Origin of the sequence: Okeania sp. SIO1H4 (assembly GCF_010672695.1) — a bacterium.
GTDB lineage: Bacteria > Cyanobacteriota > Cyanobacteriia > Cyanobacteriales > Microcoleaceae > Okeania > Okeania hirsuta.
On sequence record NZ_JAAHGB010000053.1, the window covers coordinates 1 to 50,545 of the forward strand.

At 35.6% G+C, this 50,545-nt stretch carries 36 protein-coding genes and 1 pseudogene; 21 read left to right on the forward strand and 16 right to left on the reverse strand.

Features of this window, described 5'->3' with window-relative positions:
* Positions 1–491: 491 nt before the first annotated feature.
* The 3 genes from rpoB to rpsT form a co-directional block, all read right to left on the reverse strand.
* Complete coding sequence (gene rpoB / locus F6K06_RS25080) at positions 492–3,800, reverse strand: DNA-directed RNA polymerase subunit beta (protein ID WP_287243440.1); 3,309 nt, start codon at positions 3,798–3,800, stop codon at positions 492–494.
* Between the two features lie 617 nt (positions 3,801–4,417).
* Positions 4,418–5,212 (reverse strand): TatD family hydrolase, encoded by a 795-nt coding sequence (locus F6K06_RS25085; RefSeq protein WP_124142704.1) that lies wholly within the window; start codon positions 5,210–5,212, stop codon positions 4,418–4,420.
* Between the two features lie 432 nt (positions 5,213–5,644).
* Positions 5,645–5,983, reverse strand: a complete 339-nt coding sequence (rpsT, locus tag F6K06_RS25090; protein WP_124142695.1) for a 30S ribosomal protein S20 — start codon at positions 5,981–5,983, stop codon at positions 5,645–5,647.
* A 713-nt stretch (positions 5,984–6,696) separates the two neighbouring features.
* Here rpsT and hisD point away from each other — a divergent pair.
* The 3 genes from hisD (at position 6,697) to F6K06_RS25105 (ending at position 10,429) form a co-directional block, all read left to right on the forward strand.
* Positions 6,697–8,061, forward strand: coding sequence for a histidinol dehydrogenase (hisD, locus tag F6K06_RS25095; RefSeq protein ID WP_124142705.1), 1,365 nt, complete (start codon positions 6,697–6,699; stop codon positions 8,059–8,061).
* A gap of 575 nt (positions 8,062–8,636) precedes the next feature.
* Positions 8,637–9,068, forward strand: coding sequence for a universal stress protein (locus tag F6K06_RS25100; protein ID WP_124142696.1), 432 nt, complete (start codon positions 8,637–8,639; stop codon positions 9,066–9,068).
* A gap of 779 nt (positions 9,069–9,847) precedes the next feature.
* The gene (locus F6K06_RS25105) at positions 9,848–10,429 is read left to right on the forward strand and encodes a DUF3747 domain-containing protein (RefSeq protein WP_124142697.1); all 582 of its coding nucleotides are present in this window, start codon (positions 9,848–9,850) and stop codon (positions 10,427–10,429) included.
* Between the two features lie 505 nt (positions 10,430–10,934).
* On the opposite strand, the gene F6K06_RS25110 is transcribed toward F6K06_RS25105, so the two are convergent.
* The 3 genes from F6K06_RS25110 to F6K06_RS25120 all read right to left on the reverse strand — a co-directional run bounded on the left by F6K06_RS25110 (position 10,935) and on the right by F6K06_RS25120 (position 16,378).
* Positions 10,935–11,822, reverse strand: coding sequence for an alpha/beta fold hydrolase (locus F6K06_RS25110; RefSeq protein WP_124142698.1), 888 nt, complete (start codon positions 11,820–11,822; stop codon positions 10,935–10,937).
* A gap of 599 nt (positions 11,823–12,421) precedes the next feature.
* Positions 12,422–13,381 (reverse strand): GDP-mannose 4,6-dehydratase, encoded by a 960-nt coding sequence (locus F6K06_RS25115; protein ID WP_287243442.1) that lies wholly within the window; start codon positions 13,379–13,381, stop codon positions 12,422–12,424.
* A 909-nt stretch (positions 13,382–14,290) separates the two neighbouring features.
* Positions 14,291–16,378 (reverse strand): FkbM family methyltransferase, encoded by a 2,088-nt coding sequence (locus F6K06_RS25120; protein WP_287243443.1) that lies wholly within the window; start codon positions 16,376–16,378, stop codon positions 14,291–14,293.
* An 808-nt stretch (positions 16,379–17,186) separates the two neighbouring features.
* Here F6K06_RS25120 and F6K06_RS25125 point away from each other — a divergent pair.
* A complete protein-coding gene (locus F6K06_RS25125; protein WP_124142702.1) occupies positions 17,187–18,149 on the forward strand; it encodes a tetratricopeptide repeat protein in 963 nt (320 codons plus the stop codon).
* An 804-nt stretch (positions 18,150–18,953) separates the two neighbouring features.
* On the opposite strand, the gene F6K06_RS25130 is transcribed toward F6K06_RS25125, so the two are convergent.
* Positions 18,954–20,090, reverse strand: a complete 1,137-nt coding sequence (locus F6K06_RS25130) for a glycosyltransferase (protein WP_124155113.1) — start codon at positions 20,088–20,090, stop codon at positions 18,954–18,956.
* Positions 20,091–21,406: 1,316 nt separating this feature from the next.
* Between F6K06_RS25130 and F6K06_RS34255 the strand changes: the two genes are divergently transcribed.
* Positions 21,407–21,553: a transposase gene (locus F6K06_RS34255; protein WP_353734885.1), complete on the forward strand. Its 147-nt coding sequence runs from the start codon at positions 21,407–21,409 to the stop codon at positions 21,551–21,553.
* Positions 21,554–22,657: 1,104 nt separating this feature from the next.
* The gene (locus F6K06_RS25135) at positions 22,658–22,858 is read left to right on the forward strand and encodes a tetratricopeptide repeat protein (RefSeq protein ID WP_124145952.1); all 201 of its coding nucleotides are present in this window, start codon (positions 22,658–22,660) and stop codon (positions 22,856–22,858) included.
* A 184-nt stretch (positions 22,859–23,042) separates the two neighbouring features.
* On the opposite strand, the gene F6K06_RS25140 is transcribed toward F6K06_RS25135, so the two are convergent.
* Complete coding sequence (locus F6K06_RS25140; RefSeq protein WP_287243444.1) at positions 23,043–24,011, reverse strand: acetamidase/formamidase family protein; 969 nt, start codon at positions 24,009–24,011, stop codon at positions 23,043–23,045.
* An 83-nt stretch (positions 24,012–24,094) separates the two neighbouring features.
* Between F6K06_RS25140 and F6K06_RS25145 the strand changes: the two genes are divergently transcribed.
* Both F6K06_RS25145 and lysS read left to right on the forward strand, forming a co-directional pair.
* Positions 24,095–24,955: an AAA family ATPase gene (locus F6K06_RS25145; protein WP_287243445.1), complete on the forward strand. Its 861-nt coding sequence runs from the start codon at positions 24,095–24,097 to the stop codon at positions 24,953–24,955.
* Between the two features lie 908 nt (positions 24,956–25,863).
* Positions 25,864–27,006, forward strand: coding sequence for a homocitrate synthase (lysS, locus tag F6K06_RS25150; protein WP_287243447.1), 1,143 nt, complete (start codon positions 25,864–25,866; stop codon positions 27,004–27,006).
* 353 nt (positions 27,007–27,359) lie between these two features.
* On the opposite strand, the gene F6K06_RS25155 is transcribed toward lysS, so the two are convergent.
* The 4 genes from F6K06_RS25155 to fmt form a co-directional block, all read right to left on the reverse strand.
* On the reverse strand, positions 27,360–28,100 hold the full coding sequence (locus tag F6K06_RS25155; protein WP_124145955.1) for a sulfite exporter TauE/SafE family protein: 741 nt from the start codon (positions 28,098–28,100) through the stop codon (positions 27,360–27,362).
* 718 nt (positions 28,101–28,818) lie between these two features.
* On the reverse strand, positions 28,819–29,316 hold the full coding sequence (locus tag F6K06_RS25160; protein WP_240039065.1) for a cupin domain-containing protein: 498 nt from the start codon (positions 29,314–29,316) through the stop codon (positions 28,819–28,821).
* A 368-nt stretch (positions 29,317–29,684) separates the two neighbouring features.
* Positions 29,685–29,966 (reverse strand): hypothetical protein, encoded by a 282-nt coding sequence (locus tag F6K06_RS25165; RefSeq protein WP_124145956.1) that lies wholly within the window; start codon positions 29,964–29,966, stop codon positions 29,685–29,687.
* Positions 29,967–30,599: 633 nt separating this feature from the next.
* Entirely contained in the window at positions 30,600–31,598 is a 999-nt protein-coding gene (gene fmt, locus F6K06_RS25170; RefSeq protein WP_124145957.1) for a methionyl-tRNA formyltransferase, read from the reverse strand.
* A gap of 719 nt (positions 31,599–32,317) precedes the next feature.
* Here fmt and recF point away from each other — a divergent pair.
* From recF to F6K06_RS25200, 6 genes and pseudogenes are all read left to right on the forward strand, one after another.
* The gene (recF, locus tag F6K06_RS25175) at positions 32,318–33,490 is read left to right on the forward strand and encodes a DNA replication/repair protein RecF (RefSeq protein WP_124145958.1); all 1,173 of its coding nucleotides are present in this window, start codon (positions 32,318–32,320) and stop codon (positions 33,488–33,490) included.
* A gap of 159 nt (positions 33,491–33,649) precedes the next feature.
* Entirely contained in the window at positions 33,650–34,048 is a 399-nt protein-coding gene (gene psb27, locus F6K06_RS25180; RefSeq protein WP_287243450.1) for a photosystem II protein Psb27, read from the forward strand.
* Positions 34,049–35,406: 1,358 nt separating this feature from the next.
* Entirely contained in the window at positions 35,407–36,942 is a 1,536-nt protein-coding gene (locus tag F6K06_RS25185) for a hypothetical protein (protein WP_287243452.1), read from the forward strand.
* 174 nt (positions 36,943–37,116) lie between these two features.
* Positions 37,117–37,599: pseudogene (locus tag F6K06_RS25190) on the forward strand (Uma2 family endonuclease); the annotation flags it as partial.
* Positions 37,600–37,653: 54 nt separating this feature from the next.
* Complete coding sequence (locus F6K06_RS34260; protein WP_339379482.1) at positions 37,654–38,655, forward strand: pentapeptide repeat-containing protein; 1,002 nt, start codon at positions 37,654–37,656, stop codon at positions 38,653–38,655.
* A 33-nt stretch (positions 38,656–38,688) separates the two neighbouring features.
* Positions 38,689–39,609, forward strand: coding sequence for a 2-keto-4-pentenoate hydratase (locus tag F6K06_RS25200; RefSeq protein WP_240039066.1), 921 nt, complete (start codon positions 38,689–38,691; stop codon positions 39,607–39,609).
* 598 nt (positions 39,610–40,207) lie between these two features.
* Here the strand turns inward: F6K06_RS25200 and F6K06_RS25205 are convergent.
* Positions 40,208–40,555, reverse strand: coding sequence for a DUF4258 domain-containing protein (locus F6K06_RS25205; protein ID WP_240039067.1), 348 nt, complete (start codon positions 40,553–40,555; stop codon positions 40,208–40,210).
* Positions 40,556–40,886: 331 nt separating this feature from the next.
* Complete coding sequence (locus tag F6K06_RS25210) at positions 40,887–41,165, reverse strand: hypothetical protein (protein WP_124145962.1); 279 nt, start codon at positions 41,163–41,165, stop codon at positions 40,887–40,889.
* A 314-nt stretch (positions 41,166–41,479) separates the two neighbouring features.
* On the opposite strand from F6K06_RS25210, the gene F6K06_RS25215 reads away from it, so the two are divergent.
* A complete protein-coding gene (locus tag F6K06_RS25215; RefSeq protein ID WP_124145963.1) occupies positions 41,480–42,628 on the forward strand; it encodes a tetratricopeptide repeat protein in 1,149 nt (382 codons plus the stop codon).
* Between the two features lie 716 nt (positions 42,629–43,344).
* Here F6K06_RS25215 and F6K06_RS25220 read toward each other — a convergent pair.
* Both F6K06_RS25220 and F6K06_RS25225 read right to left on the reverse strand, forming a co-directional pair.
* Complete coding sequence (locus F6K06_RS25220; RefSeq protein WP_124145964.1) at positions 43,345–43,767, reverse strand: globin family protein; 423 nt, start codon at positions 43,765–43,767, stop codon at positions 43,345–43,347.
* A 32-nt stretch (positions 43,768–43,799) separates the two neighbouring features.
* Positions 43,800–44,822, reverse strand: a complete 1,023-nt coding sequence (locus F6K06_RS25225) for a globin family protein (protein WP_124145965.1) — start codon at positions 44,820–44,822, stop codon at positions 43,800–43,802.
* A gap of 571 nt (positions 44,823–45,393) precedes the next feature.
* Here F6K06_RS25225 and F6K06_RS25230 point away from each other — a divergent pair.
* The 6 genes from F6K06_RS25230 (at position 45,394) to F6K06_RS25255 (ending at position 50,481) form a co-directional block, all read left to right on the forward strand.
* Positions 45,394–45,702, forward strand: coding sequence for a hypothetical protein (locus F6K06_RS25230; RefSeq protein WP_124145987.1), 309 nt, complete (start codon positions 45,394–45,396; stop codon positions 45,700–45,702).
* A gap of 553 nt (positions 45,703–46,255) precedes the next feature.
* Entirely contained in the window at positions 46,256–47,983 is a 1,728-nt protein-coding gene (locus F6K06_RS25235) for a succinate dehydrogenase/fumarate reductase flavoprotein subunit (RefSeq protein WP_124154492.1), read from the forward strand.
* 170 nt (positions 47,984–48,153) lie between these two features.
* The gene (locus F6K06_RS25240) at positions 48,154–48,294 is read left to right on the forward strand and encodes a hypothetical protein (protein WP_161564616.1); all 141 of its coding nucleotides are present in this window, start codon (positions 48,154–48,156) and stop codon (positions 48,292–48,294) included.
* 345 nt (positions 48,295–48,639) lie between these two features.
* Positions 48,640–48,966: a DUF433 domain-containing protein gene (locus tag F6K06_RS25245; protein ID WP_124145967.1), complete on the forward strand. Its 327-nt coding sequence runs from the start codon at positions 48,640–48,642 to the stop codon at positions 48,964–48,966.
* Between the two features lie 539 nt (positions 48,967–49,505).
* Entirely contained in the window at positions 49,506–50,171 is a 666-nt protein-coding gene (locus tag F6K06_RS25250; protein ID WP_124145968.1) for an HAD family phosphatase, read from the forward strand.
* Positions 50,172–50,352: 181 nt separating this feature from the next.
* Positions 50,353–50,481, forward strand: coding sequence for a hypothetical protein (locus tag F6K06_RS25255; RefSeq protein ID WP_287308891.1), 129 nt, complete (start codon positions 50,353–50,355; stop codon positions 50,479–50,481).
* Positions 50,482–50,545 lie beyond the last annotated feature (64 nt).

Sequence of the window (50,545 nt, forward strand, 5' to 3'; positions counted from 1 at the left end):
TGGTAATTGGCTAAATTGAACAGATTTTTTGACAAAAAAGCCTTCTGGTCACAAGCTGACCATAAATAATGTGATTTGCTAATAACATGACGTTCAACTAGCTTCATACCTTAATTGTAGGTAATAACGACTCAATGGATAGACAACTGAACAAACTTACTCACTTTAGTTTTATAGCTATAGTTATGAGGAAGTTTGATTAACTTTAGAGAAGTTTTCGCTTTCTGTATTTACCCCATTTTTGGCAGTATAATTTTTACAAGTTAGTTAGTAAATTGGGCGTTGCATAAATGCGGGATGATTTTAATAGTTTTGTGTTTGGGGGCATCTTGCCCGTTCCTTATATTTTCACCGCAGGCAGGATGCCCACCCCACTTATATTCACCCTGCCCCTCAGTAATGCCGTAAATTGCAGTAGGTGTCAGGTTATGAGAAGAAATATCATCTAATTAACCTACCACCTACCACCTAAAACCTACTACCTAATTTACTTACTGCGGGTTTTCCTCTTGAGACAATGACTCATATACTGGACGAGAAGGCGATCGCTTTCCTGGTATATCTGCCATCAAATCAACTTCCACATCCTGAGTAGTACCATCATCCATAGTTTCTACTTTGTGAGCTGCAATATCCAAACATAGAGACTGTAACTCTCGCATCAATACCTTGAAAGATTCAGGAGTACCAGGTCGTGGAATTGCCTTTCCTTTAACAATTGCATTCAACGCCTCATTTCGACCTTGCATATCATCAGATTTCACAGTCAGCAACTCTTGCAAAGTATAAGCAGCACCAAAAGCTTCCAAGGCCCATACTTCCATTTCTCCAAAACGCTGACCACCTTGTTGTGCCTTACCACCCAAAGGCTGTTGAGTCACTAGAGAATAAGGTCCTGTGGAACGAGCATGAATCTTATCATCAACTAAGTGAACCAGTTTCAACATATAAGCAATTCCCACAGTCACCGGACGGTCAAACTTTTCTCCAGTTCGTCCATCATAAACAGGAATTTTCCCGGCATGACTTTCATTAAATACCCAATCTTTACCAGAACGTTCCCTGGCCAATTCCAACATTCGATGTACCGTTTCCCTTGATTTTTCACGACCGTGCATCTCATCAAATGGTACACACTTAAATCGCACATTCAAAACCTCACCTGCCCATCCTAGCAAGCACTCAAAAATCTGCCCCACATTCATCCTCGAAGGTACACCCAATGGATTTAACACTACATCTAATGGAGTACCATCGGGCAAATAAGGCATATCTTCAATAGGTAAAATCCGTGAAACAATACCCTTATTTCCATGTCGCCCTGCTACTTTATCTCCTACCTGAATCTTCCGCTTTTGAGCCACATAAACCCTGACCACCATATTTGCTCCAGGAGGCAATTCATCTCCTTTTTCCCTGGTAAATACTCGCACATCAACAATACGACCTTTTTCACCATTCGGTACTCGTAGAGAATTATCTCGTACATCCCGTGCTTTTTCTCCAAAAATTGCCCGCAACAACTTTTCTTCAGGTGGTTGGTCAGACTCTCCCTTGGGCGTTACTTTACCTACAAGAATATCTCCAGATGTTACCCAGGCACCAACCCGGATAATTCCCTGTTCATCCAAGTTCCGTAGACCATCTTCCCCTACATTAGGAATTTCCCTGGTAATTTCTTCCGGTCCTAACTTTGTCTGTCGGGCCTCAATCTCAAACTTTTCAATATGAATAGATGTATAAACATCGTCATATACTAAACGTTGACTAATCAGAATTGCATCTTCGTAGTTATAACCTTCCCAAGGCATATAAGCCACCAAAATATTCTGCCCTAAAGCCAACTCAGCACCTTCAGTGGAGGAGCCATCAGCTAATACTTGACCAGCTACTACTTGGTCTCCCTCATACACCAAAGGTCTTTGATTTAAGCAAGTATCTTGGTTAGACCTTTGATATTTACACAATGGGTAATCTATTTCATTACCTTCTGGATCGACCACAGATATTTTAGTTGAGTCTATAAAGCTAACTTCTCCATCTGTGCGGGTAATAACTACCATACCAGAGTCCCTAGCAGCTTGAGCTTCTAAACCTGTTCCAACTAAAGGTCTTTCTGGACGCAACAATGGAACTGCTTGTCGTTGCATATTGGAACCCATCAATGCTCGGTTAGCATCATCATGTTCCAAAAATGGAATTAATGACGTAGCAACTGAAACTACTTGTACTGGGGAAACTGCTACATAGTCTACTTGTTGGGGAGTGGTAGTAGTAAAGTCTTGTCGATAACGTACTGGTACAACATCCCCCAAAATATTACCTTCTGCATCGGTCATAATGTCCCCTGGTGCTACCCGGGAATCATCTTCTGCGTCTGCAGTCATGTATATTGGTTTGCCCTCGCGCAGCACTCGACCATTTTCTACAGGATAATATGGTGTTTCGATGAATCCGTAGCCATTGACTTTAGCATGATTTGCGAGGGAACCAATTAAGCCAGCATTTGGACCTTCTGGTGTCTCAATTGGACAAATTCGTCCATAATGAGAAGGATGGATATCTCGTACAGCAAATCCTGCTCTTTCTCTAGTTAGTCCTCCTGGTCCTAAAGCTGATATTCGTCGTTTGTGAGTCAGCTCTGCCAATGGGTTTGTTTGGTCCATAAATTGGGACAACTGAGAGGAGCCGAAGAATTCTTTGATAGCTGCTACCAATGGTTTCGGGTTAACCAGTGATGCTGGTGTTAATGAGTCTGCCTCGGATACGGTCATCCGCTCTCGGATAATTCGTTCTAAACGGTTTAAACCTACTCTTACTTGGTTTTGTAGGAGTTCTCCTACACTTCTCACCCGTCGGTTTCCTAAATGGTCAATATCATCTGTTTGACCAATGTCATATTCTAAATTAATTAGATAGTCAACTACGGCTAATATGTCTTCTTTGGTTAATACTCGTACTGTGTCTGGTAAGTTTAACCTGAGCTTTTTATTGAGCTTATATCTTCCTACTTTTCCTAAGTCATACCTTTTTTGGTCAAAGAATCGACTGTGGAGTAGTTGTTCCCCACCTGCAATTGTTGGTGGTTCTCCAGGGCGTAATTTCCGATACAGTTCTAATAGTGCCTCTTCTTCTCCAAATTGTCCTTCTTTTTCGATTGTTTTTTGGAAATAATCAGGATGTCTCAAGGAGTCAAAAATTTCACTGTCCCCTAATCCTAGAGCTTTTAGTAATACTTGAGCTGAAAGTTTGCGGGTTTTATCTATTCTGACCCAAACTAGGTCATTTTTATCTGTTTCAAACTTTAGCCATGCACCTCGGTTAGGAATTAAACTGGCATTATATGTGCGTCGTCCACTTTTATCTGTTTCTGATTTGTAATAAACTCCAGGAGAACGAACTATCTGATTAACGATTACCCTTTCAGCTCCATTGATGATAAATGTGCCTCTGTCTGTCATGAGTGGGAGATCGCCAATAAATACTTCTTGTTCTTTAATTTCTCCAGTTTCTTTGTTGATTAAGCGGGTAGGAACATACATTTGCACTGCGTAGGTGCTGTCTCTTCGTTTTGCTTCTTCTACAACATATTTGGGTTGTTTTAGTTTGTAGTTTTTTGCAATAAAATGAAGTTCTAGTTTACCTGTATAATCTGTAATTGGAGAATAGCTTTCTAGTTCTTCTATTAGGCCATACTCTAGAAACCATCGAAAGCTTGCCCTCTGAATTTCAATCAGATCGGGCATATTGAAAATCGGCAGGTTGCTTTGGGTATTGATATTTAATTTTTGATGAATCATTCTTGATTATCCTGGTTGTTTATCTATAGTTTTTTATGGGAGATAAAATTACCCATAAATTTTATTTAAAACTTGAAGATGTAATACACTTGTAAATTAGTTAATCTAATATTTTGACATTTTATATACATAAGTAAAATTTGATAATTTTTATTGAGCTTGATTTTAAATTTTAGATGGTGTTAAATTTACTCACTAGCTACTATTTTTGAGGTAAACAACAAAGTTATAACTAATATAATTTTGATAATTTAGTTAGGGTGAGGAAGTTTATGCCTAAGTAGTATAATCATACATTTACAGCATAAAGCCTAATACAGAAACTTAATTTTTAGTAATTAATAATAAAAAATACAGATTAATACAGTTTCAATGAAAGTAAGTTAAACTATAAGTTCATGGAAGATATCATAATTATTTGGTGCAGTTGCCAGAGAATTATAATGTAATAACTTTTTTATTTGGCTTATCTCCCAACTCAATAGCATATGCTATTTGTGTGGCACATATTCCAATTTACTCTCAAACTTACTTTCAACATGATATTTGGCCATTAGATATCAAGCTATTAATTTACTTGTTTGACTTTTAATGATGAAATCTAAATATAATAGCCTTTAGGTATTTTTGGTGTCAATAGATAATCCAAATAGCCTACAAGCATTTTCGCTAGTTTGTAATGCTAAACTTTCTAGCGTCACACCTCTAAGTTCAGCTACTTTCTCAGCAACGTATTTAACATAAGCAGGTTCGTTTCGTTTACCCCGCTTTGGAACTGGTGCTAGGAATGGACAATCCGTTTCTACTAACAGTCGATCGTCATCTACTACCTTAGCTGATTCTTGAATTTGAGTAGCCTTTTTAAAGGTTACAGTTCCACTAAAGCTAATATAAAATCCTAAGTCTATAAATATTTTAGTTTCTTCTGGATTGCCTCCCCAACAATGCATTACTCCTCTGACAAGTCCTTGATTTTTTTGGAAATCATCAATAATCTCGGCCATTGAGTGAGCAGCATCACGACAATGGATAATTAACGGTTTGTTGAGTTTTTTAGCGATGGTTAACTGTTGTCTAAAAACAAATTCTTGTTGTTCTTTATTATCTGCTTTGTAAAAATCTAACCCTGTTTCACCGATGGCCACTACTTGAGGCTCGGATGCAGCTAACTCTTCAATTTGAGTAGCCGTCGTAGATGTCCACTTATGAGCATCTAAAGGGTGTAGGCCAACTGCATAAGACAGTTCTGGAAAACGATCTGCTATTGCTTTAATAGCATTGAATTCCTGTGGTTCAACACAAGAGTGGACAAGGTGGACAACTCCTGCTTGTTGCCAACGTTGGCGTATGTCTTCCAGGTCAGAATTGAATACGTCAAAGTTAATATGAACGTGAGTATCAATTAGCTGCATTTGTGGCTCTCCAGGTCTTCCAGTTATCATTTATCAGTACCTTCTGCAATCAGGAGGCTTGACATTATAAATATTCTCTTAGTCAGTTTGTAGTGCTATATTGTCAGTTGATATAGGTATATTGGCCACAAAAATATACAAAATTGTTAATGGATCGCTTTAACTATTTTAAACTTTTTTTACTCAAGACAGCTATTGAAGAAAAAATGAAGTCGGGTAATTAATTTAAGTTCTTACTAATTCTAGCAACTATACCGACTTGTGACATACTCCCACACTAACCATTCGGTATAGTGTGGGCTTCTCACTTCGCAGTCCTGCCATTGCATCGGACTCCATGAAGCTCTAAGGACGGGATGCCCCGCCGCCCTTTTTGCAGAGCGAAAAACTACGCACCTAGCTCCGCAATAAGACTAAGTAATCCAATCTTTTTTAAGAAGCTACAGAATCATTAGTTTCTGAAGACTCTTGCTGTTTACTGTCGATCTTTAGATGCCTTTTATAATATCTAACTAACCTGGACTTTTTGCGAGAACCATTATTTTTGTGTAAAACACCACATTTTACAGCTTTATCAATTTTACTGTAAGCTTTTGACATTCGCAGATTAACTTCTTGCTTTAATTCCTCTGTGGGATTAGCAGCGTAGTTTTCTACAGCAGTGAAGTATTTTTTCATCAGGGTTCTCACTGCTGATTTGTAGCTTTTGTTGCGTAAACGATTGCGTTCAGCAATCTGGATTCGCTTGATAGCAGACTTAATATTGGCCATAATTTAACTTTTCTTTAAGATCCAGACATTGTAGAAATTCATCTCATTCCGACGGTTCCCTTAAGAGACACTGCGGAATTCCTAAGACTCACGACTTAGGTTTCTGCTTCATAGCACCTACCTCCAAGGCTTTTACCTCTTTCCGGCCTTACGGTCACTCCACAGACTTACACTGCTAGCCCAGCAGCCAAAATATATAAAAATATAAAGTACCAGATATATAAATATAGCATTAATTATCAGAAAATACTAATACTTGTTGAAAAATATTGCAATTGAAGGTTTGGTATAGGAGTCGAGGCAAAGGACGGGGACAGATCGAAAGCTTAAAACTCAGATAACGCCAGATTTTTCCTTCTTTCTTCTTCCTTCTTTCTTCTTCACTTCTTCCTTATTCCTTCTGCTAAAGTTAAGCTTTTGGAGATATTGACAGATGATGCAGAAAACTGAGTACAGTATTAAATATGCCAGTGTTGTTACTTCACGCTATAACAAAGAGTAATGGGTGATTCGGAAACTTACGAGAATGGTTTTACTTTTATCCCTAAATTAAATCAGGGTGAAGCTAAGAGACAATTGGCGACCAATAAGAATTTTTCTTTCTTGATTGTCAAGTGTTGAGCATTCTGCATAGTTTTAATGTTGCTCCAACTCTCTGAGTTCTGAAAGTACCCTCTACTAACGAACTTTATTAGTTGGCATTCCTAATCTCCATGCTGCGAATAATTACTAACTGGCTTGAGGCACAAGCTGAATTAAAACGTATCACAGAACGTACCCATGATGATACGGCTATTCATAAAGAAACAACGGTGCGAGAAATCTTGCGCTCCGTTAAAGAAAAAGGTGATGAGGCTCTATTACACTATACTTCTGAGTTTGACCATATTACCTTGACTCCAGAAGAGTTAAAAGTAACTGGTTCAGAATTAGATGCGGCCTATCAACAAGTAAATAAGGACTTATTAAATTCTATTCGTTTTGCTGCTAAACAGATAGAAGCTTTTCACCGACAGCGAGTTCCTAAATCTTGGGTTCAGTTCGGTGATGATGAGGTGGTTTTGGGCAAACGCTACACACCAGTAGATCGAGCTGGTTTATATGTTCCTGGCGGTAAAGCTGCTTATCCGAGTACAGTTCTGATGAATGCTATACCAGCTCAAGTGGCCAAAGTCCCGAAGATTGTGATGGTAACACCACCTGGTCAAGATAACAAAATTCATCCCGCTGTACTTGTAGCTGCCCAGGAGGCAGGCATTCAAGAAATTTATCGGATTGGAGGAGCACAAGCAATAGCAGCTCTAGCTTATGGTACAAAAACTATACCAAAAGTGGATGTCATCTCTGGGCCGGGTAATATCTATGTAACTTTGGCAAAGAAGATTGTCTATGGTACGGTGGGTATTGATTCTCTGGCCGGACCTTCAGAGGTGATGATTATTGCTGATTCTGAAGCTAACCCAGTTCATTTAGCCGCAGATATGTTGGCTCAAGCAGAACATGATTCATTGGCTTCAGCTATCTTGTTAACTACAGATTCAGCAATAGCACGTCAGGTGGTAACAGAGGTAGAGCGACAACTTCAGGATCATCCACGTCGCACAATGACAGAAAAGGCGATCGCCCATTACGGTTTAGTTGTTGTTGTTGAGTCTCTCAAAGCTGCTGCTGAACTTTCTAATCTATTTGCTCCAGAACACTTGGAGTTGGAAGTTGCAGATCCTTGGGCTTTAGTGGAAAATATTCGTCATGCTGGTGCTATTTTCCTTGGTTATTCTACTCCAGAAGCTGTGGGAGATTATTTGGCAGGGCCAAATCATACTTTGCCGACTTCTGGTGCTGCTCGTTATGCTTCAGCATTGGGAGTAGAAACATTTATGAAGCATTCTAGTTTGGTTCAATATTCTTCTGCTGCTTTGCATAAGGTTGCCACAAATATTGATATATTGGCCACGGCTGAGGGGTTGCCCTCTCATGCTAACTCGGTAAGAGTGAGGACGAAAACTCAGGAGCAAGAGCAACAAGAATGGGTGAAAAAAGAAAAAATTAATCAGGAAAATGATGGTAAAAATTTATAAGTAATGCAAGAGGACTCCCGTTAGAATCTTTAAGATCGCGGGAGAACATACCACTAATAATATAGAAAACTCTCAATTGTATAGCACAAGGAAAAAGGAAGCAGGAAGAAGGAAGAAGGAAAAATATTGCGTTGTCTGAGTTTTAAGCTTTTGACCTGTCCGCGCCCTTTCCTTCGACAGCTATAAAGTTTGTAATACTTTCAAAGATGGGGATTTAAAAGTAAGTCTTCATGTCCCACAAGTTGGCTATTAGCTTCTACGGTAGAAAGTCTGTTTAACCTAGATGGGGCTGATTATGGTAGCATTCTGCCTAGTGATGTACCGGAGAGATATGGTCAGTCAAAGTCAAAATGTCTCTTTGTGAGATTTTGTTTAAGTTTTTATAGAACAGATTAGTTGTTACTAAATTTATTCAAACTTTAACTGGGTTTCTTTGTAGAAACCTTAATTATCTATTTATTCATACTGGTGGGCATTATAATTATTTTGGTAACGGCAGACTAAACATTTGATACTTCATTTACCATTACTGTACAGGACTACCTATTTCTTAATCTCTACTAATACTCTTGTCTATGGCCTTCAAAACAATTATTGTAGCTCTCAGCAATTCACACTCAGATCTAGATTTAGTAATTCAAGCATTGACAGAATTTCACTTAACATCAAAAACGAGAGTGATTTTATCTCATGTGGTTGCTACGGAAAAATCAGATTTGGATCGGGAAGCGGATCAACCTGAACCTGAAGGGAAAAATATTTCTGTCGGGGAATTTGAAAAGCAACTCCAAGTTTACCGAGAAAAACTTCCTTGTACTACTGAAGTAGAGGTTGTGATCGGCGATCCAACTGAAGAAATTGTTCGTTTATCTAATATTTATAATGCAGATTTAATTGTAATTGGTAGTCGGGGATTAAAAGGTATCAATCGGATTTTGCAGGGGTCTATTAGTAGTGAGGTTGTTGCTGAAGCAAATTGCTCTGTGTTTGTGTTCAAGCAGAGATAGCTAATATAATTTTTGTTATAGCGTTTTTATCTGGGATGTGGAAACCAAGTGCTATGAAAAGGGAATATGTATGGAGAAAATAGGGAAGAGTAAAGGAAGAAAAACAGCATTAATATAGTAGCAAACACCAGAGCATTAGGTACTATAAACAGCACTTTTTTCTAAAAAAAACTAAATCTATATTTACATTTAATTTGAAAACACTATATAAATATAAGTATTCAGAACGTAAATAACTCTAAAAATATAGAAAACAAATAGGTAATCAAAAGCAAGAATAAATTTAATTGCAGTATTTGTTTATGTATAGGAAATATGATTAACTTATGGGTTAATGGTTAACCACCGAAAATTATAAATTCAATACTATAATCTTATTTTTTATTTGTTAAATCAATCATAACTTGACATTGAGACAAATTTTAATATCTAGCTCTAAAATACTCATACCAAATTAATATAAAGTTGCATAGAACAATATTTTAATCAGGCGTTGCCTGTACATTAAAGAAATACTTGTTAATAAATTTCATAATTATGTGCCACCGCGGCACCCAATACCTAATACCTAACACCTACCGCCTACCACCTAACAACTAATTCTATGCAGCCTCACATAAAATTGGTATCAGAAAGTAATTAAAAATACAAAATTGTCTCTAACTCAGAGAATTGGGCTATATGGGATTTGACAAATTCTAACAGAAGTACGAAAATAAGTCCTAAAATTTCCCAAAATCTAATTCTCAAGTTATATAAAATCAGGTGAAACAAGAGGCATGAAAACTTTTTTTAAGCAGTCTATAGCTGCACTGACAACTTTAGGAGTATTAACTTTCTTTTCTCTTCGTCCAGTACCAGTTAGGGCAAATTTCTTTGACCAAAAAGAAGTCGAGCAGTCTAGATACATTGCAATTGCAGTTCCTCGTGCTTTTGGGCCACAGTTGCTAATTTTAGAACAAAAAACCGATGCTAGACAATGTTGGGGTGAAAGTGGCGATCGCCCGGTCTTGGTCGATCCTCTATTACTAAATTTTGACTTTACGGGTATTTGTGGACGTGCAACCGACAGTAATGGTTATTCTATCCGAATGGCAGGTACCGATCTAGCCCTTGAATATGCTCTCTCTTTGCAAATGAGCGGGGGGGATATACGACTAATGGGTATTTCTCGTTATGATTCTAATGCACCACGACTACTGATCGGCAGAACTTATGGTTTAGCTGACGGATTTACTAAAATTATTCTTGAACCTGGTTGGCGGTTTGCTAAAAGAAGTTATGGGGGTAAAGAGTTAGGTCATATATATGTTACTCATGACTGGATGCCAACAGAGTTAGAAACTAATAATAACAACTAGATAGGGTCTACTGAAAATATGTTTTTGTAGAGGGTAGGACTCAGAACTCAGAACTCAGAAGTCAAAAGTCAGAAGGAATAATTGTCTGATATTTGTCTGTCTAGAGTTTACTGAAAATGTGAGTATTTTTAGCTTTTTGGAGCGAAAAACTTGCATTTTTTTTCGTAAAAAAGGCTAAAGCATTTACAAATAAAGGCTTTTAGAGTTAATCAGCAAGTCCTAGATATATCAAATAAATTTAAAAAGGTAGCCATTAAAAATGACTACCTTTTAATAATCCTCAACACCACTTAAAATGAACTTAAAAAGTAATTGACACAACAGTTGTGCCTTAACGTAAATAGAGTTTTTGAGAAAGAGCATCGACGACTGACCGTGTTTCGTCTCGATGCTCTTGCTGATTCGCTCCTCACACGGTAGACATTCTAACTTAGAAAGCTAGTTTTGTCACTATATTTCAGTAATTTTTTTTGACAAATCTTGAAAGCACTATCTATCAAGAGCTTCACCTTTGAGATAACCAATCTAAAATCAAAGAATTAACTATTGTTGGCCTTTCATCGTGGGGACAATGACCTGTGTTGGGTATGGGAACAAATTGGATAGATGCACCTTTCTCTGCTAAGTCTTGATAAATTTTACCACCAGAAATTGGTGTCCAAGGATCGTTTTCTCCCCAAATTACTAACAATGGTGCTGGAATTTTTGGTAACAATTCTGAGGGATGGGGTCCAGCAGGTGCAGTGAGAATTGAAGCAAAGACTTTCTGCGCTCCAGGGTCGCAGGAAGGACGATGAAGTAGTTCGATTAACTCATCTGTAATGGCATCTTGATTACTATAAACTTGTTTGAGGGTGCCACGAATACGATATTTTTTACGGACTTGATTGAAAATAAATGGTCCTAGAGCTGGGGAATTAACTAATTTGCTGAACATTCCCATTATGAATCTTAGGGGAGGATTTAATTCTTGAGGTCGATGGTTTAAGCCTCCTGCACAGTTAATTAGAATCCCACCTGTACAAATTTCTGGGTAGTCTGCTAGTATCATTAGGCTAAGTAATCCACCAATGGAGTTGCCTATAAAGACGGTGGGTTTTTGAATATGTTGGTTCCAAAAGTCGTATAGTAGTTCTTGCCAAAGTTCTAATGAGTAATCTATAGGTGGCTTAGAAGATGCACCAAATCCTAGTAAGTCGAGGGCAAATACTTGATGGCCTCCAGCGGCGAGGGTAGGGATATTGTTACGCCAATGACCTATGGATGCACCAAAACCATGAATTAATACTAGGGGTTGTCCAGTTCCCATGACTGTATATTGGATTTGGTGGTTTTTCCAAGTCCAAGTATGCAGGTCTAGTTGATTTGGTGGTGTTGCTATAACGGGGTTCATTTTATAAAGTTTTGTAAACTTACATATTTATCATAATAGAAATGTTGGCAAAATTTAGGTCTATATTTTCATTAGTAGGGGAGTGGGGGAGTAGGGGAGTGGGGGAGAAGCAAACATCAGAATAATTAACATTAACTTGGCTAAAATTAGCAAAGAAATTTATTCTGCTCTTTTTAATTACTTAATAACTGAAGTGTTATCTAAGTTAAGTATTAATGTATGGGAATTGATATAGGATTATTGCATAAGCGATCGCTAAAGTAGCTTGCGAATAAAAATCCTAATTAACCGTTAAGTTGATTGATAAATTCTTGGTGTTCGGAACTAGATAATTCCTGCTGAAGTAGATTTAATACTTCAGGAAAATTTCTTTCTATTAAGGATGTAACTGCTAACTATAATTTCTGTAAATTTTGACTTTTTATAAAAATATGGGCATACAAAAAAAGATTAAAAAGCGTTTCGGTACAGAAATGCTGTTTGCGGAGCATTCCGGTACGGAAAATGCTGATAGCTAGTTAAACAAACTATCTACAAATTGTTAAGTATTCACAATATTTAGACACCTGATTGTGTGATTTTTTGCTGCCCTACTTAACTTAAATATTAGCCATTCTTGCCTCAACCATCATTCGCACTACATCTGGCATTTTATACTGTGCTTTCCATGCTAATTTTTCTTTAGCTTTAATTGGATTTGCTCTACCTACGGAAATATCAGTAGGGCGATATAAACTTCGATCTACCTCTACATAATTTTGCCAATTTAATCCTACAGCAGCAAAAGCTTCTATGACAAAATCTTGTAAAGGATAACTTTCTCCAGTAGCGATTACATAATCATCTGGTTCTTCTTGCTGCAACATCAAATACATTGCTTCTACATATTCGGGTGCCCAACCCCAATCTCTCTGTACTGAAATATTTCCTAAATGTAATTTTTCATTACTACCATTAGCAATTTTACAAACAACTGAAATAATTTTTTGAGTTACAAAACGTTGAGGTCTGAGGGGAGATTCGTGATTAAATAATATGCCAGAACAAGCAAATAAATTGTAAGCTTCTCGATAATTTGCCACTTCCCAAAAGGCTGTAGATTTAGCAACAGCATAGGGACTTCTTGGGCGAAAAGGAGTGATTTCTGTAGCAGGTTGACCGCCTGTATCGCCAAAACATTCGCTGGAGCTAGCATTATATAATTTAATTTTTGCTCCGGTAAATCTAATTGCTTCTAATAAATTTAATGTGCCAGTAGCGATACTTTCTAATGTTTCTACAGGTTGTTGAAAAGATAGACCTACTGAACTTTGACCTGCTAGATTATAAACTTCATCTGGTTGATATTTGGTTAATATTTGTAAGACACTTCTAAAGTCAGTTAAAGACATAGAGTCTAATTTTATTTTGTCACAAATATCTAAACGATATAAGTTGTTAAAAGTAGACATTTGGGCATCTCGGGAAGTGCCACAAACATTATAACCTTTTTCTAGTAATAGTTTGGCTAAGTAGGAACCGTCTTGACCTGAAATTCCGGAAATTAATGCTGTTTTCATAATTTTTAAGGAAGGAGAAAAAGAGATAAATATTTAGGACTTGCTGAATAAGTCTGAAATTTTAATTAATCAAAGTTTTAAGGGTTATTGAGATATTCATGTAGTGCAATAAAAACAAATAAGTCGAACTGTATGTCAAAATTCAGACATTTTTTTGAACTGAAACAGTGAAATTTTTTCTACTGTTAAACTTCAATAAACTATTGCCTTTCCTCGCCTACTTTTTTTCACCATACCCTATATTAGAAGGCTGACTTTATTGCCTTTTCCAGGTAATAAGTCAGGAGTAAGAATTAATAAGAATGTTTTTTGACTTTTCCTGACTCTATCCTTACCTAATTGGGTTAAATATCTCATTATTCTATAATACCATTTTGAAAAAAAGAATGCTTAACTTAGACGACACTTCAATTATTAAGTAATTAACATGCTAACTGAATAACTTTTTTGATAATTAGCAGGCCATTTATTGTTAATTATTCTGATGTTTAGTTCTCCCCTACTTTTGTACGGGCAAATGGCTATTCGGCCATACTCCCGCCCAATGCAAAAATGTAGCAAACATTTATCGCGCTTACTATAACTTCTGACTCCTGTATTCTGACTTCTTTTTCAAAGATATCTTTTGATTAAAAACAACAGGTTATTGCCTAAATGTAATCTCTATATAGAAGCCTTATTCAGGTTATATAAAACATATTTTGGAGTTAGATTAAAATGGTTATTTTTCAGACTTTACGATCTATTTTAGTTTTCTTGCACATCATTTATAATTGCTATAGATTTATACAATCTAGCCTTTCTCAAGTTACTGAGGTACAGTTGTTTTTCTTCTTTTCTATTCCCTATTCCCTACTCCCACGCAGCAAAATAATTTTTGACCTCACGCCTCTTAGGAATTGCTATATATCAATCTGGAATTGTTTCTGCTAGAATTTTCGCTAAATTTTTGAGATGTGCTGCGTAGTTTTTTGTATTTTGATTAGGTGGTATTTTTTCCTGATTTTCTAGTTTTAGTTTGGTTTTTTCCAGTTCTGTTTGAGTTTCTTGAAGTTGAGATTTACAGGTATTCAATTCTTCTTGATACTTGAAATATTTAGATTGAGATTGTTCTAATTCTACCTGTACTTCATCGAGTTGGAATTGGGTAATTTCTAATTCTTCTCGCACATCATATAGTTCTGAAGAAGATTTATCTAACTCTCCTTGAATTTGTTGTAGTTGTGCTTCGGCATTTTTGGCAGTTCCTTGATTTTGCTGAAGTTGAGACTGAGCAGATACTAATTGTGCGGAAAATTCGTCTCGCTGAGATTTAGTATTTTCTAATTCTGTTTGAATTTGCTGTAGTTGTGCTTCGGAATTTTTGGTTTTTTCTTGGTTTTGCTGAAGTTGAGACTGAGATTTTTCTAACTCCTCTAATATTTGGTCTCTTTGAGATTGGATATTTTCTAATTCTTCACGATTTTGTTGAAGTTGAGATTGGGTAGATATTAATTTCTGAGAAAGTTCATCTTTCTGAGACTGAATATTTGCTAACTCGACTTGATTTTCCTGAAATTTTACCTCCAATGAAACACTATTCCCTATTTCTGAAATATCCACATCTCGAAAAACTGGCGTACTATTCCAAGGTTCAAAAGGTATAAGTTTTGCAGTGGAAAAATGAGGTCGAAAGAAATATTTTCCGACTTCATTTAATAGACAAGTAGCAAAAGCAAAGGGAGTGTTAGAAATAGCAACAAAATCACACTTACTCAATAAGAAAAAATTCAGATATTCTTGATTAACTTCTATCCCCAAGTCTTGAGCGGTTACAGGATGATATTCAGCAAAATAAGCCAGAGGTAATTCTTCTATATTATCGCTGGCAATAAATAAAACTGGTTCCTCTAAAGTTTCCCATAAACCATCTAACCAAATTTTATACCACTCACTCGGAGCAACAGCAAAATTACTATTTTCCTCTGAATGTGATTGTAAATGTAAACCAATGATAGTTTTGCCACGAGAGTGTAATTTTTCCCAAGCAAGTTTTACTTTTTCCTCTACCTCTAGTGCAGGTTGAAACAAAGAACAAAAATATTCTTTAAAGGGCACATAATAGCGAGTGTGATATAAAAATTCTCCATGAATATCTACATTTTTCAAAATTTCTGTATTACCGAGGATAAATTCATTATCATTCTCCCCAACTTCAGGTAAATCTTCAGAAATCTCTCGATCTTTATGCCCAAATAATTCTTGCCCTATCCATTTTGGAGTCTCTACTGATAAGCAATTTTCTTGAGCATATATTTTCAAGAAACCATACTGAAAAATTTGATTACCTAATCCACCATTTTTGCCAAGAGTAGACATACTAATTACTTGTTTTCTCACATAAAAAGCATCTCCCCAAGAAGGATGAAAAGGCGTGGCAACTGCTATTTTACCAAAACCAGTCTGTGCTAAAAACTCATCAATTTTTTCTGCCAAAGCACAACCTTCATAGAGTTCTTCATAATTGATTTTTGTGTAAACTGCATCTATATATTTAAGTAGATTAGTTGCACCTTGTAATGCCAAAAGTTCTGCCCCTTGAATATCTAGATTGAGAATATTAAAATCTGCTGGTGTTAGTCCTAATTCTGATAGCAAAGTATCAAGAGTTTTTGACTCAACAGTTAGTTGATGTGTTTCTTTAATATTTGGATAAATATTTCGATAAAATTTCAAAGGCAAAATGGAACTACTCTGTCCCATGGAGTTAACATATAATTTTACTTTTCCATTTTGATTACTAATAGCATAGTTAACAGCTTGCACATCAATAGATACTTCGGCAATATTTGTTTTTAGCCTTTCAAATACTGTGGGGTTAGCTTCAATGAAAAGAATTTTTGAAATATTTAACCCTTGATAAGTTTTAATATCTTTACCCTCATAAGCACCTACATGAATAATGCCTCTAGGAAAAATTTGGTTTTGAAAGCAAAGGTTCTTTAAATCTAATTTCATGACTACTAATACTTAGATAATTTCAGTTCAGAAAAAAATAAATATGTCGCTCTACCACTAATAAAATCAATCTTTAACCAAGAAGAGAACTATTTCTTAGCTAAAGCAGTAGAGCAGAGGTAAAATTCAGCCAATTTTTTGAGTTTATATTCTCTAGATATAGCGTTTTCATTTGAAATGTAATATTAAATCTGGTGGTATTGGTATAACTAGATAGTTAATTAGGAATCAGGAGTCAGGAGGAAAAAGAATTTAGAAATATTTTTGCTCTACCTGAAGATGAAACATTTTTTTATACCGAATTAACGGGATGTGATGTCAAACAATAATTGGTTATTTACTAACATTAAAAAGTCCAGAAAACCTTCTTACTTGTTGCCTCTTGCCTTTGACTTTTTGCCTAAAAGCGACCATGTTTTTTACGCAACTCAAATGAAATTAGTATATATCTAAATCTCGATCAAATTACTACCAAAAGTCTTAACTAGATATGTTATCCAAAATATATTGCCAAGCATTCAGCAGTCAACTATCAGCTTTATAGAGTTGAAAATGTAGTAGAAGTTAAACTAATGTTTGCTTCATTCATTAAAAAGCTGTTTGCGTAGCATTCCGTAGGATGAACTGACCGCTAATAGCTGTTTGCGCAGCATTCCACAGGAAATGCTTACATATATTATTAACTAGGTATCTCACAAAAACCAACATAGTACAAAAGATTGTCCGAGATTTGTTTGATAAATAATCTTTGAATTTGCAACATACTTTAGCTTAATATAGTCAAGTATGAAAAAATCTATACTTAACTGTGAATGTAGTAGAAAAACACCAAAAAGCCAGAGAATATTTGGCCCAAGGTAAAATGGATAGAGCGATCGCTCTGTGTCATCAAATTATAGAGGTAAAACCAGACTTTATTCCAGCTTATCAGACTGTGGGAAATGCTTTAGAAATTCAAGGTAATTTAAAAGCTGCAATTAATTGGTATTTTAAGGCATTAAAAATTCAGCCAAACTTAGCTGAATTATACAAAATGATTGGTAATTTATACTCTCGACAAAAGCAGTGGGATGAGGCGATCTTCAGTTACCAAAAAGCTATAAAATTACAACCAAATTTAACAGAAGTGTATGAAAATTTAGGGGATATTTTTCGGCAGCGTTATCAGGATAATTTAACAGCAGCATTGAGTCATTATCGTCAAGCAATAGATTACGATCCTCAGAATGAAAGCAACTACCATAAAATCTTAGAAACTCAACCCTATCATCCAGAAATATGTTGTCGTTTAGCTAATATCTTATTTAGAAAAAATAAATTAAGCTCTGCAATTATTTTTTATCAAATTGCCCTAATAACTGAACCAGAAAATCCAGAAATTCATTTTAATTTAGGCAAAATATTGACAGAGCAAGGCGATATTCAGCAAGCAATTTATGAATATCAACTTGCCTTAGAAATAGAGAAAAATAATCCAGAGATTTATCTAAATTTAGGAATAGTTTTGGCAAAAAAAGAAAGATGGTCAGAAGCGATCGCCTCTTACCGTCGTACTATTGAAATTAATCCCAAGTTAGATTTAGCTTACAACTATTTAGGAGAAGCTTTAACAAAAGTGGGGGAATTAGAAGAGGCAATCTATGTTTTTGAGCAAGCAATAAATCTCAATCCCACCTCACCTTTATTTCATAAAAATTTAGGAGATGCTTTAGCAAAGCAAGGAAAAATAGATGAAGCAAGTGTCGCTTATAGTCGTTTTATTGAATGCTGAAGAAGGAAGAGGGAAGAGGGAAGAAGGAAGAGGGAAAAATATTGCTTTTTCTGAATTTTAAGCTGAAGAAGTAAGAGGGAAGAAGGAAGAGGGAAAAATACTGCTTTTTCTAAATTTTAAGCTGAAGAAGGAAGAAAGAAGAAGGAAGAGGGAAAAATACTGCTTTTTCTGAATTTTAAGCTGAAGAAGTAAGAAGGAAGAGGGAAGAAGAAAGAGGGAAGAAGGAAGAGGGAAAAATACTGCTTTTTCTGAATTTTAAGCTGAAGAAGGAAGAAAGAAGAAGGAAGAGGGAAAAATACTGCTTTTTCTGAATTTTAAGCTGAAGAAGTAAGAAGGAAGAGGGAAAAATATTGCTTTTTCTGAATTTTAAGCTGAAGAAGTAAGAGGAAAGAAGGAAGAGGGAAAAATACTGCTTTTTCTGAATTTTAAGCTTTTGATATGTCCTAATACCATGGGTGAAAAAAGAATATTACGAATAATAAGCATGATTAAAAGACAGGTGCAGAAGATGTCCCTTGAACTAAAAAGATAAATTATGGCCTAATAAATGGCATTAAAACTATTCATTCTGACTCCTGACTCCTGACTCCTAAGAAATAACCTTTCCTTCGACAATACTTAACTTAAATAGCACTTCAATATATTAAGTAATTGACACAAATATAATCACCTTTTTGATAATTAGCACCCTAGAAGCGTATTAATTATTATTATATTTACTACTCCCTGTACGGACGTTGCATGCAACGTCCCTACCCACTCCCCTGCTGCCCCACTCCCCCACTCCCCCACTCCCCCGCTCTGCTATTTCCTATTTTCTTGATAATATTTTTGTGCAGTTTGTATCCAAGCTTTAATCTGAGATTCTAGCCATTTTTTTTCATCATTTAACTGATTAATTTTCATTTCTAAAACCGAATTTTTATTCTCAAGATTTTTAACCCAGTCCCTATATTCATCCACTTCAAACTTGAGGCGAGAATTTACTTGTAAAATTTTTTGTATTCTAGTGCCTAACTCTTGCACAGAAATACTTAATTTTACTGACTTACCCCGCCAATTTTCCAGCAACTCGGATAACTTGAATGCTTCATCAAAATTTCCCTTTTCCAGATGACGATAAATTTGATAAAAACTCACCCATTTAACAGTTCGAGATAACACTTCACTTTCCCAATAATTTAATTCTGGGTCTGATAAATTTAAACTATCAATTAAATCACTACAAATTTGTAAATGTTCTTTTACCTGATAAAAATCATCAAAACTATGAGTTTTATTTCCTTCATGCCATCGATAATATCCCAATATTTCTTTGACAAAATATAAGTCAGCAACCAAACCAATTCTCAACCATAATTCTAAATCCGCAGCATAAGCATAATTCTCATTAAATTTCCCGCCTACTTTCTCTAAAACTTGTCTTCTCATTAATACAAACGGGCAACAAATAGGATTAGCTTCTCCCAAAATATTCCTCGCCCATTCCTTGCCATTTACTAACTTATCCTCAGGATAATTTGCCCAATTCCAATTGAGATGATTATTATTAGCGTCAACCACCATAACAGATGAAGTAACTAAACCTATATTTTGGTATTTATCCAAAATTTTTACCTTTTGCTCTAAATTTTTTGGCAACATCACATCATCCTGAGCAAAGATAGTAATATACTCACCATTAGCACTTTCTAAACACTGATTCCAATTAGTAAACAGTCCTAAATTTTTTGAATTTCTCAAGTATCTAATTCTGTTATCTTTCTGCAGATAATTTTTAATAATTTCTGGAGTATTATCGTTGGAACAATCATCAGAAATAATTAACTCAAAATCTGTAAATGTCTGTTGAAGGACACTATCTATTGCTTGAGTTAGAAATTCTCCAGAGTTATAAGTAGGTAAACAAACGGTAACTTGAGGACAATGATTGATGAGCATTTAATCTAATATTAATTTTGAAGTAATACTAAGTTTGGTTGATAAAAGATATTTATAATTTTTTGATGTTCTTTATTTCTTAGTGTCAATTCAGTTATCAATTATCAGTACCTCGGGCAATAGGGAGGCGATAAAATGCAAAATTTTCTTTTTTATCTCCTTAAAGGGGGAGGTTTTATACCTGATTTTTTTGTCCAAGATGGCTCTTTGAAACTGTATTCACGATCGTACTGTATTATACCAATTTGATTAAAGAAATTATAAATAATAAAAGTGATTGAATAACCTGATGTTGATGTCTGTTAAACTCAAAATAAAGCTTGATATTTGTCACTAATAAATTCAAATAGTTACTAATAGATAAAAAACCGAGAAGAAACATTTCAAATTATTTTTATGAGGCCGTGAATTCTCTGACAAAGCGTAATAAATATTTGCTATAAATAACTAGGTTATTTCTTAGGAGTCAGGAGGACTGAGTCAGGAGTAAAAATAAATAGCTTTGATACCATTTATTAGGTGGGACTTTATCTTTTTAGCCCAAGGAACATCTCCTGCAGGTTTCTTTTAATTGCCCTCATTATTCGTCACATTCTTTTTCCAGATTTGTATAATTCCTAAATTAAGTATTTAAGCATAATTAATTATGCATTAACTTCTCACTCTGTCAGACTTAGAGATGAAATTATATACAAATAATTTGGCATGAGTACTTATGATTATTCCTGAATTATAAATTATCACAATTTAGAGTCAACTTTTTTCAATTGCCATGAAATATTTTGAGTTAGGGCAAATTGGAGTGTGACTAAGTTATTTTAATTATTCCTGTTCTTGCTGATAAGTGGAAACGTAAACTTAAAAATATAGCAACTGTCATTAAGCAGGAACAGAAAATTAACTTCCTATTTTTGTCATCAAAATATATCCTTGACGAAAAAACTTTTATACCAATTTCATAAAATATTGCAAAGCGTGAGGACACAGGGAACAGGGAACACCGGAGCTGGGAACAGAGAAAGAAAAACATAAATATTAAAGAGGAAAAAAGATGGAAATTTTAGAATTTATGGAATTTATAATTTTTTCTTTTAAGAAGAAATCACAAATTAAGATGTAACTGCCTTTGCGTGAATTTGGTATTAGAAAGAATAAGTTTCCAAAGTAAATTTCCTCAAGTGAGAGATAGCAGCTCTATATATGATGTAAAAATTAACTAAATTACGAAATACATCAGGGAGTAATTGACAGTAAAATTGTCATAAATTTTTGAAATAAGTTTAGTCAATATTTAGCTAAACTCTTGCTCTGTAGTTATGGATAGAGCTTTCATCTATACGAGGGATAAAATGAGCGAAAAATTATCAGAATGGAAAGAAAAAAAATTAGAGATATTTTGGTGTCAAACTTACTCACCCAAGCACAACTTAATCGAAATTCTTTGGAAATTTATTAAGTATTAGTGGATTAAAGTTGATGAAACTCGAAAACTCTCCAAGCTTTCTTAACTATCTCAAAAAAGTTCTGGATAAAAATTGTCAAGAATATGTAATTAATTTTGTGTAGGTGCTTACTACTTTTGAGTTATGGAATATCTTTTTGTGTAACTCCGTAGGAGAAACAACAGAATATGAATAATTCACCTTTTTCCTTTTCTCTTAGATAACTAAATACCTTTTTCCTTTTTAATTCTGCTATAAAAGCAATACTTTTGATTAAGTTTAACTCTGTAGGATCTTAAGTAGATAAGCATAAATCAACCCAATATTAGAAGGCGAGTTTTTAGAACTCTATAGCGCTGAAGTCAAAGCTTTCAGTTAAACCTGCCCCGACAATTTTTTTGACGTTTAATTAGACCTACCTACTTACCAGTTGAAGTTTGATTACTTGAAGTAATTTTGATGAATAAACTTAACTGATTTTATGTACTGAATTCTGGATAAATAAATTTCCGGGTTAGTACAATAAACTTTTGTAATAGGCAAGTAAACTCTATGGTTAACTCAGGTAGTCAATTTTTCTCCTCTACAGGAATAAAACACTGCACCTGTACTTAAATGGAATAGGAGAAACAACGGAATATCAATCATTAACTTTTTTTCTTCTCTCCTAGATAACTAAGCGTATTTTTCCTTTTTACTTCTGCGATCAAAGCAATACAGTTTATTAAATTTAACTGCGTAGTAGCTTACCAGTTGAAATTTGATTACTTGAAGTAATTTTGATGAATAAACTTAACTGATTTTATGTACTGAATTCTGGATAAATAAATTTCCGGGTTAGTACAATAAACTTTTGTAATAGGCAAATAGACTATATGGTTAACTCAGGTAGTCAATTTTTTTCCTCCACAGAAATAAAAAACTGCACCTGTACTTAAATAGAATCTGTTCCAATAAAAACTAATTCCATTGAAGAAGGAGACAGGAGACAGGAGACAGGAGACAGGAGGAAAATTACATGGGGATTCTCACCCCAAGTAATTTTGAACACTCCAGTTGACGGTGGGGTATTAAACCCACAAAGAAAATGATAAAAACTAATATATATAGATAAATAAGCCAAATATGCGTATTTCTAAAACAGCTGTCTTAACCCTTGCTGCTCTCAGTTCCCAAAATTTAACTGCTAATGTTGATGTTTTACATAACTTAGGCGCTATACTTGGAAAACTACACCGCTATGAAGAGGCGATCGCTACTTTTGATCAGGCATTAAAAATTCAAGCAAATAAAACAGCAAAAAAGTTCATCCTCTTGCTTTACTGAATGGCAAAAAAGTTAAGACCGATAACTAGATTATTATTTTATAGTAGAAGGAAGAAAAAAGAAGGAAAAATCTTGCCTCTTTTTTATGGTATCTAAACACCTACGCAGAATGTAATTTCAGCTATTAGCAGTCAGCTCCTCGGTGCGGAATGCGCTCGCATTCAGCTTTTTAAGATAATTTCTTCTATATGATAGAGTTTATTGCGGGTAATATTGATTTTGGTAACATTCCATGAACTCCTTTATGAGGATTATTCACAACTTGAGTAATATGAAAATTCACAGCAATAGAACACAAACTATAAGCATCTTCAGCACTCAACCCAACAAAATTTTCTAACCAACTAATCATTTGCTTTAAAGCTAATTCAAAAGCAGCATCTAAAGTATTGCCAAAACCAAACGAAATAATATCAGTCGATGTTTCTGCCATGGGAAAAATTAGTTGTAAATCTTGCCTAACCTTAATCTGAATAGTACCATTCATTGAAGTTTCAATTGCCGTTACATTTATTTCTCCATCGCCCTGTGCAGAATGACCATCACCAATAGAAAATAAACCACCAGGCACAAAAACAGGTAAAAAAATTCGCGAACCAACTTGTAATTCTCGACAGTCAATATTTCCCCCATAAATACCAGGAGGAATAGATGAACGTTGAGTATTTTCTGTAGCAACTCCGAGAATTCCAAAAAATGGTTGAAGTGGAATTTTTATCCCACTATTAAGAGGAAATTCAGCTATCTTTTTTTCTAAATCTAATGGAATAAAGTTTAGTTTTGCTTCTGTAAATTGTTCGGGTAATGCACCCCATCCCGGACGAATTGAATTAAAACCCATCGGTAAACTAGGGTAAATATTTTCCAGAATAATTTCTAATACATCTCCTGGTTTAGCATCATTAATATATATTGGTCCAGTTAATAAATGAGGACCAACACCAACTTTTCTTTCTGCTGGTAAATGGTGACAAATTTCTAGAAATTCTGGAGTGATAAATTCTCTAGGTGCTCTGTCGTAAAGATAATAACCCGTGTAAGTTTCTATATCTATGCGATCGCCAGAATTAATGATTAATGCTGGTTCTAGTTTATGGGAAAAACCTCCTAAATGAACAGTGTTACATCGAGCTTTTAAAATATGCTTTTTCATCTTTTTTATTTTTTTTTAAAATTTATCGTATATAATACCTATCTAAATAAAATAATTTCAAATTTTCATAAACTTAACTTAAAATGATTCAAACTATAACTAAAACTAATCAAACTTTTAAACAGTTACAGTCGGGAATTGGTATTGGTACACCTCTACCTCAAGATTGGGTATCTATCAAGAATGAAGCTCTAGTAATTATTGTAGGTTTAACTGGTGTAGGGAAAAGTACAGTCATTAATACATTAACTGAATCTGGATTAGATTTCACTTTACTTCCAAATCGACGCACCCTAACAACAGAATTAATTATTCCTCATATTACAGCCACAAATGAGCAAAACGTTCAAACAATTTGTCGTATAGACCGTTTTAAATATACTCGTCAGTATCAAAAAAGTTTTCCCGGTGGTATGGGTCATATTTTAACCCAGTTACAAGTTAATCCATCTTTAATCAATCATCCATTAATTTTTGATGGTTTACGAGGAAAAAATGAAGTTACTTATGCTGCTAATACTTTGAAAAAAGCTAAATTTATAATTTTGGATGCCCCATTATCAGTTCGCTTAAAACGTCTTTTAACTAGAAGCGATGCTTTCGATAGAATCACAAAATATCCAGATAATGAAGTAGTTAATCCCCAAAAAATTATGAGTTTTTCTGACTTTGGTATACCCGAAGCATCCAATTTATTTACCTTTGATGAAGAGCAGGAAATTTTAACTCTACTGGAAAGAGGAGTATATAACTCTGTAGATGTTTGCGAACGATTAAACATTCTGGTTGAGGAGAGCAGAAATTATGATTCGGAAGCAACAAAAACAGCTTTACAGGCAATTGCTCCTGAGCGAACTTTGCTTTTAGATACTACTAAGTTTTCACCTCAACAACTAACTCAAAAAATTCTTGCTTACTTATTACTTAAAAATTCGAGGGTTTAAGTCTCCTACTATTTTGTTGATGGGGGAATGCTCCCCTATCATAAACACAGTTTTTTTTAGTAGGAGGACTGAGTCAAAAGAGAATATTCCTGATGTTAAGCTTTTTGCTTCAGCTAGAGGTAGTGATAACTGATAACTGAAAAGACTCTTATTTCCCGTTCCCTAAATTCAAAGATATTTTTACCTAAAACTTTCCAGATTTTATTAACTTTATATTCTGTTTAAAAGTAGTCATAGAATATTTTTAAGAAGCTGTTTTCTCGACTATATTCATTTTTTTAGGGAGTAGGAAGTAGAAAAGAAGAAAAATAACTGTACCTCAGTAACTTGAGAAACGCTATAATACCAAATTGATAAATTTTTCCTACAAATAGCTAGGATATTTCTTAGGAGTCAACCCACCCCTCACCCCTCCCCCTCCCAGGAGGGGAAGTCAGTCGGACCGAGTCAGAATCAATGGCTTTAATACAAGTTTTTAGGTTGTAATTTATCTTTTTAGTCCAAGAGACATCTCCGATAAAGTATTTTAATTGCCCTGATTATTCGTAACATTCTTTTTCCAAATTGATATAATTTACTCAAATAACTATAAAAATATTAATTAGAATTTAAGATTGAGGGTTACTATAGCAATCCTAAATCATTTGTGATCATTTTATTGCTTCGGTGTTTCTCCCATACCTGTTCCCTGTTCCCTGTTCCCTATTCCCTAAAATCTACAATATCTCACAACTCAAATAAGACTGCTTTGCTATAGATTTTAACAATAACTTAAATGTTCTTAAATATTATTAAATATCTTTAATATATACCATTTTTTTGTGATATTAATTGTAATTAACCATACTAATCATAATTCCTGTAATATGTTTAGCTGAAAATTATAGAATTATGCCTAAACTAAAAAAATGCTATTAAGTAAATTAGCGATAGTTGATTCTACTCTGCGAGAAGGAGAACAATTTTTTAAATCTAACTTTTCTACGAGTGATAAAATTGAAATAGCTAGAGGATTAGATCAATTCGGAGTAGAATACATAGAAGTTACTTCTCCGAGAGCTTCTCCTCAATCCTATCAAGATTGTCAAAAATTAGTTAAATTAGGTTTACAAGCTAAAGTTGTCACTCACATTCGTTGCCATCTAGAAGATGCAAAAATAGCCCTAGATACAGGTGTAGATGGCATTAATCTGTTCATCAGCACTTCACAAATTTTACGTCAATTTGGTCACCGTAAAAGTATAGAAGAAATTATCGATATAGCTACAGAAGTTATCACTTTTATTCATCAAAAAAATCCTCAAGCAGAATTGCGTTTTTCTACTGAAGATTCATTTCGTAGCTCTCTTTCAGATTTACTGCGAGTCTATTTAGCAATTAATAAATTAGGAATAGTCAATCGTTTTGGAGTAGCTGATACAGTAGGTATAGCAACTCCTCACCAGGTTTATCAACTAATTCAAAATATGAGACAATGTTTTTGTGAGGATATAGAATTTCACGCTCATAATGATACAGGTTGTGCAATTGCTAATAGTTTTACTGCTTTTGAAGCAGGGGCAACTCATATTGATACAACTGTTTTAGGGATTGGTGAACGTAATGGCATTACTCCTTTAGCTGGATTAATTGCTCGTCTTTATACCCTCGATCCACAAACTTTAAACAATAAATATTCTCTATCTTATCTCCATAAATTAAATCAATTAGTAGCGGAAAAAATTGAACTTTCTATTCCTTTCAATCATTGTATCGTAGGGGAAGCTGCATTTAATCATAAAGCAGGAGTTCATACTAAAGCAATGCTCAATAATTCTAGAACTTATGAAGCAATAAATCCCACTGATTTTGATTTGAATCGGTCAATTTTAATTAACCATAAACTTACAGGTAAAAATAGTATTAATCATCGTGCTATTCAACTTGGTTTGAATTTAGACAACTTCCAAATTCAAGCTATTACTCAAACAATTAAAAATTTAGCCGACCGACAAAAAATGACCTTAGAAAACGTGGATGAAATTTTGTTATCATCCCAAAAAAATATGTAATATCAAATCCGTTAGCATCGGTATAAAATCTTTTGAAGTAGGAGTCAGGAGGGAAAAAATTTATGAAGATTTGGTAATGGTGAAGATCAAGAATGTTTTTATACCGAATTAAACGGATTTGATATAAGCATTCAGCTATCAGTTATCAGTTATTAACTTATTATCTTATTATCTTAGAAGGAGAATTCAAAATTATGTTTATGCAGCATTCCGCAGGAAAGAAAAAGGTAATAAGCTAACCTTAGTAAGTCCTTTACGTTCATGCATCTTTTTGCACAGCATTCCGTAGGAAATGCTAATAGCTGAGTGCTTACAAAAATATTGGTTAAATTTTTTTAGCATTACTGCCAAATCTACCACAATATTAATATATTCCTTTGTTCCCAGAGAATAAAGACACCACTAAAAAGCACAAAAATAATTACTAACTGACGGAACAATTGCGGACTAATTTTTTCTAATACTAAATTACCCAACCAATTACCTGGAAAGGCAGCTATTCCTATGAGTATTCCATATCCAAACAAAGGCAAAGTTAAAGTACCAAAAATGGCGTAGACGATCACCTTAATAATATGAATTACCATCCGGTTCATTGCTTGAGTGCCTAATAGTTCCTCTTTTTCCAAGCCAAATTTCAGGTAAAAAGGTGCAAGTATCGGTCCCATACTACCAATAATGCCAGACAAAAAGGAATAAATAAAACCTGCTGGTAAAAAATACCAAGCACGAACAGTAAAAGATTGGTCTTGATTCTTAATAATTAAATTTATCCCAGAGATAACTAGAAATAATCCTACTAAAAAACTCAGCCATTCTACAGAAATTTGGGTCAACATAAATGCCCCCAAACAAGCACCAAAAATAGCACCAGGTAGTTCCCAAAAAATCACTGTCCAGTTAATTTTTTGCCGATAAGTAAAAGCACGTTCAGCATTACCAATCATTCCTCCAGTTGTAATAATTGGTGGGATGGCTAAAGCTCCTAAAAATAAACCAATGACTGGCATTAAGATAAATGAACTACCGCCACCTGCTAGAGTACTGACAAACCACCCAACAATACTTGCTAATGCTAACCACAAATAGGTCATATTCTTTGAAAATTTATAATATTTTACTACTAATTATTTCTGCTTTATTTATGTAAGCATTCAGCCGCCAGCTATCAGCTATTGCTTTTAATTTTAGATAAAAGCTTTACTAATTGAGTCATAATTGATACTTACTATAAAAGCTGGCTTGAAAGTCTATATTTATTCAAACCCCCTCATGAGAGCTGAGAGCTGACAGCTAATAGCTGTTTGCGCAGCATTCCGCAGGAAATGCTTGCTAATTTTTTGATTTATAAGTTTGACTATTCTACCAATATTAAAGGGAGATTAAATAAGGGTTTTTAACAATATTACAGAAGCTCAAAATAAACTTAAGGAATGATAATTGGATGACTGTTTAATTCCCGATAGAACTCCATTCCACTCACGGGAGGGAAAAACAATCCCTTCACTTCATAAAGTAAATCTTTCCATACTCTCTTATTTATAAATATTCAACTGACTTGATAGTATAGTACGTTATTTTTGAGGTACTGATAACTGATAACTGAAATGACCGTAAATTAAAAATTATATTATAGTGGAAATCCTCTTTCAAACTTCTCTGATAGAAAAATCTAAGGTTTTAAATTTTCTATTTCATATCAATAATCTTCTCCAGAACCTACCAATAAAAATTTAGTAGTTTCTAGAGAAGGAATCACTAAAAACATTGATTGATTCAAAACGTCATTAACATTGCTACTTAAGAAAGCGGCTACTCATAATATAACCCTTCTATCAGTACACCATCCTCATGTTTGTTTTCCTTTGATTTTCCTGGTAATGACTTACCATCAATACCAATACGATTAACTGGAATTTTTTCCTTTTCCGCGCCTATTCTCAACATGACTAGAGGCTCATCTCCACAACTTTGAAACTTGTAAAAACCACCTCTAGGAACTAATATACCTTGGTTTCTACTGAACACTCCAACTTCACCATCTTTGCCAAAAAACCTAGCTTTTCCGGCTAAAATTACAAAAGTATGATCATCTCCAGGATGAGAGTGTAGAACATTTTCTCCCCCTTGAGCGTAACATTTAATTCTGACGCTCATTAAATCAGTTTTGGCGAGGGTATAGTCACTTCTTCCCTTACTCAAAAGTTGAGTTTTGAGTTGAAAAACTTGAAGTTCTAGACTTTCGTTAGAAATTTTTTCTGTCAATTCTTGATTAGCAACTATCGCAGGTATTTTTTTTACAGAAAACACTAAACATAAACAATAGTATATTAGCCGAGTTATCTAATAATATTCATTATAAAAATATTAATTTTTACTTCATTCAATTCATCAATCCTAGTCCAAGTAATACCAAATCCAGATATCAAAAGCACGTTTTTCAAATTCTTCTCTAATCCTTCTTCTCTCTACCTTCTTCCTTACCTTCATAAATAAAGGTTCTGTATAAACCGGATTGAGTATAATTAGCGGTCAAAAAAACAACTCTATTCTCATCCAACTTGATTGTATTAAGTATTTAAATTTAAGTCCAAAACAGATTTTCTCAAGAAGGAGCAAATCCCTAGATGATTTGTTTGCCATTGGGTGCTTCATCTGTAAAAATAAGCCTACCTTAGTCAGCTAACAATTTCTCCATGAACTTCACTGCAAATGCGGTTACCACGCTGACATTGTTTCAATTTCACATTATCAATAAAAAACTTTACAGCCAAATCTATAGTCCCTTCTCCAGTGCTTCCTATTGTCAAATTGTTCATCCAAATTTTGGGATGTTGCCAAGCAGCATAAATTTGAAATCTATCCTCCATCCATTTCCATAACTCTTCGCCATAGTTATCTAACTTAGTTTCTAAGAAACTATTATTAGCATTAACAATTTGCTGTAAAAATTTATCCATGCCTCATAGAAGACCACTATATATAAAATAAAGGCTAAAATAGTCCAAATTAGTAAACCTCCTAGAAAATTACTTAGCTCCTCTTTAATCAAGAGCAGGAAATTGATTCTTGGAGAGTCTAATACTTGTAAAATTGTCAACATAGTCTAAATTAATTCCTATCCATTTTTTCAGTTGAAACTAAACTAAAAGTTAAAATTTATAAGTTTAAATTTTAAATTTAACAACCAATAACCGAAAAATAAGGTCTCAAGTCTCCCCTTTTAAGGGGATAAAAAAAAGAGAACTCCGTATTTTCGTAGCCTCCTGCTTCAGTCGGAGGTATTGATATAGCGCTACGCGCAAGTCAGAAGTTATATCATGTCCGGTTGAACAGTTATAAATAAACGATGAAGGAGTCAGGAGTCAGGAGTCAGGAGTCAGGAGGGAAGAAAGAAGAAGAAGGAGAAAGTTTTTTTTATCACTAATTATCCGGACATGATATTAGAAGTCAGTAGGGACATTAACGATAGTTATGCGAAGCAAAATATCATTAACGCCCCTACAGAAGTAATCCCTGACTGAGTTTGAGGATTTATCAATGTCCGCGCCCTATTTGTGTAGTGCTATAACTGATAACTGAAATGACCCATCCTAACTGCCAATAATCTCCCCCATGGCCAGACGAGTACCATTAGCAAAATCCCAACCAGAAACCGCCTTCTTTCCTGACAACTGCACCTGGCACAATAACAACCAACCAGCACCAGTTTGCACCACTGGTCCCAAACCCTTAATAACTTTCACTACTTCCCCCAAACTCCCAGAAACCTCAGACTCAGAAGACCAAACCTTTTCCAACTTCTGCAACTCAGGAGGCAACTCCGACCAATATTCAGCACCTACTGGCACAGTTGCCATTACCTTCAAAGACTCACCCCGAAAACTGGTGACACAGTTAGGAAAAAATCCCCTTACTTGGTTGTGAATTTCCCAAGCACCCCTGGACCAGTCAATTTGATAATCAGAATTTTGAATCAGCGGAGCATAAGTTGCCAAAGAATCATCTTGAGCAATAGGTTCAATATCCCCTGTCTCCAACTTCAACAAAGTTTCCCATAATAAATCAGACCCATCCTTTGCCAAAACTTCCGCCACAGATGCAGCATTATCCAATAAACCGATAGGAATAATACTCTTCAACAACATTGGGCCCGTATCCATCCCCACATCCATCAACATCGTGGTATTGCCTGTTTCCTTCTCGCCATGATAAATAGACCACTGAATAGGAGCAGCACCGCGATATTTGGGCAAAATCGAACCATGAACATTTACACAACCCAACTTCGGCATATCTAAAATTTCCGCAGACAAAATCTGTCCATAAGCAACTACCACAAATACATCTACTTGTGCTTGTCGTAATAAATTGAGAGTTTCAGTATGTTTTTTAACTCGACGGGGTTGCCAAACAGGGATACTGTGAGAAACTGCTAATGACTTAACTGGAGATGGGATGAGCTTATTGCCACGTCCCCGTCGCTTATCAGGTTGAGTGACAACTGCCACAACTTCAATTTCTGGCCGAGTTAATAATTTTTCCAGAGTGGGAACAGCAAATTGGGGTGTGCCAAAGAATATTATTTTCATAGAATTTAAGCAAGAAGTCAAAAGTCAAAAGTCAAAAATTAAAAGTCAAAAATTAAAAGTAAGATTTTATAGAAGCTCAAAACTTTGATGCTACAGTAATTTCAGGAAATTATTTAACACTTAAAGTTTGAAACTATTTGTGACATTTTTCAAGTGAATTGGTACAAGATAGGGGAGCTGTTGGATTGGTGAGGTACAAAAGTCAGAAGTAATCCCTGACGCTCGTTAGTATACTTAATAATAGGAGTTTTATGTTGAGAAACTAAGACGTTATAGTTAGATATTTGGGGCGGTTTTATTTAATCTGGTGGTTAAACTCGTTAATTTAAACGTCGTGACTTCTAGTAAATATGTAGGGTTTGCTGATTAATTCTCAAAGTATTGATAAATATAAGGTATTAGCCTTTTTGGGGTTCAAAAAAGTGCCAGCTTTTCGGTGCAAAGAGCTGCAAAAAGCTAGTATAGCGCTGTACGCAGGCAACAGCTCATCTGGCAACAGGCAACAGGGGGAATAAAAAACCGATAATATAAGACTTTTAGCTATTGGACATCTCCTGCAATTTGTAAATATGCCAGCGCACATTGCTATATTTTTGGCTGACTATGGTTGAAAAATCAAAGGACAATTCTTACTTCTACCTCCTCGCTCATTCCCATTTCTCCCCTCCACCGGAGGGGTTAGGGGTGGGTTGTCTCCTGTCTCCTGTCTCCTAGTGAATATGTACCTTAGACATTTACATTTACGACAGTTTCGGAACTATCTAGATCAAAAAGTTAATTTTGATGCTGCCAAAACAATTTTAGTGGGAGATAATGCCCAAGGTAAATCTAATCTACTGGAGTCAGTAGAGTTACTTTCCACTCTCAAATCTCATCGGGTTAGTCGCGATCGCGATTTAATTTTAGATGGCAAACCAGCGGGACAAATACAAGCTAACTTAGAAAGACAAGTTGGCAATATTGAGCTGACTTTAACTGTACGGAGTCAAGGTAGACGCACTGTAGCAATTAATGGTGAAACTTTACGTCGCCATTTAGACTTTTTAAGCATTCTGAATGTGGTTCAGTTTTCCAGTCTAGATTTAGATTTAGTCAGGGGTGGACCTGAAGTACGCCGTCACTGGTTAGACCGACTATTGGTACAGCTCGAACCTGTCTATGCTCACATTCTGCAACAGTACAATCAAGTTTTGCGCCAACGGAATGCTTTGTTAAAGCAGATTCGCCAACAGAAAATGGCAGCAGAAACTACTGGTTCCATAAATCCTATTTCTACTCAGGAGTTAGCTTTGTGGGATGCCCAGTTGGCAACTACTGGAGCGCGGGTAATTCGCCGAAGACAGCGTGTTTTACAGAGGTTAGCACCGTTAGCAAGTGAGTGGCACCGGGCGATCGCTGGAAATATGGAAGTTTTGCGGATGGAATATTTAGCGAATGTGATGGTTGATAGCAAGGAATTGATTATTCAAGATAGTTTGGATGGCGTGCGTCAAGCTTTTTTAGAAAAAATCAAGGTACGGGCGATCGCCGAACAATATCAAGGTACTACAGTAGTAGGTCCTCATCGAGATGATGTAGTTTTTACTATTAATGATACTCCAGCAAGACAATATGCTTCTCAAGGACAGCAGCGCACTTTGGTGTTAGCGTTAAAGTTGGCGGAGTTGCAACTTATTGAGCAGGTAGTAAGGGAACCGCCGTTGTTGCTATTGGATGATGTGTTGGCAGAGTTAGATTTGCATCGACAAAATCAGTTGTTAGAAGCAATTACTGACCGTTTTCAAACTTTGATTACTACTACTCATTTAGGGTGTTTTGATGGTCAGTGGTTACAAGATACTCAAATTCTTTCGGTGCGATCGGGACAAATTAGTTATTTCTGGGATTTTTGATTATTTGATCGTGGTCAAACAATTGACATTTGACAAAAATAAAAAATTGTAGTAATAGAATATTTTTTTGATATTTAACTATACTAAAATTTCAAATTGAGCTAGACTATATTATGAAATAATCAATAACAAATTACCTACCATAGCAAATAAAGTTCTATGAAACGTTTTATTTCTCGTGTACTAGCCTTAGTTTTAGTTTGTGTAATAGGTTTGATGGGTTGTTCTAATAATCCCGCAACTTTAACTGGAAATTATCAAGAAGACACATTAGCTTTAATAAATACCTTAAAAACAGCTATTGAGTTACCAGAGAATACAGAAAGTAAGGCGGAAGCTCAAGCAATAGCACGTCAAACAATTAATGATTATGCCTCTCGCTACCGACGTGATAATTCTGTATCGAATTTACCTTCATTTACTACTATGCGAACTGCTCTTAATTCTTTAGCAGGGCATTATAGTTCTTATCCAAATCGTCCTGTGCCTGAAAAATTGAAGAAACGTTTAGGTCAAGAATTTAGACAAGTAGAACTTGCTTTAAAGCGGGGAGCGTAATTGTCAGATTAAATTATGATTATCGCAATTACCATACTGTTGAAGTACAAAGTTACTGGTTTTAGAGAAAAGGAAAAATAAAATAGGGAAAATAAGTGTATCTTAAACTAAGTCTGAGAAACACTATATTAATTCTTACTTTAGCAATTATCTCTTTACCTTTTAACTAAAGAAAATATTTTTTATACCTCTAGAAATATGGCAGTTATATTTAAGTTGTGCAGAAAATATTTGGGAATTTAGAAATAAGGAAAAGGGGTTAATAACTGACATTTTTTTGTCTATACAATTCTGGATTTTTGACCAATAATTTAAGAATGCTATAGAACTGGAAATAACAGAAAAATAATTGCTGAAAAAAACACAAAAACTGAGACAAAATTTGAACAAAAATGTGAGGTGATATTTAGAGGTTCTTTTCATTGAACTGATGAACTTCCCATAGACTATGAGATGATAGTCATCATAGTTAAGATTTTCAATTTCTAAAATCAATGAAAGAGTATTAATTCAAATTATTGTAGTTATAACTATATCCTACCTCCTATTATTTAGTACAAAATAGGTTGTAGGTATTCGACTAATTTTAATTTGTCTTACAAAGAAGGTGAAAAAATCATCAATTCCTCAGTTTTTTCTTAGTAGCTGTATAAATTCGGGTAACTATAATCCGAATTTTTTTTGTCAATCTTAGGTGAGCATAAATAAACGCAATATTAGAAGGCGGGTTTTTAGAACTCATATCATGTCCGCTGGGGCGCGTTCGTGTAAACCCAAAGGTGAATATCTACAGGAAATTTAAGTTTTTTTCTTGCTCTTAAGTATTCTTGCCTGTTCCCTGTTCCCAGCTCCGGTGTTCCCTACCCTTGCTATACAATACCGATGCTACCGGACATGATATCAAACGTGCTTTACATCAAAGCTTTTGGTTAAACCCGCCCCGACAATTTTTTTAACGTTTAATTAGACCTACCTACTTAGCAGTAGGTTCTTTGGCGTTTGACAATCAAATTTGAGTGAAAAGGGAGTAGGGAGCAGGGAGTAGGAAATAAACGAATGTCCGCGCACTATTTATTTGCGTAGCACTATACAATTTATTCTTAAACTATACTGAAAGACTAGGTATTGACCGAATAGCTAATCAATAATTATATCAAGTCTTATTAATTAGCCAAGGGTAAAAATGTTCTTCTCTGTAGGCGAGAATATTTTTTCGGTGCGGAATTCTGCGCAAACAAATTTCCCCTTGTTCCCTACTGCTCCCTACTCCCTAAATTTTTTATTGTGGTTATTCAAAGAGACATGATATTAGGTGTTATTCTGTTTATTTGTATGAGGAAATAAATTTAATTATTGTTATGAACAAAAATTATACTTCACACAAAAAAATTAAAGCAAAAAAAACCTTATATAATAGTATATTAGGCACTTTATTTTGCCTAGTAGCAAACCCATTATTTTGGTATCAGCAACCAGCTCAAGCACAAACAGATAATTATTGTCGGTTGTCACCAGAAGCGATCGCTACAAAAGAAAACTTACGTCAAGCAGTCTTAACTGGAAACAAAGAAGCAGAAAAACAATATCAGGATATCTTGATTCAACACGGTAGAGAAGTAAACAACTGTCGCCTGAGAAACTGGCCAAAAACTCAAGGCATATGGTTGCGACTATATCCTTGTGATGCTAGACCAGGAGAAATCGACAGAATACTCGACCATGTAGTTAATAAAGGCTACAATCAAGTTTACATAGAAGCTTTTTATGATGGACAAGTGCTTCTTCCCGCAGCAAATAACCCCACAGTTTGGCCGTCTGTACTGCGCGTCCCTGGTTATGAAAATGTCGATCTATTAGCTGAGAGTCTCAAAAAAGCAGGCGTTCGTGGTTTGCGAGCTTATGCTTGGGTATTTACCATCAACTTTGGCTATACTTACTCTCAACTACCCAACCGCCAACAAGCTTTAGCTCGCAATGGTAAAGGTCAAACAACCCTTGATGTGATTCCAGACAATACGAGTTTGCACGACCAGTTAGGAGCAAGTCATGCTTTTCATACATTCATTGACCCTTACAGTCCAGAGGCACGTCAAGATTATGCAGTTATGATTAATGAGGTACTTAAACGTCAACCTCAAGGTGTTTTATTCGACTACGTTCGTTATTTGCGTGGAGTAGGACCAGACTCTGTAGCGGATGAAGTAAAAGATTTATGGGTTTATGGTGAAGCTTCTAGGAAAGTTCTATTGCAACGGGCGAAAAATGAAGCAGGAAAGGAATTACTCACAAGATTTTTAGACAAAGGATATGTAACTTCTGGAGATATTTCTGCGGTTTCTTACAAGCAAACTCCTAAGTGGCAAAATTTCTTTTCACCTGCTACTACTGAATCTGCTACTGGTAGACTACCGAAAGGAGGTTCGGGACGACAAGTTTGGGAATTGAGTGTTGCTCATGCAGCTCAAGGAATACTTGACTTTCTCAAAATGGCGACTAAACCAGTGAAACAAAAAGGTCTTTCTGCTGGTGCTGTATTTTTCCCTGGTGGTAACAAAAGGGTACGCGATAATGGGTTTGACTCTCGACTCCAACCTTGGGATCAATTTCCAGCTTCAATGGAATGGCATCCCATGTCTTATGGAACTTGTGGCGATCGCAACCCCAGTTGTATTGTTTCAAAAGTAGAGAGAGTGGTAAGTATGGCACCAAATGGGGTATCAGTTATTCCGGCGATCGCTGGAGTTTGGGGACAACCTGTTACTGGTCGCCCTTCCTTGGAGATCCAAATGCAAGCTATTAGAAGAGCAACTCCTCAAATTAATTCTATTAGTCATTTTTCTTATGGTTGGCAAAATGTGGAAGAAACCCGCGAACGTAAGTCTTGTCGGTTGTGAAAATAGAATTACAGCGCTTCCCGCTGTAATCAGATCATATAGTGGGCAAGATGCCCGCACTACAAGGTTTTCACTATTTACCTTGTACATCATTTTCCGGTAGGGAAGTTGCATCCAACGTCCCGACCTGCTAAATTAAGGGAACACAATTAATTTTCCTTGGTAACTGAAAAGATGACTCCAGAAGAATATCTAGCATGGGAAGAAGAGCAACCCGTAAAATATGAATATATCAATGCCAAAGTCTACGGGATGACTAGAGAAACTCTTTCTCATAATGACATTGCTCTCAACTTAGCGTCTGCTTTAAAAAGTCACCTGCAAGGAAAAGGTTGTAGAGTGCAAATCGCAGATACTAAAGTCGCAGTTTCCAGCAATGGTTCCTTTTTCTACCCCGATGTAGTTGTAAGTTGCGATCCACGAGACACAAAATCTAGAAATATTATCTATTATCCCTGTTTAATTGTAGAAGTTTGATCATCAAGTACAGAAAATTTCGACCGCGCTCAAAAATTCCAATATTATCGTCAGATAGAAAGTCTCAAAGAATATGTTCTTATTGACTCAGAAAAGATATGTATTGAATACTATCAAATTAATGAAAAAAATAAATGGGAACTTACTACTTATTCTCTTGAGGAAATAGCTGATAGTCAACAGGAATTTTCGCTTAAATTAGAAAGCATTAATTTTGAATTTACTACTTCTTTATTGTACGAAAATGTAGTTTTCCCAGAAAAAATAAATATTGAAGAGGAAGGAATAGAAAATCCGAAACAACAATATATTTCTTCTCCTCAAGACGTTCAATCTCCTGAAAAAGAAACTCCTGAAAAACAAACCAGACCAATCAGACGTTTTGCAGATTGGTGGGAAACAACTGCTATTGAGAAATTTGTAGAAGATATAGACTATTTGTTAACAAATTTCGCAATTTTAAATGTTGTTGGTTTGCTTGCCAATATTACTCTTATTGTTAGTTTAGTGAGCTGGTTCACGGGGCGTGAAGAACGAAAAGAACAAAGACATTTTTCTAGCTGGAGTATTATTAATGAAGGTCAAAGCGATAAATCTGGGGTTGTGACAGCTGCAGTAGAACGATTAAATAATGAAGGATTTTCTTTATCTGGTCTAAAACTTAATAAAACTAATCTCCATGACGCTAACCTCAGTGGAGCTAGACTATTTCAAGCTGACCTCAGTGAAGCTACACTCAGTAGGGTTAAACTGACTAAAGCTAACCTGGTTTTAGCTAACCTCAGTAAAGTTTTCTTCATTGGAGCTGAGCTCAATGAAGCTTACCTCAATGGAGCTAACCTCAATGGAGCTAACATGATTGGAATTAAGTTCACTAAAGCTAACCTTGGTGGAGTTAACCTTAGTGAAGCTGACTTCGATTCAGCTAACCTTGATGGAGCTAACCTCCGTGGAGCTTACCTTTTTAATGCCAAAAACCTCCGTAATGCACAAATAAAATTAGCCTGCAATTGGAAAGAAGCAACTTATGTAAAGAGTACAATACAAGAAAACAATATAGACACACTATTTGAAGACAATATCGACACAATATCTGAAAAATTAATAGACACTAGAAGATTTGAATTTCAATGGATTCCTGAAGATAAGCAAGCTAAACAAGAGAGAATAAAGGAAATTGAACAAGATAAAGATTCCGACCCTGAAAATCTTCCTGATTGTTCTCAATGGGAGTAAAGACTGACAAAACCTTATTAAAAACTAAAAATTATGCACATATCTAAATATCTTATTTTACTCTTAATCTCCTTACTTTCAGCCTGCACTTTTGAAACATCAAAAACATCATCGGAAACAGAAGTATCGGATAAAAATTCTACATCTATAGTTACTCAAAATAGTGATTCTCAGCTAGTAAAAAATCTTGTAGAAAATTACCTGACAAAAACTCCTGTTGACACTGCAACAACCTTAACTATTCCTCAAGCAAAACAAATTCAAAAGCAATTTATAACAGAAATTAGTAAAAATTTAGGTGAAATAGTTGGCTACAAAGCAGGATTAACTAATCCAAATGCTCAACAACGTTTTAATGTTTCTCAGCCTTTGCGAGGTGCTTTACTCGAAAAAATGTTCCTCGAAAGTGGTGCTGTTATTCCAGCTAAATTTGGCAGTCGTCCAATAGGCGAAGGTGATTTAATTGTTAGAGTTGGAAGTGCAGAAATTAATAATGCTAAAACTCCTAGAGAAACTTTGAAATATCTTGATGCAGTAATACCATTTATTGAATTACCAGATTTGGTTTATAGTCAAGATGTAAAATTAGATGCACCTACTCTTTTAGCTATTAATGTTGGGGCAAGAGCTGGAGTTTTAGGTAATCCTATTCCTTTAACAGATACTGATGAATGGGAAAATCGTTTAAAGAATCTAAACCTAGAAATTTTAGATGAAACTGGTAAAGTATTAGTATCAGGAAATAGCAGTTCTTTATTAGGTAATCCACTAAATGTTGTTCTCTGGATTAAAAATTCTTTACAAGCAGAAGGTAAACAATTAAAAAAAGGGGATTTACTTTCTTTGGGGAGTATTACAAATTTTTTTACTATTAAATCAAATACTACTATCCGCGCTCAATATACAGGTTTAACTCCAAATGAAACCGTAGAAATATTTGTGAAGTTTGAATAGTATAGCGCTACGCGCAGGCAACAGGGAATAGGGGGAATAATTGCCAATAATATAAGACTTTTAGCTATTAGACAGTTCCTGTAATTTGTAAATATGCCAGCGCACATTGCTATATGACAGAACGAAGAAGTAATATCAAATCCGGTTGAACACTTATTATATAGTTGAGAGTAGGAGACCCACCCTTCGCCCCTCCCCCTCCCAGGAGGGGAAAATGGGAGATTAAATAGACATCTCCAATAATAAAAAATCAAATCAATTATCATACTCTTATTTATCAATTATTTCCCTGTACGGACGTTGCATGCAATATCCCTACTCCCTCTTTTGCGGAGATGTCTAGTATTGAAGTAATAATAGAATTATAAACAGATATTATATAAGCGGATTCTATGTGCAATTAACCTGATTTGATATAATAAGGAGTAAATAACGTAATATTTTTCCTTCTTCCTTCTTCCTTCTTCCTTCTGCTATAAATAATTTTCTCACCCAACATTTTAGCCTACATAAAATAGTAGTGAGTTGGGTTGAGTAAGGTAAGTTTGCTGAATGAATGTAAACTTTTTAAGCTCATAAATTAGCAATATATCAACATCTATCTATGAACTTTTCGCTTCGTTTTATTATGCCAATAAGCAGTCATAATTTTAGGTTCTGGAAATCCATGAACACAAACAACTCGCAATCCTCGCAGCACATCTATAAACCTTTTATAAGGAGTTCTGCATAAATTCTTATCAGTCAAAGTATAAGTGACTGCCCCATAACTAAATTGTCTATTACCATAAATTATGGCAACTTTCATCATCGATAAACTAATAGCACGTTGTTGTTGTCGGCGTTCCAAATGATTAGTATCTTTAGGATTATGTACAGCGCTAATACAACCTAATTTTTGAATATTTTTGTCATTTTGAAGCACTAGACTGAGTTGGTGATTCATGTTCATTGTCCTTATTTAGTAAAGTTACTAGGTAAATCACAAGCAAAAAATTAAGCATGGTTTAATTTAATTGATGTCTAGAAATAGACTAATAGTTCAGCACAAAAAAGAGATATGGAACAGCTTGTTTACTAAGAGCTTTTGTGTAGCTATTCCAGACAATTTTCTAGGTAAGTTTTCAGTGGGTTGAGAAATAAATCCCGGTAAAAACCACATAGAATAAATACACTGTTTTATCCTTGATTAGGCAGGAGGATTAATAGATTTTTCTTCCGAAGTAGTTATACCCTTAAACCCAGCTTAACAAAGCCTACAAAATTAGCAAGTTATACTACATTCTGTAATTGCCAAAAATAGGCCACTGGTGCCAATATTTCATCACTTCATTAGGTTCAAACCAAGTTTTCGCAGAGCATGGCATCAGCCGTATCGCCTCTTGAGGAGTAGTGATAATCGACAAAGCGTTGTTGAGTCTGAGGCCATATTGACGATTCATTGCCCTACAATAAGCTACCAGTGGGAAGAGTTTGTCAGCAAGAGGTTTGATTTGATGAACAGATTGAAATTCTATAATGCGCAGGATGAGGTAGAAACTGGCAACACAGTCCACTCTGCCGGAGTAACACTCATATTAATGGAAAACATAGCCTTCTACAAGTTTAATTTCGTGAATATTTTCTAAGAAAGGTCAAAGTTTATGTCAATAAGTTTCGATAGTGGGGGGACAGGAGATGGGTTTATTTTCTTTTTTATGCCAGGGAATAGGCCACAGGGAACAGCGGTGCGACCCCGCGGGGCGCGACAGACGCACCTGGTAGCGCACCAACAGAGGTAATAGTAGGAAAAATATTTCCCTGTCTTAAGTTTTTCAAAGCGGTGATATGATTAATAATTTCTATGAACATTTAATATTTCAGACTGGCCGTGTACAAAAAAACAGTATCAATATTTAGTAGTTTAGTAGTGGCCATAATAACAGCCACTATTCCTTCTGTTGCCTATGGGGTTGCTTGTCAAAAAACATCTGGCATAAAGACCTACATTTATCCTGGCTGTGGGGTCAAATTATTGGCTCAAAATCAATCCGTGAGTTCTAACTTAGACAAACTACTACGCCAGGGAAGAGCGCTAGCGGATGCAGGTAAATACCAAAAAGCTATCACAATATATCAACAGGCAGCACGTTTAGACCCAAAAAATGCACAAATATATTCTGGTATTGCCTATTTAGAAGCACTCCAAGGAAATTTTCAAGCTGCAAGTCAGTTTTATCAACAGGCGATCGCTATTGAGCCTCATAAAGCAGATTTTCAATATGGTTTGGGATATAGTATGGCTAAGTTAGAAAACTATCAGGCCGCAGTTGAAGCTTATCGCCGTGCTTCTTTACTTGACCGCAATAATGTTAATGCTCATTTAGGATTAGGTGCTGCATTGTTTCGTCTAGAGAAATACAATGAGGCGATCATTGCATATCAAGTAGCAATTCAATCTAATTCTAATAATGCTGAAGCTTATGCCTCAATGGGTTTAACATTACTGAAACAGGAACGTTTTCCTGAAGCATTAGAAGCACTTCGAGAAGCTGTTAGATTATCACCGAGAGATCCAGGAGTGCAAATCAAGTTAGGAACTGCTTTATTATCTACTGGAGATATTAATGGTGGTTTAGCTACTCTAGAAGTAGCTTCTCGTCTAGGACCTCGAAATGGAGAGATTCAGTTTCAAATTGCGGAAATTTATAAAGCGCAAAATAATCCTCAAGCTGCTTTGAAATTTTATCAAAGAGCTGCTTATGCTAATCCCGATCTAGTGGAGGCTAAGTTTGCGGCAGCAGAGATACTTTTAGAAAGCCAGGATTATTTACAAGCAATAATTATGTTTCGGCAAGTAATTAAGAAAAATCCCGATCGTGCAGATGCTCATTATAAAATGGGGTTAGCTCTTCACCGTCGAGAGCGCGTTCGAGAAGCCAGAAAGTCTTTTGAAAGGGCATTAAAATTGTTTGAGAAACAGAATAATTCTGAAGGTAAAGAAAAAGTGGAAACTATGATGACGGAATTGGAAAATTAATTAGGGTTTGCGCTTCACTAGTCTTTTAGTAGGGGTAGGAGACAGCTATACTGGAGACAGGAGACAGGAGACAACCCACCCCTAACCCCTCCCAGGAGGGGAGAAATGGATCGGGAGCGAGGAGGTAGAAGTAAGAATTGTCAATTTGGGATTTTTCTGCCCAACTTATGAGCCTAAAATACTAACTTTTTGAGCGTTTTAGACGTGATACCAGGCACTTTTTTTCAACTTCAAACAGCTAATATAGAATCCGGGTAATTAGTTATCGTATCGCTCTAGGAGTCAGGAGTCAGGAGTCAGGAGTCAGGAGAAAGAAAAGATTGAAATAGCATGAATTTTTAAATTTGTATTCAGTAGAACATCTGTATTAAGAGAAAGTAATTTTGCAATTACTGTATAACCGGATTCTATATAAAACCTTTATTTATCAATGCTTTAGAATCTAATGTTTTAGCAAAAATAGAATCTTCACCTACTAAATTAACAACTATAACTGCAATAATGACGGCGATAATTACTACATATATTTTTGGCAATTTCCAGAAAATATTAATAATTTGTGTAAGTATTTTTTTGAGTTTTGCTGTTGCTTTTTCAGCAGAATATTCTTGATCTGACTGTTCTTTTTTTTGCTTAGTTTTAGTTGTTATTTTTTGTCTAGTTTTTGGAGTAGACAGAGATTTTTTTTCTTGTTCAGAAGTGGGTTGTGTCGTTGTTTATTCTACTTGTTTGGGAAGTGGTGTTGGTGTTTTTATATAACCTGCTCCTTCAAACATGAATCTAGTAATCTGACCGAGTGCATATACCCAAGCTGTCTTAACTTCGGGATTCCAGTCTTCCTGGAGATACTGTTTTAAAGTTTTCAGTATAGTTTTTCCCACTAAAGGGTAATGTTGTTTGAGAGTGCCATAATTAACGTGACGAGCACCGAGGTCGCGTAATACTTTTGCTAAAGCTTCTGGGTGGCGCAGACTTTCTACTACTAAGACTATAGAATTAAGCAACTTTTTTTGTTGATTTTCCATATCGGTATTAGCAAATAGTGGTTTTGCTTCTGGATATGCTGCAAATAGGTTTTCATAGAAACTGGCAGCAAATTCTGCGCTACGGGGTTTAATTTTTTCAAAGCTCGTTTCAATAACTTCTACCTGTAATTTAGAAGATGATTTTGTTAATGGTGCTTTCTATAAATTATTTTTATTTTTGGTGGCGAGGTAGTTTCAACTTCTGTGTTTGAAGTTTCTGGAGAATACCCTGCACCCTCAAACATCAATTGCACAATTTGTTCGTAAGCAAATACCCACGCATTCTTGACTTCCGAATTCCAATCTTGCTGAAGATACTGTTCTAAAGTCTTCAACAATGCTTCCCCAACTAGAGGATAATGTTGCGGAAGAGTTCCATAATTAATATGACGGGCACCGAGAGCGCGCAATACTTGTGCTAAAACTTCTGGGTGGCGCAGACTTTCTACTACTAACACTAAGGAATTAAGCAACTTTTTTTCTTGCTGTTGTATATCAGTATTAGCAAATAGTGGTTTTGCCTCTGGGTATGCTGCAAATAGATTTTCATAGAAACTGGCGACAAATTCTGCTCCACGGGGTTTGATTTTTTCAAAGCTGGTTTCAATGAGTTCTATTGGTGAAGTAGGGGTTGACTGTGGGGGTGGAGGTTGGGTTGCTATAGCTTGAACTTCGGTTGCGGTGTTCTTGATTTCGGGGTTTTCCTGGGTCTTGGTTTCGGTTTCTGTAGTGTTCGTAGTGGGCGATCGCTCTGTCTCCGATGGATAGTTTGCACCTTGCAACATCAATTTTGCCATTCCACCATCAGCATATATCCAAGCTGCTTTTACTTCTGGAGTCCAATATTCCCCAAGATACTGCTTTAATGTTTTTAGTAGTGCTTTAACTACGAGGGGATAATGTTGTCGTAGCACGCCATAATTAATGTGGCGACTGCCTAATGCTTGCACGACTTCTTTTAGTATCTCTGGATGACGCAAATTTTCGACTACCAGTATCAGAGCATCCAGCAATTTTTTTTGTTGCTGTTGTATGTCAGTATTAGCAAACAGTGGTTTTGTCTCTGGATATTCTGCAAATAAGTTTTCGTAGAAACTGGCTGCAAATTCATTAGTATAAAGTTTAATTTTATCAAAACTTTGTTCTATAATTTCAATTTTTGATTGCATTTTTTATGTAAAATTTAGATATTAACTATTGATTATTATAGATAAAATTTTTCAGTATCAAATCATACCAAATCCAGTTATAAAAAGCTAATTTATCCAAATCATTCTAACCCTTCTGCCCTCTGTCTTCTGCTTTATCTTCACAATAAATATCTCTTTTAAACCGGATCTAGTATTACACATTAACTTGTAATGCTTCTGCCAGAAATTAAGGATAGCTTGAAAGAGAAAAATAGAAATCTCCGAAAATTACACATCTAGATCATTTTTTGTGTCTTTTTTTATAAATTTTCTTCCTGATTCCCAGATAAGCTGTTGTCTACTTTTGCAAAAAGTCTATTCTTTTTCAGAGATGTCTAATGTAGATAAAAAAAAGATAAAAAAGATTTAATTGTTACTTTTGTAACAACTATATTATTTTACAGTTAAAAACTGTAAAGTGTTGTAACAATTACGATTTTGATCGTAATAAATTTTACTCTAGTTTGACAGTTAGTCTAACCTATAAATTACTATGGTTTGACAATACGTCTAACTTATTAATTTGAGGTAATGCAACGAGGTAAAAATGATGAATAATTTGCAAAAATATAGTATCCGATGCACGCTCACTTTCGGTGACATTTATGGCCAAATTATTGTTTGGTTAATAGTAGTATTCTTAAGCATAGCTGGAGGAGTTGCCCTTTGGACTAGCAGTAGCCAAGTCTATGCTCTAGGAGCTATTGCTTTAATCGTGGTTTTGTCTCTACCCTTCCTACTTTTTGCTTTTGTAACTACCCTATTAAATCATATTGAAGTACTTTCAGTAGAACCTAACGAAGAAGAAGAGTCTCAAACGTCAATGTCTGGTCAGCAAGCAGCAACTTCTCTAGGTTAAATGTTTTGTAATAAGCATTCAGCGGTCAGCGGTCAACTATCAGCTAGTGTCCTATGGTCAGAACTGCGTTATCAGCTTTATTACTTTTAGTGGACAATTTAAGCTTGTTGTTCTTGTGCTTCAATTCTTTGTTCAAAAATGTAGTAGAAGTTAAGCAAATACTTGGTTCATTCATTAAAAAGCTGAATACGAGCGCATTCTGCAAGAAATGCTTACTGACTTTGAATTTAGCAACACCGAAAGCTAGAGTCCTCATTTAATTCGAGGCACTTAAAAAGTTAAAAACCTGCCTGCTTAATGACACAGGTAGGTTTTTTATCTCAGAAAAAAGTACTGATAACTGATAAATGAAATGACCTGTCAGAAAATGATATAAATACCTTTTTTTAAATTAGACATCTCTAATAATAAATTAAAAATAAAATCAATTATGGAACTAGATATATAAATTATTTCCCCCTACTCCCTACTCCCTACTCCCTACTCCCTTTTTTCTGGAGATGTCTATTTGGTATAAAATAATAAAAGCATAAAACTATTAGAGATTTACTTAATGTTAGAACACGACGTAATAATAGTAGGTGGCGGACTAGCAGGCAGTCGCGCTGCTGTAGAAATAGCTCGCAAAAATCCTAGCTTAAATGTAGCAGTTGTTGCCAAAACTCACCCCATTCGTTCCCACTCGGTAGCAGCTCAAGGTGGAATAGCGGCTTCCCTCCAAAATGTAGATCCAGAAGATAGTTGGAAAGCTCATGCTTTTGATACTGTAAAAGGTTCGGACTATCTAGCTGACCAGGATGCAGTAGAAATTTTGGCAAAAGAAGCGCCAGATGTAATTATCGACCTCGAACATTTAGGGGTATTATTTTCTCGGTTGCCAGATGGTCGCATTGCTCAACGTGCTTTCGGCGGTCATTCCCACAACCGCACTTGTTACGCTGCGGATAAAACTGGTCACGCTATTTTACATGAATTGGTAAATAACCTCCGTCGTTATGGGGTGCATATTTATCAGGAATGGTATGTAATGCGCTTGATACTCGAAGATGGTCAGGCAAAGGGCGTGGTTATGTACCATATTCTGGATGGTGAAATTGTTGTGCTGCGAGCAAAGGCAGTAATGTTTGCCACTGGTGGTTATGGTCGAGTATTTAATACCACTTCCAATGATTATGCTTCTACTGGCGACGGTTTGGCAATGGCAGCAATGGTTGGCCTTCCTCTGCAAGATATGGAGTTTGTACAGTTTCATCCTACAGGTTTATATCCAGCAGGAGTTTTGATTTCGGAAGCGGTGCGCGGTGAGGGTGCTTATCTGATTAATAGTGATGGCGATCGCTTTATGGCAAATTATGCTCCTAGTCGCATGGAGTTGGCACCCCGCGATATTACTTCCCGTGCTATTACTTTGGAAATTAGTGCTGGTCGCGGAATTAATATGGATGGTACTGCGGGTGGTCCGTTTATTTATCTCGATCTACGGCACATGGGACGGGAAAAAATTATGAGTCGAGTACCGTTTGCTTGGGAAGAAGCACATCGTCTTTTAGGTATTGATGCGGTGAACAAACCGATGCCAGTTCGTCCGACTGCTCATTATTCTATGGGTGGCATTCCTACTAATACTGATGGTAGAGTTTGGGCGAGTGCTGATAGTTTGGTGGATGGGTTATTTGCTGCGGGGGAATGTGCTTGTGTTTCGGTACATGGGGCGAATCGTTTGGGCAGTAATTCTTTGTTGGAATGTGTGGTTTATGGGCGACGGACTGGGGCAGCGATCGCTGAGTTTGTGGAAGGTCGCAAATTACCGGATATTGAGGAAGAACCTTATATTCAGGAGGCACGAGAACAAATTCAAGGGTTGTTAGACCGTTCGGGAGAATATCGTATTGATTTTTTACGGCAGCAGTTTCAGGATACGATGACTGAGCATTGCGGTGTATTTCGTTCTCAGAATGTGATGCAAGAAGGGTTGGAAAAGTTGAAACAGTTGCAGGAGCAATATCAGGAAGTTTATTTGGATGATAAAGGTAAGTTGTGGAATACGGAGATTATTGAAGCATTGGAGTTGCGGAGTATTATTGTGGTGGGGGAGACAATTTTAAGTTCGGCGTTGAGTCGTCAGGAAAGTCGTGGCGCTCACAGTCGGGAAGATTTTCTGCAACGAAATGACGAGCAGTTTTTACGGCATACTTTGGCATATTATTCGTTAGCAGGAATTGATATTAGTTATCGACCTGTGGCAGTTACTATGTTTGAACCACAGGAGCGGAAGTATTAAGTAGGATTTTAGGAGTCAGGAGTCAGTCCTCAGGAGTCGTATGGGAATGGCTTTAATACCATTTTTTAGAAAGTCTTTTAACCAGACTTACTGTTTGTAAAGTTGTTTTTTCATGCATGGTATTACCAATGGATAATGGATAATTGATAATTGATAATTAGGGTTTGCGTATGGAAAGTCTTTTTGTTGGGGTAGGAGACAGGAGACAGGAGACAGGAGACAGGAGAAATGGGAATTTAAAGGAGGTAGGAGTAAGAATTGTCCCAAGATTTTTCTGCCCAACTATGCGGCTAAAATACGTTCCTTTTTGAGCTTTTTCCGCTGAAAAGTTGGCACTTTTTTAGACCAAAAAATGCTAAAACCTTTATCTTTCAATGCTTTGATATTTAATCAGCAAGCCCTAATTATATCATGTCCGGTTGAATAGTTACATTTTGGAGGAAGGAAGGCAGAAGGCAGAAGGCAGAAGGCAGAAGCTTTTCTGCCATTTTTACCTTTATTTTATACACAAACGATGCTACCGGACATGATATTAGAGATTGTTTTCATTATCCATTATTCATTGTTCATTATTCATTAATGAATTCTTCTTGCTTCTTACTTCTTGCTTCTTACTTCTTACTTCTTGCTTCTTCCTTATTAGTAACAAAAATATTATGACAATTTCAATTGCAGCAGAACCTATTCCTTTAACAATAAATACGGATGGTGTAGTCCTAGTTGCCGGAACACGAGTTACCCTAGATACAGTTGTTTATGTTTTTCAACAAGGAGCAACAGCAGAAGAAATTTGTTTGGCATATCCATCATTAAATTTAGCAGATGTTTATGCAGTGATTGTCTATTATTTAAGGCATCAAGAAGAAGTAGAAAAGTATTTACAGGAACGACAAAAAATAGCACAAGAAGTACGTCGAAAAAATGAGGCGAAATTTGACCCCCAAAGAGTACGCGATCGCTTACTTAAACGTCACAGATTGTAAATTTTGCTGCTTTTTTTTCCTTTTTATTTACTGATTATCAGTTACACTATAAAGGTTGTTTTCTCCACAGCAACTCTTCCTTTAATAGAAGTTAATTTATCATAGAAAAAGCCACCATAAAGTTCAGAGTCTAAATTAGAGATTCCGGTTTCTACATAAGATTTATCATTTTCTTTGTGGGTTTAATACCCCACCGTCAACGGGGGTGTTCAAAATTACTTGGGGTTAGAATCCCCATGTAATTTTCCTCCTGTCTCCTGTCTTCCCCTCCTGGGAGGGGTTGGAGGTGGGTTGTCTCCTGTCTCCTTCTTCAATTCTATCCATTTCATACCTTATTTTATTCAGATATTAGAATTAAGTTGATACAATGATAGTATCATTTTGTTAAATAACCGTTCAGTAAGAGGGCTAAAATTCATATAAATCAATACTTTTAAGCTTTAATTGCCCCTCATTGCACGAACCTTCGATCTAGATTTTCTCTGAGAAATTCAATTTTCAGTTCAGACCTCATAAAGTAAACACTATCTATATAAGAGATGCTAAAAGCAATTTTGTTTGACCTAGATGGCACCATAGTTAATACAGACCCCTTGCATTTCCAGGTATGGAAAGAAATTTTAAATAATTACGGAATAGTAATTGACCATAACTCTTATAAGGAAAAAATTAGTGGTGGAACTAATCCCACAATTCTGAAAAAATTACTACCACACCTATCAACTACAGAAGTAGAAGAACTAGCAGATTATAAAGAAGCTAAATTTCGAGAAATGGCTACAAACTTAGAACCAATGACAGGATTATTAGAATTTATTGCATGGGTAAAAAAACAAAAACTTCAGAAAGCGGTCGTGACAAATGCACCTCCAGAAAATGCTGAATTTATGTTAGATGTTTTGCAGCTAACAGATACTTTTCCATTAGTAATATTAGGTGGAGTAATGACTGTCGCAAAACCAGATCCTGCACCTTATAAATTATGTTTAGAAAAATTGGAAATTTCCCCGGAAGAGGCAATTGTTTTTGAAGATTCTCGTTCTGGAATTAAGTCAGCAGTCGGAGCAGGAATTTACACAGTAGGAGTTGCTTCTACCCATGAACCTGAATCTTTATTAGAAGTAGGAGCGAGTATTGTTATTAATGATTTTAGTGATGAAAAATTACAGCAACTTTTAGATATAAGGAAGTTCCAAGGAAACTAAGGTTATGATGGCAAAGATAAATCCTTAGTGACATAAAAGCTAAAAATGTTTATTTCCAACTTGATTCGGCAAGGGGTCTCCCGTTATAATCTGCGATTTAACAGGAGGGGAATTGCCGAGCTGCAAATTAAACAGGTTTCGATTGCTGTTCAAATGTAGCACTAAAGAGTAGTATAAAATTATGATAATTACTCATTGCTACAAAATTAAGCCCACTACTGAACAGTCAGTCAAAATAGATTATATCAAATCCGGTAGCATCGGAGTAATTAAACCTGAATTTTCGGCCACCAATGGTACTGGGTTATAGCCTTGATTGCAAATTGCTGTGTTAAAAGAACTTGACAACGCTCAAACAGAATTTCTTCTAACTC

What these genes read in the sequence shown, in the direction of transcription:
- F6K06_RS25230 (WP_124145987.1), top strand. Translation starts at nt 45,394, where the DNA reads ATGAATAATTTGCAAAAATATAGTATCCGATGCACGCTCACTTTCGGT.
- F6K06_RS25205 (WP_240039067.1), bottom strand. Translation starts at nt 40,555, where the DNA reads ATGAATCACCAACTCAGTCTAGTGCTTCAAAATGACAAAAATATTCAA.
- F6K06_RS25155 (WP_124145955.1), bottom strand. Translation starts at nt 28,100, where the DNA reads ATGACCTATTTGTGGTTAGCATTAGCAAGTATTGTTGGGTGGTTTGTC.
- F6K06_RS34255 (WP_353734885.1), top strand. Translation starts at nt 21,407, where the DNA reads ATGGATAGAGCTTTCATCTATACGAGGGATAAAATGAGCGAAAAATTA.
- hisD (WP_124142705.1), top strand. Translation starts at nt 6,697, where the DNA reads ATGCTGCGAATAATTACTAACTGGCTTGAGGCACAAGCTGAATTAAAA.
- F6K06_RS25140 (WP_287243444.1), bottom strand. Translation starts at nt 24,011, where the DNA reads ATGAAAAAGCATATTTTAAAAGCTCGATGTAACACTGTTCATTTAGGA.
- F6K06_RS25245 (WP_124145967.1), top strand. Translation starts at nt 48,640, where the DNA reads ATGACAATTTCAATTGCAGCAGAACCTATTCCTTTAACAATAAATACG.
- F6K06_RS25145 (WP_287243445.1), top strand. Translation starts at nt 24,095, where the DNA reads ATGATTCAAACTATAACTAAAACTAATCAAACTTTTAAACAGTTACAG.
- F6K06_RS25110 (WP_124142698.1), bottom strand. Translation starts at nt 11,822, where the DNA reads ATGAACCCCGTTATAGCAACACCACCAAATCAACTAGACCTGCATACT.
- F6K06_RS25240 (WP_161564616.1), top strand. Translation starts at nt 48,154, where the DNA reads ATGGAAAGTCTTTTTGTTGGGGTAGGAGACAGGAGACAGGAGACAGGA.
- F6K06_RS25085 (WP_124142704.1), bottom strand. Translation starts at nt 5,212, where the DNA reads ATGCAGCTAATTGATACTCACGTTCATATTAACTTTGACGTATTCAAT.
- F6K06_RS25225 (WP_124145965.1), bottom strand. Translation starts at nt 44,822, where the DNA reads ATGCAATCAAAAATTGAAATTATAGAACAAAGTTTTGATAAAATTAAA.
- F6K06_RS25135 (WP_124145952.1), top strand. Translation starts at nt 22,658, where the DNA reads ATGCGTATTTCTAAAACAGCTGTCTTAACCCTTGCTGCTCTCAGTTCC.
- fmt (WP_124145957.1), bottom strand. Translation starts at nt 31,598, where the DNA reads ATGAAAATAATATTCTTTGGCACACCCCAATTTGCTGTTCCCACTCTG.
- F6K06_RS25130 (WP_124155113.1), bottom strand. Translation starts at nt 20,090, where the DNA reads ATGCTCATCAATCATTGTCCTCAAGTTACCGTTTGTTTACCTACTTAT.
- F6K06_RS25165 (WP_124145956.1), bottom strand. Translation starts at nt 29,966, where the DNA reads ATGGATAAATTTTTACAGCAAATTGTTAATGCTAATAATAGTTTCTTA.
- rpsT (WP_124142695.1), bottom strand. Translation starts at nt 5,983, where the DNA reads ATGGCCAATATTAAGTCTGCTATCAAGCGAATCCAGATTGCTGAACGC.
- F6K06_RS25250 (WP_124145968.1), top strand. Translation starts at nt 49,506, where the DNA reads ATGCTAAAAGCAATTTTGTTTGACCTAGATGGCACCATAGTTAATACA.
- F6K06_RS25120 (WP_287243443.1), bottom strand. Translation starts at nt 16,378, where the DNA reads ATGAAATTAGATTTAAAGAACCTTTGCTTTCAAAACCAAATTTTTCCT.
- F6K06_RS25115 (WP_287243442.1), bottom strand. Translation starts at nt 13,381, where the DNA reads ATGAAAACAGCATTAATTTCCGGAATTTCAGGTCAAGACGGTTCCTAC.
- F6K06_RS25200 (WP_240039066.1), top strand. Translation starts at nt 38,689, where the DNA reads ATGCACATATCTAAATATCTTATTTTACTCTTAATCTCCTTACTTTCA.
- F6K06_RS25100 (WP_124142696.1), top strand. Translation starts at nt 8,637, where the DNA reads ATGGCCTTCAAAACAATTATTGTAGCTCTCAGCAATTCACACTCAGAT.
- F6K06_RS25255 (WP_287308891.1), top strand. Translation starts at nt 50,353, where the DNA reads ATGATAATTACTCATTGCTACAAAATTAAGCCCACTACTGAACAGTCA.
- lysS (WP_287243447.1), top strand. Translation starts at nt 25,864, where the DNA reads ATGCTATTAAGTAAATTAGCGATAGTTGATTCTACTCTGCGAGAAGGA.
- F6K06_RS25105 (WP_124142697.1), top strand. Translation starts at nt 9,848, where the DNA reads ATGAAAACTTTTTTTAAGCAGTCTATAGCTGCACTGACAACTTTAGGA.
- psb27 (WP_287243450.1), top strand. Translation starts at nt 33,650, where the DNA reads ATGAAACGTTTTATTTCTCGTGTACTAGCCTTAGTTTTAGTTTGTGTA.
- recF (WP_124145958.1), top strand. Translation starts at nt 32,318, where the DNA reads ATGTACCTTAGACATTTACATTTACGACAGTTTCGGAACTATCTAGAT.
- F6K06_RS25235 (WP_124154492.1), top strand. Translation starts at nt 46,256, where the DNA reads ATGTTAGAACACGACGTAATAATAGTAGGTGGCGGACTAGCAGGCAGT.
- F6K06_RS25185 (WP_287243452.1), top strand. Translation starts at nt 35,407, where the DNA reads ATGAACAAAAATTATACTTCACACAAAAAAATTAAAGCAAAAAAAACC.
- rpoB (WP_287243440.1), bottom strand. Translation starts at nt 3,800, where the DNA reads ATGATTCATCAAAAATTAAATATCAATACCCAAAGCAACCTGCCGATT.